The sequence below is a fragment of the Pseudomonadota bacterium genome, from assembly GCA_039815145.1.
Classification (GTDB): Bacteria; Pseudomonadota; Gammaproteobacteria; order Steroidobacterales; family JBCBZW01; genus JBCBZW01.
On sequence record JBCBZW010000003.1, the window covers coordinates 57,514 to 109,823 of the forward strand.

General features: G+C 66.7%; 44 protein-coding genes and 2 pseudogenes (1 of these 46 running past the window's edge). 18 read left to right on the plus strand and 28 right to left on the minus strand.

The window, feature by feature from the left end:
• Positions 1–126 carry the end of a tRNA 2-thiocytidine(32) synthetase TtcA gene (ttcA, locus tag AAF184_02065; GenBank protein ID MEO0421091.1) on the plus strand. 858 nt of this gene lie to the left of the window's left edge, so 126 of the gene's 984 nt are visible here — the last part of the coding sequence; its start codon lies off the left edge, out of view; the stop codon is at positions 124–126.
• Here ttcA and glk read toward each other — a convergent pair.
• Positions 18–1,034 (minus strand): glucokinase, encoded by a 1,017-nt coding sequence (glk, locus tag AAF184_02070; protein MEO0421092.1) that lies wholly within the window; start codon positions 1,032–1,034, stop codon positions 18–20. The two genes, ttcA and glk, sit on opposite strands and share 109 nt — an antisense overlap.
• Before the next feature lie 109 nt (positions 1,035–1,143).
• Between glk and plsB the strand changes: the two genes are divergently transcribed.
• Entirely contained in the window at positions 1,144–3,603 is a 2,460-nt protein-coding gene (plsB, locus tag AAF184_02075) for a glycerol-3-phosphate 1-O-acyltransferase PlsB (protein ID MEO0421093.1), read from the plus strand.
• An 11-nt stretch (positions 3,604–3,614) separates the two neighbouring features.
• Here the strand turns inward: plsB and AAF184_02080 are convergent, their stop codons facing one another.
• Entirely contained in the window at positions 3,615–3,830 is a 216-nt protein-coding gene (locus AAF184_02080; protein ID MEO0421094.1) for a YdcH family protein, read from the minus strand.
• A gap of 53 nt (positions 3,831–3,883) precedes the next feature.
• Positions 3,884–4,699: a 3'(2'),5'-bisphosphate nucleotidase CysQ gene (gene cysQ, locus AAF184_02085; GenBank protein MEO0421095.1), complete on the minus strand. Its 816-nt coding sequence runs from the start codon at positions 4,697–4,699 to the stop codon at positions 3,884–3,886.
• Between the two features lie 138 nt (positions 4,700–4,837).
• On the opposite strand from cysQ, the gene yrfG reads away from it, so the two are divergent.
• Entirely contained in the window at positions 4,838–5,533 is a 696-nt protein-coding gene (yrfG, locus tag AAF184_02090) for a GMP/IMP nucleotidase (GenBank protein ID MEO0421096.1), read from the plus strand.
• On the opposite strand, the gene AAF184_02095 is transcribed toward yrfG, so the two are convergent.
• Positions 5,530–7,056 carry a DEAD/DEAH box helicase gene (locus AAF184_02095; protein MEO0421097.1) on the minus strand — a complete coding sequence of 509 codons (1,527 nt, stop codon included), beginning with the start codon at positions 7,054–7,056 and terminating at the stop codon, positions 5,530–5,532. The genes yrfG and AAF184_02095 overlap by 4 nt on opposite strands.
• A gap of 571 nt (positions 7,057–7,627) precedes the next feature.
• Here AAF184_02095 and rho point away from each other — a divergent pair.
• Complete coding sequence (gene rho / locus AAF184_02100; GenBank protein MEO0421098.1) at positions 7,628–8,884, plus strand: transcription termination factor Rho; 1,257 nt, start codon at positions 7,628–7,630, stop codon at positions 8,882–8,884.
• A gap of 45 nt (positions 8,885–8,929) precedes the next feature.
• Here rho and purD read toward each other — a convergent pair whose 3' ends face one another.
• The 11 genes and pseudogenes from purD to cutA all read right to left on the minus strand — a co-directional run bounded on the left by purD (position 8,930) and on the right by cutA (position 20,359).
• Complete coding sequence (gene purD, locus AAF184_02105; protein ID MEO0421099.1) at positions 8,930–10,213, minus strand: phosphoribosylamine--glycine ligase; 1,284 nt, start codon at positions 10,211–10,213, stop codon at positions 8,930–8,932.
• Positions 10,214–10,229: 16 nt separating this feature from the next.
• Positions 10,230–11,804, minus strand: coding sequence for a bifunctional phosphoribosylaminoimidazolecarboxamide formyltransferase/IMP cyclohydrolase (gene purH, locus AAF184_02110; protein ID MEO0421100.1), 1,575 nt, complete (start codon positions 11,802–11,804; stop codon positions 10,230–10,232).
• Positions 11,801–11,986, minus strand: a pseudogene (locus tag AAF184_02115) (helix-turn-helix domain-containing protein). The gene purH and the pseudogene AAF184_02115 overlap by 4 nt, the downstream one beginning before the upstream one ends.
• A 457-nt stretch (positions 11,987–12,443) precedes the next feature.
• Entirely contained in the window at positions 12,444–13,496 is a 1,053-nt protein-coding gene (locus tag AAF184_02120; GenBank protein ID MEO0421101.1) for a DUF3426 domain-containing protein, read from the minus strand.
• A gap of 92 nt (positions 13,497–13,588) precedes the next feature.
• A complete protein-coding gene (prmA, locus tag AAF184_02125) occupies positions 13,589–14,509 on the minus strand; it encodes a 50S ribosomal protein L11 methyltransferase (GenBank protein MEO0421102.1) in 921 nt (306 codons plus the stop codon).
• 12 nt (positions 14,510–14,521) lie between these two features.
• Complete coding sequence (accC, locus tag AAF184_02130; protein ID MEO0421103.1) at positions 14,522–15,862, minus strand: acetyl-CoA carboxylase biotin carboxylase subunit; 1,341 nt, start codon at positions 15,860–15,862, stop codon at positions 14,522–14,524.
• Between the two features lie 19 nt (positions 15,863–15,881).
• Positions 15,882–16,364, minus strand: coding sequence for an acetyl-CoA carboxylase biotin carboxyl carrier protein (gene accB / locus AAF184_02135; GenBank protein MEO0421104.1), 483 nt, complete (start codon positions 16,362–16,364; stop codon positions 15,882–15,884).
• Between the two features lie 30 nt (positions 16,365–16,394).
• On the minus strand, positions 16,395–16,832 hold the full coding sequence (gene aroQ, locus AAF184_02140; GenBank protein ID MEO0421105.1) for a type II 3-dehydroquinate dehydratase: 438 nt from the start codon (positions 16,830–16,832) through the stop codon (positions 16,395–16,397).
• Positions 16,833–16,955: 123 nt separating this feature from the next.
• Complete coding sequence (locus AAF184_02145; protein MEO0421106.1) at positions 16,956–17,522, minus strand: TlpA disulfide reductase family protein; 567 nt, start codon at positions 17,520–17,522, stop codon at positions 16,956–16,958.
• Between the two features lie 21 nt (positions 17,523–17,543).
• Positions 17,544–19,976 (minus strand): protein-disulfide reductase DsbD, encoded by a 2,433-nt coding sequence (gene dsbD / locus AAF184_02150; GenBank protein ID MEO0421107.1) that lies wholly within the window; start codon positions 19,974–19,976, stop codon positions 17,544–17,546.
• A 44-nt stretch (positions 19,977–20,020) separates the two neighbouring features.
• Positions 20,021–20,359, minus strand: coding sequence for a divalent-cation tolerance protein CutA (gene cutA, locus AAF184_02155; GenBank protein ID MEO0421108.1), 339 nt, complete (start codon positions 20,357–20,359; stop codon positions 20,021–20,023).
• Between the two features lie 141 nt (positions 20,360–20,500).
• Between cutA and glnE the strand changes: the two genes are divergently transcribed.
• The 3 genes from glnE to AAF184_02170 all read left to right on the plus strand — a co-directional run bounded on the left by glnE (position 20,501) and on the right by AAF184_02170 (position 24,853).
• Entirely contained in the window at positions 20,501–23,401 is a 2,901-nt protein-coding gene (gene glnE / locus AAF184_02160) for a bifunctional [glutamate--ammonia ligase]-adenylyl-L-tyrosine phosphorylase/[glutamate--ammonia-ligase] adenylyltransferase (protein ID MEO0421109.1), read from the plus strand.
• A 69-nt stretch (positions 23,402–23,470) separates the two neighbouring features.
• Entirely contained in the window at positions 23,471–23,689 is a 219-nt protein-coding gene (locus tag AAF184_02165; protein MEO0421110.1) for a zinc-finger domain-containing protein, read from the plus strand.
• A 99-nt stretch (positions 23,690–23,788) separates the two neighbouring features.
• Positions 23,789–24,853, plus strand: coding sequence for a glycosyltransferase family 4 protein (locus tag AAF184_02170; protein ID MEO0421111.1), 1,065 nt, complete (start codon positions 23,789–23,791; stop codon positions 24,851–24,853).
• Here the strand turns inward: AAF184_02170 and lpxL are convergent.
• Positions 24,850–25,788: an LpxL/LpxP family Kdo(2)-lipid IV(A) lauroyl/palmitoleoyl acyltransferase gene (gene lpxL, locus AAF184_02175; GenBank protein MEO0421112.1), complete on the minus strand. Its 939-nt coding sequence runs from the start codon at positions 25,786–25,788 to the stop codon at positions 24,850–24,852. The genes AAF184_02170 and lpxL overlap by 4 nt on opposite strands.
• Before the next feature lie 121 nt (positions 25,789–25,909).
• Here lpxL and waaA point away from each other — a divergent pair, with 121 nt between their 5' ends.
• Positions 25,910–27,232 carry a lipid IV(A) 3-deoxy-D-manno-octulosonic acid transferase gene (gene waaA / locus AAF184_02180; GenBank protein MEO0421113.1) on the plus strand — a complete coding sequence of 441 codons (1,323 nt, stop codon included), beginning with the start codon at positions 25,910–25,912 and terminating at the stop codon, positions 27,230–27,232.
• On the opposite strand, the gene AAF184_02185 is transcribed toward waaA, so the two are convergent.
• The 3 genes from AAF184_02185 to AAF184_02195 all read right to left on the minus strand — a co-directional run bounded on the left by AAF184_02185 (position 27,216) and on the right by AAF184_02195 (position 29,726).
• The gene (locus tag AAF184_02185; protein MEO0421114.1) at positions 27,216–28,628 is read right to left on the minus strand and encodes a TolC family outer membrane protein; all 1,413 of its coding nucleotides are present in this window, start codon (positions 28,626–28,628) and stop codon (positions 27,216–27,218) included. The genes waaA and AAF184_02185 overlap by 17 nt on opposite strands.
• Before the next feature lie 95 nt (positions 28,629–28,723).
• Complete coding sequence (locus AAF184_02190; GenBank protein ID MEO0421115.1) at positions 28,724–29,044, minus strand: rhodanese-like domain-containing protein; 321 nt, start codon at positions 29,042–29,044, stop codon at positions 28,724–28,726.
• A 25-nt stretch (positions 29,045–29,069) separates the two neighbouring features.
• Positions 29,070–29,726 (minus strand): protein-L-isoaspartate O-methyltransferase, encoded by a 657-nt coding sequence (locus tag AAF184_02195; GenBank protein MEO0421116.1) that lies wholly within the window; start codon positions 29,724–29,726, stop codon positions 29,070–29,072.
• A 161-nt stretch (positions 29,727–29,887) separates the two neighbouring features.
• On the opposite strand from AAF184_02195, the gene thiC reads away from it, so the two are divergent.
• The 3 genes and pseudogenes from thiC to AAF184_02210 all read left to right on the plus strand — a co-directional run bounded on the left by thiC (position 29,888) and on the right by AAF184_02210 (position 34,838).
• Positions 29,888–31,762: a phosphomethylpyrimidine synthase ThiC gene (thiC, locus tag AAF184_02200; protein ID MEO0421117.1), complete on the plus strand. Its 1,875-nt coding sequence runs from the start codon at positions 29,888–29,890 to the stop codon at positions 31,760–31,762.
• Positions 31,763–31,935: 173 nt separating this feature from the next.
• The gene (locus AAF184_02205) at positions 31,936–33,942 is read left to right on the plus strand and encodes a sodium-translocating pyrophosphatase (GenBank protein ID MEO0421118.1); all 2,007 of its coding nucleotides are present in this window, start codon (positions 31,936–31,938) and stop codon (positions 33,940–33,942) included.
• Positions 33,943–34,199: 257 nt separating this feature from the next.
• Positions 34,200–34,838 (plus strand): annotated as a pseudogene (locus AAF184_02210) (adenylate kinase).
• A gap of 1,026 nt (positions 34,839–35,864) precedes the next feature.
• Here the strand turns inward: AAF184_02210 and rnd are convergent.
• The gene (gene rnd, locus AAF184_02215; protein ID MEO0421119.1) at positions 35,865–36,986 is read right to left on the minus strand and encodes a ribonuclease D; all 1,122 of its coding nucleotides are present in this window, start codon (positions 36,984–36,986) and stop codon (positions 35,865–35,867) included.
• A 72-nt stretch (positions 36,987–37,058) separates the two neighbouring features.
• Between rnd and mpl the strand changes: the two genes are divergently transcribed.
• Together mpl and AAF184_02225 are read left to right on the plus strand one after the other, a co-directional pair.
• The gene (gene mpl / locus AAF184_02220; GenBank protein MEO0421120.1) at positions 37,059–38,504 is read left to right on the plus strand and encodes a UDP-N-acetylmuramate:L-alanyl-gamma-D-glutamyl-meso-diaminopimelate ligase; all 1,446 of its coding nucleotides are present in this window, start codon (positions 37,059–37,061) and stop codon (positions 38,502–38,504) included.
• Positions 38,501–39,151: a flavin prenyltransferase UbiX gene (locus tag AAF184_02225; protein ID MEO0421121.1), complete on the plus strand. Its 651-nt coding sequence runs from the start codon at positions 38,501–38,503 to the stop codon at positions 39,149–39,151. The genes mpl and AAF184_02225 overlap by 4 nt, the downstream gene beginning before the upstream one ends.
• 23 nt (positions 39,152–39,174) lie before the next feature.
• Here AAF184_02225 and hemL read toward each other — a convergent pair whose 3' ends face one another.
• The 3 genes from hemL to AAF184_02240 form a co-directional block, all read right to left on the minus strand.
• The gene (gene hemL / locus AAF184_02230) at positions 39,175–40,452 is read right to left on the minus strand and encodes a glutamate-1-semialdehyde 2,1-aminomutase (GenBank protein MEO0421122.1); all 1,278 of its coding nucleotides are present in this window, start codon (positions 40,450–40,452) and stop codon (positions 39,175–39,177) included.
• 66 nt (positions 40,453–40,518) lie between these two features.
• Complete coding sequence (gene thiE / locus AAF184_02235) at positions 40,519–41,142, minus strand: thiamine phosphate synthase (protein ID MEO0421123.1); 624 nt, start codon at positions 41,140–41,142, stop codon at positions 40,519–40,521.
• 4 nt (positions 41,143–41,146) lie between these two features.
• Positions 41,147–41,962, minus strand: a complete 816-nt coding sequence (locus AAF184_02240) for a hydroxymethylpyrimidine/phosphomethylpyrimidine kinase (protein ID MEO0421124.1) — start codon at positions 41,960–41,962, stop codon at positions 41,147–41,149.
• 96 nt (positions 41,963–42,058) lie between these two features.
• Here AAF184_02240 and AAF184_02245 point away from each other — a divergent pair, with 96 nt between their 5' ends.
• Positions 42,059–42,223: a rubredoxin gene (locus AAF184_02245; GenBank protein MEO0421125.1), complete on the plus strand. Its 165-nt coding sequence runs from the start codon at positions 42,059–42,061 to the stop codon at positions 42,221–42,223.
• A 1-nt stretch (position 42,224) separates the two neighbouring features.
• Here AAF184_02245 and AAF184_02250 read toward each other — a convergent pair whose 3' ends face one another.
• The 5 genes from AAF184_02250 to metK form a co-directional block, all read right to left on the minus strand.
• A complete protein-coding gene (locus tag AAF184_02250) occupies positions 42,225–43,139 on the minus strand; it encodes a TraB/GumN family protein (GenBank protein ID MEO0421126.1) in 915 nt (304 codons plus the stop codon).
• Entirely contained in the window at positions 43,136–43,954 is an 819-nt protein-coding gene (locus AAF184_02255; GenBank protein ID MEO0421127.1) for a phosphodiesterase, read from the minus strand. The genes AAF184_02250 and AAF184_02255 overlap by 4 nt, the downstream gene beginning before the upstream one ends.
• 33 nt (positions 43,955–43,987) lie before the next feature.
• Positions 43,988–44,776 (minus strand): YdcF family protein, encoded by a 789-nt coding sequence (locus tag AAF184_02260; protein MEO0421128.1) that lies wholly within the window; start codon positions 44,774–44,776, stop codon positions 43,988–43,990.
• A gap of 109 nt (positions 44,777–44,885) precedes the next feature.
• The gene (gene ahcY / locus AAF184_02265) at positions 44,886–46,301 is read right to left on the minus strand and encodes an adenosylhomocysteinase (protein MEO0421129.1); all 1,416 of its coding nucleotides are present in this window, start codon (positions 46,299–46,301) and stop codon (positions 44,886–44,888) included.
• A 90-nt stretch (positions 46,302–46,391) separates the two neighbouring features.
• Positions 46,392–47,555 (minus strand): methionine adenosyltransferase, encoded by a 1,164-nt coding sequence (metK, locus tag AAF184_02270; protein ID MEO0421130.1) that lies wholly within the window; start codon positions 47,553–47,555, stop codon positions 46,392–46,394.
• 273 nt (positions 47,556–47,828) lie between these two features.
• Between metK and AAF184_02275 the strand changes: the two genes are divergently transcribed.
• The 4 genes from AAF184_02275 to pgk form a co-directional block, all read left to right on the plus strand.
• Positions 47,829–48,386 (plus strand): thioredoxin family protein, encoded by a 558-nt coding sequence (locus tag AAF184_02275; GenBank protein ID MEO0421131.1) that lies wholly within the window; start codon positions 47,829–47,831, stop codon positions 48,384–48,386.
• A 130-nt stretch (positions 48,387–48,516) separates the two neighbouring features.
• Positions 48,517–50,523 carry a transketolase gene (tkt, locus tag AAF184_02280; protein MEO0421132.1) on the plus strand — a complete coding sequence of 669 codons (2,007 nt, stop codon included), beginning with the start codon at positions 48,517–48,519 and terminating at the stop codon, positions 50,521–50,523.
• A gap of 15 nt (positions 50,524–50,538) precedes the next feature.
• Positions 50,539–51,549 carry a type I glyceraldehyde-3-phosphate dehydrogenase gene (gene gap, locus AAF184_02285; GenBank protein MEO0421133.1) on the plus strand — a complete coding sequence of 337 codons (1,011 nt, stop codon included), beginning with the start codon at positions 50,539–50,541 and terminating at the stop codon, positions 51,547–51,549.
• A 22-nt stretch (positions 51,550–51,571) separates the two neighbouring features.
• Positions 51,572–52,310 (plus strand): phosphoglycerate kinase (gene pgk, locus AAF184_02290; GenBank protein MEO0421134.1); only part of this gene is annotated, 739 nt, incomplete at its 3' end.

Below are 52,310 nucleotides of genomic sequence, written 5' to 3' on the forward strand. Positions count from 1 at the left end.
ATGCCCTCGCCGAGCGCTCAGCAGGCGCCGGCCACCTGCGAGGGGGAGAAGGCAGCCAAGCCGAGCAAGGCCGGCTCCGGCGCGGTGATCAGCGCGGTGGGGATGGGCGCCAGCAGCTGCGAGTAGTGGCCCTTGCTCTCGAAGCGCTTGCGGAAGTCCGAGGCGATGAGGCGCGGCCGTAGGCGGGGCAGGATGCCGCCCGCCAGGTACACCCCCGAGTAGGCGCCGAAGCTCAGGGCCAGGTCGCCGGCGAAGCCGCCCAGCATCGCGAAGAAGATCTGCAGGGTGCGCTCCGCCACGCGATCGCCCGCATCTGCTCTGGCCACCACCTCCGCCGCGTCCTCCGCGTTGGCCTCGCTGCCGTGTCCGCCGAGGGTGGCCACGGCGCGGTGCAGGCGCACCAGGCCGGCGCCGCACAGGAGCGTCTCCCAGCTCACGTGCCCCTCGCGCTCGCGCACCCAGGCGATGAGTTCCGCCTCCTGCTCGGTGAAGGCGGCGGCGGTGGCGTGGCCGCCTTCGCCCTCGATGGCCACGTAGCCCGCGCCGTGGGGGATCAGGGCCGAGACGCCGAGCCCGGTGCCGGGGCCGAGCACCACCGTGGGCGTGGCGGGCGAACTGCCGCGGTCTGCTCGGCGGGCCACGCCACCCAGGGGCTGCAGTTCGTCCTCACCCAGCCAGGGCAGGCACAGGGCCACGGCCGTGAAGTCGTTGATCAGGTGCACCCGCTCGATGCGCAACTCCCGGGCGAGCGATTCGCTGCTGAAGACCCAATCGCGGCGGTTGGTGAGGCGTACCTCCGTGCCGGTGATCGGCGCCGCCACGGCGATCGCCGCATCCACCGGGGGATGGTCCAGTGCCTCGCCGAGGGCGGCCAGGTAGGCCTTCAGCGCTGCGGCCAGCCCGGAATGCTCGTCGTTGCGCAGGCGGGCGAGATGGGCCACGGTGCCGTCGCTGGCGACGATGCCGGCGCGGGTGTTGGTGCCGCCGACATCGGCGACCAGGCGGTGGGTGACGGGTTGTACGCGAGCGGTCATGGACACTGGCTTCGACTGGGTGGACGACTGCCGCATAATACCGCCCCTTGCGGGGAGAGCACGGAGTAGCGCGATTGGTTGAGCAACGGGCTCACGAGGGAACGCTTCGATGAGGTGGCTGGGGCTGGATCGCCTGCTGTTCGCCCTGGCGCGGCGCGTGCTGGGGCTGTTGGTCAAGCCCTCGGTGCTGCCCTCGCCGCTGCAGTTCGAGGCCGGCGGCTCGGAGCCGATCTGCTACGTGCTGGAGAATAATTCCCTTAGCGACCTGCTCACGCTCGACCTCGTGTGTCTGCGCCACGGCTTGCCACGCCCGGGCCATCCCCTCCTGTCCCTGCACGAGCGCCGCTCGGTCATCATGTTGCGCACCAAGCGTCACTGGTATTCGCGACGCCTGACCCGCTCGGCGCGCCTCGAGCGCATGACGGAGATGGTCGCCACGGACTCTGAGCGCGACGCGCGACTGATCCCCGTCTCGATTTTCTGGGGGCGAACGCCGGAGCGCGAGAATCCGCGTTCCGTGTTCAAACTCCTCTTCGAAGAGGCCTGGGGCGTGGGGGGACGCCTGCATCGCCTGTTCGTGATCGCGGCCAATGGGCGCAACGCGCTGGTCCAGTTCTCCCCCGCCATGTCCCTGCGCAAGCCCGTCGACGAGGGCCTGGACGCGGGGCGCGCCGTACGCCGCACCCATCGCCGCCTGCGGGTGCACTTCCGCCAGCTGCGGGTGGCCGTGATCGGGCCGGATCTCTCTCATCGACGCACGCTGACTAGCAGAATCGTTCGCTCCCTGGCCGTGCGACAAGCGGTGGCCCGTGAGGCTCGAGCACAGGATCAACCGCGGCGCAAGGTGCTGAAGAAGGCGGTGGCCTACACCGCCGAGATCGCCGCGGACTACTCCTACCCGACCGTCCGTGTGCTCGATCGCATCCTCGAGTGGTGGTGGAACCAACGCTACGAGGGCATCGATATCCACCACCTGGACAAGCTGAAGGCCGTGGTGGAAGGCAACGAGGTGATCTACGTTCCCTGTCACCGTAGCCACATCGACTACCTGCTGCTCTCCTACGTCTTGCACCGTGCGGGCTTGGTGATCCCTCACATCGCCGCCGGCATCAACCTCAACCTCCCGGTCATCGGCACCTTGCTGCGCCGGGGTGGGGCGTTCTTCATGCGCCGTAGCTTCCGCGGCAACCGCCTCTACGCGGCGGTGTTCAACGAGTACCTGAGCCAGAACATGGATCGCGGCGTCTCCCTCGAGTACTTCATCGAGGGCACGCGAAGCCGCACCGGGCGCCTGCTGGAGCCGAAGCTGGGCATGTTGTCGATGACCCTGCGCGGCTTCCTGCGCCATCGCAGCCGGCCGGTGGTGTTCGTGCCGATCTATATCGGCTACGAGCACCTGTTCGAGGGGCGTGCTTACGTCGGTGAGCTCAGCGGGCAGGCCAAGAAGAAGGAATCGGTCATCGACCTGGTGCGTGTGCTGGCCACCTTGCGTGGCAAGTACGGTCGCGTCTCGGTCTCCATCGGCGAGCCGCTCTTCCTCGATGGCTTGCTGGACGAGCGCGCCCCTGGCTGGCGCGAGCGCGATGCGCTGGTGCTGGAGAAGGGAAACCCTGCCGCGGGCGGCGGCGGTGTGGTGGCGCGATTGGCGGAGGAGATCCACCGCCGCATCAACACCACGGCAGCGGTGAACCCCATCAATCTCCTGGCCTTGGCCCTGCTGGCCACGCCGAAGAACGCCATGCTGGAGCGCGACCTGGCGGCGATGCTCGACCTCTACACGGAGCTGCTTCGCCGTGCGCCTTACTCACCGCTGGTGAGCGTGGCGGACATGAGCGGTGAGCAGATCATCCGCTACGCCGACGGTATGGGCCTGCTGCGACGCCAGTCCCACAAGCTCGGTGACGTGCTCTCCCTGTCCGAGGAGAACGCGATTCTCCTCACCTACCTTCGCAACAACGTGCTGCACGTGGTGGCGATGCCGTCCCTGATCGCCTGTTGCTTTCTCAACAACCGGCGCCTCTCCGTGCGCAAGGTGGTGCGCCTAGTGCGCCTGGTGTATCCCTTCATTCGCTCAGAGCTCTACCTGCAGTGGGAGGATGGGCAGATCGGGGAGGTGGTGCGAAGTACGATCCGCGAACTCGTGCAGCTCGGTTTGTTGAGCTACGAGCACGGCGACAACGCCGTTCGTCGCCCGGTAGCGGGATCCGTCGAGGCGGTGCGTCTGTCGGTGCTGGCCCAGGGCACGCTGCAGACCATCGAGCGCTACTACATGACCTTCGCGCTACTGTTCAAGCACGGCTCCGGGGCGCTCACGGCGCCGGAGCTGGAGAGTCTCTGTCAGCTGATGGCTCAGCGGATGGCGATGCTCCACGGGCTGAATGCGCCGGAGTTCTTCGCCAAGCAGCTCTTTCGCAACTTCATCCGCGTGCTACAGCAGCGTGGCGTGGTGCGCGAGGAGGAGGACGGGGGCCTGGCCTTCGACGACAGCCTCAAGGTGATCGAGGCGGACGCCAAGCTGGTGCTCAACGAGCAGATTCGCCACAGCGTCCTGCAGGTGACGCACGTCTAGAAAGGTCGCGCTCAGGCGTTGAGGTCGGGGATCAGCTCGCTCTCGAGGTGCGCGATCATGTCCTTAAGCTGCAACTTGCGCTTTTTCATTCGGCGCAGTTCCAGCTGGTCCGTGGCCGGACTTACAGCGGCCACCTCGATTTCCTCGTCGAGCCGTCGGTGCGCCAGGCGCAGCTCCTTCAGCTTGGCGAAGCCCTCGAAGACCTCGGTGTCTATCTTGTCAGCCATGGCACGATCTCGCGACGGCGCAGGTGAGCAGGAGCACGGCAGGCCGTGTTCGCCTAGTCCGGTAGATAACTCGTCCAGTCCCGGTCCCCATCCCCATAGACCAGGAAATGGGGGTTGAGAATCTCATCTCGGGCATTGTAAGTCAGCGGCTCTCCGGACGTGTTCACCACGCGCCCGCCGGCGGCTTCCACCACGGCTTGGGCAGCCGCCGTGTCCCACTCGGAGGTGGGGCCCAGGCGCGGATAAATGTCGGCGCCGCCTTCTGCCACGATGCAGAACTTCAGGGAACTGCCCATCGCGATGATCTCGTGTTCTCCGAGCGCTTCGAGATAGCCGTCCAGCAGGGCGCCGCGGTGGGAGCGGCTGCCGACCACGCGCACAGGCTGCTGGCTGGGCTTGGTGACCTGGATCGAGCGGTGCTCGTCGCCTTCGCTCTTGAAGGCCCCGAGGCCGTCGGCCCCGAAGTAGTCGATGCCAGCCCCGAGCGCGGGCACGTGAACGACGCCGAGCACCGGGCGGTTGCCGTGGACCAGGGCGATGTTCACGGTAAACTCATCGTTGCGCTTGATGAACTCCTTGGTGCCATCGAGGGGATCGACCACCCAGAGGGTCTCCCAGGTGCGGCGCGCCTCGACGTCCTCCTTTTTGCTCTCCTCGGAGAGCACGGGGAACTGCGGCGTCAGCTCGGCCAGTCCCTCCATGATCGCCCGGTGGGAGGCGAGATCGGCGGCCGTAAGGGGCGAGTCGTCGTCCTTCTTCTCAACGTCGAAGTCGGCGGAATTGTAGATCTCGAGGATTCGACGGCCGGCGCGACGGGCGATGGCCACGACCTCTGGCAGCAGTGACTTGAGCGGCAGTTGAGCGTCCATCCGATCCCCGATCTCAGTTGACGTGAGGCGCCCACGAGCGCGCGAGGGCCGTATCATATCCGACCACGGCCGACTCGCGGGTGGCCCTGGCGCACGTTGTGCGGACCTGGTTCACGAACGGCGCTCTTGGGGGAACAGATGACCGCTGCCATCGACTGGGATCGGGCGCAGACCGTGCTGCTGGACATGGATGGCACCCTCCTCGACCTGGCCTTCGACAATTTCTTCTGGCGCGAGCTGATCCCTGAGGAGTATGGGCGCCGCGAGGGTCTGTCTCCCGATGCGGCGCGCGACCACGTCTACGCCTCCTACGAAGCGCGCTCCGGTACCCTCGATTGGTACTGCCTGGATCATTGGGAGGAGGCGTTCGGTCTTGATCTGGTTGCGCTCAAGCGCCAGCACCTCGCCGGAGTGTGCTTCTTGCCGGGGGTGGAGGCGTTTCTCGCGGCCCTGGGAGGCGCCGGTCTGCGCCGGGTCATCGCGACCAATGCCCATGGCACCACCCTGACCCTGAAGCTGCAGCAGACTGGGCTTGCCTCGTTGGTCGATGAGGTGCATTCGTCCCACCATCTGGGCGCGGCGAAGGAGGAGCAGGCCTTCTGGCAGGCCTTTCGGCGCAAGCTCGGGTTCGAGCCTGCCAGCACCGTGCTGATCGACGACAACGTAGCGGTGCTGGATGCAGCACACGCCTTCGGTATTGGTCAGTGTCTGGCGATCAGCCAGCCGGATTCCACCCAGCCGCCGCAGGACGCGACGAGCCTTGAGTATCCGTGGGTGGTGGGTGTCGCCGCGTTGACGCCCGCGCTCACGCGGGCGCAGGGAAGCGGTGCTTAGGTCTCGCTAGCCTCGGGGGCGGGCGCGTCGGAGGCCGGGCTGCTACTGCTGGCGTCCTTACTGGCGTTGGTACCCTCATCCTGGCGCGGGCCTGACCGACGCCGCCGGCGCCGACGCTTCTTCTTCGCGCCGTCGCCTGTAGCAGCAGCCTCGGCGGGCGCCGAATCACTCGCTGCGCCGTTCTCGGGGGCGCCGGTCGAGGCGTCTTGCGGTTCCTTGTCCGCGTTGTCGCGGGCGTCGGAGCGTGAACGGCTGCCGCGGCGCGAGCGTCCGCCGCCATCGCCGCGGCCCCCGCGGCGACCCTCCCGCTCTTCGCGGTTGCGCGGTGGGCGACGTGGTGCGCGCTTGACCTCGGCGAGGTCTTCCTGGGGCACCGCATCGACCGGGATGCGGCGGCCGATATAGGCCTCGATGTCCGGCAGGTTCACCGCGTAGTCTTCGCAGCCAAAACTGATGGCATCGCCGAACTCGCCGGCGCGGGCCGTACGCCCGATGCGATGCACGTAGTCCTCCGCGTCCTGCGGAAGATCGTAGTTGATGACGTGCGTGACGCCCGGGATGTGCAGGCCGCGTGAGGCGACATCCGTACCTACTAGAACGCGTAGCTCTCCGCTCTGGAAGGCCTTCAGCATGCTGAGGCGCTTGCGCTGGGGTACATCGCCGGAAATCGCCTGGGCGCTGACACCGTTCACCTCTAGCGTGCGCTGGACCAGATCTGCTGAACGCTTGGTATTGACGAACACCATGGTGCGTGGGGGATCCATACGGCGCAGCATGCCTACCAGTAGCGGAAGCTTCTCCTGGTTGGCAGGGAAGTAGACCACCTGGCGTACGCGATCGGCCGTGATCTTGTCTGGCTCCACGCGCACCAGCTGCGGATCGTTCATGTGCTCGTAGGCCAGCTCCAGGACGCGATGGCCGAGCGTGGCGCTGAACAGCAGATTCAAGCGTTCATCGTGAGGGGGTAGCTTACGCAGCAGGTAGCGAATGTCCTTGATGAAGCCGATGTCGAACATGCGATCGGCCTCGTCCAGCACCAGCACTTGGGCGTGGGTGAGATCGAAGACGCGCTGCTTGAAGTAGTCGATGATCCGTCCGGGCGTGCCGATCAGAATGTCCACGCCCTCTTCGAGCCGCCGGCGCTGCTTCTCGTAGTCCGTGCCGCCAAAGGCGAGGCCGAGCGTGAGGCCCGTGTGGGCGCCGAGTACCTCCGCGTCCGCGTGAATCTGCACGGCGAGCTCGCGGGTGGGGGCCAGCACCATCGCCCGCACCTGCTGGGGCTTGCGGGTCTCGGCAGGGGCGTTCAATAAAAGGTGGTTGAATAGGGCGACGAGGAAGGCGGCCGTCTTGCCGGTGCCGGTCTGCGCCTGACCCGCCACGTCCGTGCCGCCGAGGGCAATCGGGAGTGTATTCGCCTGGATGGGGGTGCAGTTTTCGAAGCCGGCGTCGCGTAGACCCTCGAGAACAGGGGGTGTCAGTTCGAGCTGGTCGAAGCGTAGGTCGCTGAGGTGCTTGTCCGGCATATGGTTGGCGATTGCCTCCAAAAAAAGGGATTTAGTACTTGAAAATCGTCGCAGACACTGGCAAAAATAGGATATCACCGTCGAGCACGGTATGTCCCGCTGCAGCATTTCGTTGCCGCACCGCCATACCCGCTCTCGCTCCGCGGCCCCACTGAGATCATCCAGGCCGAACCCCCTCCCCAGGTCCGAAATCCCGTGTGGGATAGTCGCGTTTTCAAGCGCAATGGCGTGCGGAGCACAACGGAGCAACAAACATCCATTCGCGTCGCTCGGATCCCGTGCCGTCGCGACCAAAAGTCTTACTCCTCGCCGACGCACCGCTCGGAATGCGCGGCACCCATCCTCCTATGCACAACATGAGAACGGACTGTCATCAGTGAGAGGTTATCTCGGATCAGCGGCCCGCAGCGGTCGCGGCAAGTCATCGGGCAACAAGCCCAAGCGTGGCGGCAACCAGGCCGACGGCAACCGGCAGAAGCGGCGCAAGCGCGAGCCGGTTGAGGACGAGCCGAATTTCGACGAGGACATCGACGACACCGAAATTGCGGATCCCGCAGATACGGAAAACGCGATGAATCTCACCGAGCTGAAGCGGATGCCGCCGAACAAGCTCGTGGAGCTTGCCACTTCCCTCGGCCTCGAAGGTATGGCGCGCCTGCGCAAGCAGGACATCATCTTTGCCACCCTCAAGGCGCACGCGAAGAACGGCAAGAATATCCACGGCGACGGCGTGTTGGAGATTCTGCAGGACGGCTTCGGCTTCCTGCGCTCGGCGGACAGCTCCTACCTGGCAGGCCCGGACGATATCTACGTCTCGCCCAGCCAGATCCGGCGCTTCAACCTGCGCACGGGTGACACGATCTCCGGCCTGATCCGCCCGCCGAAGGACGGTGAGCGCTACTTCGCCCTGCTCAAGGTCAGCCAGATCAATCTGGACAAGCCTGAGAACGCGAAGAACAAGGTCCTCTTCGAGAACTTGACGCCCCTGTTCCCGCGCGAGCGCCTGAAGCTCGAAGCGGGCAACGGCAGCACGGAAGACCTCACGGCGCGCATCATCGATATGGTGGCGCCGATCGGTAAGGGCCAGCGCGGCCTGATCGTCTCCCCGCCGAAGGCTGGTAAGACGATGCTGCTGCAGAACATCGCGCACTCGATCGTCAACAACCACCCCGAGTGCTACATCATCGTGCTGCTCATCGACGAGCGACCGGAAGAGGTCACGGAGATGGCTCGCTCCGTGCGCGGCGAGGTGGTCTCCAGTACCTTCGATGAGCCGGCCAGTCGCCACGTGCAGGTGGCGGAGATGGTGATCGAGAAGGCCAAGCGCCTGGTAGAGCACCGTCGCGACGTGGTGATCCTGCTCGACTCCATCACCCGCCTGGCTCGCGCCTACAACACCGTGGTGCCCTCCTCGGGCAAGGTGCTCACCGGTGGTGTGGATGCCAACGCCCTGCATCGCCCGAAGCGGTTCTTCGGCGCTGCGCGCAACATCGAAGAAGGCGGCAGTCTCACGATCATCGCCACGGCGCTGGTCGACACGGGCTCGCGCATGGACGATGTGATCTACGAGGAGTTCAAGGGCACCGGCAACATGGAGATCCACCTGGATCGCCGTATCGCCGAGAAGCGCACCTTCCCGGCGATGAACATCAACCGTTCCGGCACCCGTAAGGAAGAGCTGCTGACCGATCCTGCGGAGCTGCAAAAGCTCTGGGTGCTGCGCAAGCTCCTGCACCCGATGGACGAAATTGCGGCGATCGAGTTCCTGCTCTCGAAGCTGAAGGACACGAAGCTCAACAGCGAGTTCTTCGACGCGATGAAGCGCTGACCGCGCCGGTCAGCCTTCAATGCGCTGAGTAGGCGGTCCGCCTGCTCAGCGCTGCATGGCGCGATGGCCGATATCGCGCCGGTAGTACTTATCCACCCAACTGATCTGTTCGGTCAACGCGTAGGCCCGCTTAGCTGCTTGCGCAACGTCTTCGCCGAGGCCCACGGCGCACAGCACGCGCCCACCGCTCGAGACCACCTGGTCGTCCTGCAGCTTTGTGCCCGCATGGAAGACCTTGCCATCCGCGTCCTCGGTCTCGCTCGCTGGCGGTAGGTCGGTGATGGGCGATCCCTTGGGGTAGTCGCCTGGGTAGCCCTTGCTGGCGAGGACGACGCCGAGGGCCGTGCGCGGGTCCCAGCTCACCGCGTCAGCGAGCTCCCCAAGCCGACCTTGGGCGGCCGCCAGGCAAAGGGCGGCGAGGTCGCTGCGCAGGCGCATCAAGATGGGCTGGGTCTCGGGGTCCCCGAGGCGGCAGTTGAACTCTAGGACCTTCGCCTCGCCCTTGGGGTCGATCATGAGGCCCGCGTAGAGAAACCCGCGGAAGACGACACCGTCCTTCGCGAGACCTTCGATCGCCGGGCGGATGACGTTGCGCATGACACGCTCGTTCACCTCGTCGGTCACCACCGGTGCCGGCGAGTAGGCGCCCATGCCGCCCGTGTTCGGGCCTTGGTCGCCCTCGTCCCGAGCCTTGTGATCCTGGCTCGAGGCGAGGGGCACGATGGTCTCGCCGTCGGTGAGGACGATGAAGCTCGCTTCCTCTCCCTCGAGGAAGGACTCGATCACCACCCGGTGACCCGCATCACCGAAGCAGCCGCCCAGCATGCTCTCCACCGCCTCGCGCGCTTCGTCGAGCGTGCCGGCCACCACCACGCCCTTGCCCGCGGCGAGGCCGTCCGCCTTCACCACCACCGGCGCGCCCACCTCCTCGAGGTAGGCCATGGCGTCGTTGCGGGAGGTGAACACGCGGTGCGCCGCGGTCGGGATGCCGTGGCGGTTCATGAAGGCCTTGGCGTGTTCCTTGGAGGCCTCCAGCTGGGCACCGGCGGCGCCTGGCCCGAGGCAAGGGACGCCCGCGTCGTTGAAGCGGTCGGCGAGGCCTGCCGCGAGGGGGGCTTCGGGACCGATCACCACCAGGCCGATGCCCTCGCGCTTGGCGAAGGCGAGCAGGGCATCGTCCTCCGTTAGCGCCAAGTTGCGGATGCGCGGTTCCAGCGCCGTCCCCGCATTTCCCGGGGCGCAGTAAACCTCGGTAACGCTGGCGCCGCGGGCGAGGCGCCAGGCGAGCGCGTGTTCGCGGCCACCGCTGCCGATCACGAGCACCTTCATGGCAATACCTGTTCGATCAGTGGCGGAAGTGACGATGGCCGGTGAACACCATGGCCATGTCGTGTTCGTTGGCGGCGGCGATCACTTCCTCATCGCGGCGTGATCCGCCCGGTTGGATGACCAGGCGAATACCGTGTTCGGCGGCCGCATCGATGGAGTCGCGGAAGGGGAAGAAGGCGTCCGAGGCCATCACCGCGCCCTGCAGCGATAGGGAGAAGGTGTCCGCCTTGTGTGCGCCGAAGCGTGCGGAGTCGATGCGGCTCGTCTGGCCTGCGCCGATGCCGACGGTCTGGCCGTCGCGCGTGTAGACGATAGCGTTGGACTTGACCCATTTGACCAGCGTCCAGGCGAACAGGAGCTCCTCGAACTCCTCCGCTGCCGGGGCACGCTTGGTGACCACATCGAGTTGGTCAGCGCTCACGCGCAGCAGGTCGCGCGCCTGCACCAGGAGGCCACCGGCGATCGAGCGAATGTCCAGGGCGTCGTGAGCGCTCGCCTGCTGATCGCCAGCGGGCGTGAGCAAGCGCACGTTGGGCTTGCTGGCGAGGGCAGGCAGGGCATCGCTGGCCACGGCGGGGGCGATGATCACTTCCACGAACTGCTTCGCGAGCACCGCCCCGAGCACCTGGGCGTCGATCGGTCGGTTGAAGGCGACGATGCCGCCGAAGTCCGAGGTGGGGTCTGCGGCGAAGGCCCGTTCGTACGCTGCGATGGGCGAGTCGGCGATGGCGGCGCCGCAGGGGTTGGCGTGCTTGACGATGACGCACGCGCAGCCCTCGATCTCCCGGGCACAGCCATCGGCGGTTTGCGTATCGACGATGTTGTTGTAGGAGAGTGGCTTACCCGCGTGCTGCAAAAAACCGGCGATCCCGGGAGCGCCGTCCGCCTGGTAGATGGCGGCAGCTTGATGGGGGTTCTCGCCGTAGCGCAGTTGCGAAGCGCGGGAGAACTGCAGGGAGAGTTCGGCGGGAAGCGTGACTTGCTCGACTTCCGGCGAGTCCTCGGCGCATGCTGCTTCGAGGTAACTTGCGATGGTGCGGTCGTAGGCTGCCGTGTGGGCGAAGGCGCGGGCGCTGAGGCGTCGTCGGGTTTTTGCGCTGACGGTGCCCGTTTGCTCCAGCTCGTCCAGGACCGGTGAGTAGTCAACGGGGTCTACCAGCACGATTACGTGCTCGTGGTTCTTCGCCGCCGCGCGCAGCATGGCCGGGCCGCCGATATCGATCTGCTCCACCGCTTCTTCGAAGGTGCAGCCCGGTCGCGCGATGGTCTTGGCGAAGGGGTAGAGGTTAACTACTACGATAGCCAAAGGGTCGATCGCATGGGCGGCGAGCGTGTCCGCGTCCTGCGCCCCGCGGGCGAGAATGCCGCCGTGGATCTTCGGGTGCAGAGTTTTCACCCGGCCGCCGAGAATTTCGGGGAAGCCCGTGTGTTCGCTGACGCCGGTGACGGTGACCCCGGCTTCTCGCAAGGTCTTGGCGGTGCCGCCCGTCGAGAGAATCTCAAAGCCAAGGCGCGCGATGCGCTCAGCGAGGGGGGCAACGCCTTCCTTGTCGCTGACGCTGATCAGCGCCTTTGCCGTGGAGTCGCTCAACGGATGTCGCAGAGACGGAGCTTCTTGCGCAAGGTGCCGCGGTTGATCCCGAGGATCTCCGCTGCTCGGGTCTGATTGCCTCGGGTGTGTTCGAGCACCACGCGCAGGAGTCCGCGTTCAACCTGGTTGATGAACAGGTCGTAGACGCCTGATGTGTCGTGCCCCTCGAGTTGGTGGAAGAAGCGCTCGCTGATCTGTCGCGTCAGCTCCTCCAACGATTCCCCTCTCTCCGCGTTCGTGACCGAGCCGATCAGTGCTTGCTCGTGATGCGAAGACGCAATTTCTCCGGGTGTGGCAATCGACACCAGCATCTACCCCCTATTGGTACCTAGTCCGTTTTTCTCGTTGTCGCAGCGCTACCGCAGGTGAGGCCACCCACTCCCCTAGGGGACCCCTGGCAGCGCAGCGTCGGGCGATGTTAGCACGATTGATCCGCGCTACTTCAAGGCCGCGAGAGGGCGTTGACGGCGCTGTGGATCACCTGTGCACAAGCTTGTGAATAGCTTGTGCTGGCGTGTGGAAAGGCATGGGAAAACACGGGGATTCACGCGCGCCTGGCGATATCGTGCGGGCCCGTGGCAGCCCCGTGCGCAACTGCTCGACCTGTCGGTCGGCAATCATCGCGTTGGGAAGCTAGCATTATCGTTTAGTGGGGGATTCGCCACAGTCCAGCTGGCCGTCGACGGCCGGCAGACAGATATCCAGGGTGTAGGCCTCGGGTGCCGCGTTCTGCGCGGTGACGCGGGCGCTGGCATCGATGCGCTCGTCCGGGCCCAGGTAGCGCTCCGGGGCGCGTCCCGGGGCGAGGTAGTCGCTCGGCGCGAGCGTGCGGCTGGCGACGGGGCGTCCCCAGCGGTCCTCTAAGATCAGGCGTAGGTGAGGCAGGGGCTGGGGCACGCTGGCGTCGTTGGTGACTTCCGCTTTCACCTCGAGCACCTGCGGGGTCGTTGCATCGCCAAGGGTATCCACCAGCAAGCGCGGTCGATCCACGAAGCGGTAGCGGGTGACGTCGTAGGTGATGTCGACGGGGCTGCCGAGTCGCTCGTTGAGGGCGAGCAACGGGCCGTTCAGCCAAGCGACCTGTACCCACTGGTCGCGCCAGTACAGGGCGACCTGGCCCACCGCCACCACCAGCATCATCGCCCCGAGCATGCCCCAGAGCACGGTCGACACCAGGCCCGGTCCGCCCTTCGACTCGCCGAGCAGGCCGTCCAGTTCCCCGGTCTCCTCGTCGTATCTCGGGGCGGGCGCGGAGGGGGCGTCGATATCGATCGTGATCTCATCCCCTTGGCTCAAGGACTCATCCAGGAGGTCCAGGGCGACCAGCTTGCCCCCGGTGTCCAGGGCCTCGGTGGTTACCGGCTCGTCGTAGCGGGCGACCAACGGCTCGTCCTCGTCGAGGGCAGAGGACTCGCTGCTGATGGAGGGGGCGTGGTCGTCGTCGTAGGGGAGGTCTGCCGCGAGCGATGGGTGGTCTGCATCGCTCGGCATGGGCTCATCGGGGTGCTGCTGGTCGGGTGCGGGGGGCGCGTCGGTATCGTCGATGCCCTCGCGAAGGCTTTCCCGCGCGTTGAAGGTCTCGCCGCACACGCCGCAGCGCACGGCACCGTTGGCCAGGCCGAGCTGCTCGAGGGTGATCTCGAAGACCGCGCCGCACGCGGTGCAGGTGGTATAGAGTTCGTGCGCCGCCACTAGAGTCCTGTCCGAGGTGTGCTCGGGGGAGCGCGATCGCGCCGCCCACCAGGGTCTATCATGCCAGCTCTCGTGACGCGTTGCGTGGGCCGTCAAGCGCCCTTGCGCACGCCTGCCACGCGTGCCCATTGCTCGTCGATCGCCTCCGTCCCGACCTCGAACCAAGGCGCGTACGCGTTCGCCACCGCGTCGGCTTGCTCGCGCAGGATGCCGGCGAGCTTCAACTGACCGGCTGGCCGGGTCAGGGTGGCGAGGCGCGAGGCCAGGGAGATGAGGGGGCCGGCGAGGATATTGGCCACCACGATGTCGTAAGCGCCGGCGCTCAGCGGCGCGGGCGCCATGACCGCCAAGCGCTCGCGCACGCCGTTGTTGCGAGCGTTCTCCTCGGTGGCGAGCAGCGCTTGGGGATCGAGATCCACCGCACAGACGCGAGTCGCGCCCAGCTTTGCAGCGGCCACGCTCAGGATGCCCGAGCCGCACCCGTAATCGAGCATGCGCGTGCCCGGCGCGCGCAACGCCGCGGCGTGGGCGTCGAGCCAGCGCAGGCAGCTCGCGGTGCTGGGATGTGTGCCGGTGCCGAAGGCGAGGCCCGGGTCGAGGCGCACGATGACGGGCGACTCTCCTTCCGAGCCAGTGCCCGTCGCCGCTTCGGCGTCTGCGTGCTGGGGCAGTACCCACAGGCGCTCGCCGAAGCGCATGGGCTTGAAGTGCACCATCCATTCGCGAACCCAGTCCCGATCGGCGAGGCTCTCGTCGATCTGAAACTCCCGATGAGGGAAGCGGCGGGCGAGTTCGGGACGCAGGGCGTCGAGACCTGCCCCGCGCTCGAAGAGCGCCCGGAGGCGCGTGCGTTGCCAGCGCGGGGTGGTGCCGGGTGCGGGCTCCAGGATGGGTTCGTCACCCGCATCCTCAGCGGTGACGGAGAGGGCCCCGAGTTCGAACAGGGCCTCCTCCAGGGCGTCCAACTCCTCGCGCGCGGCGACGACGACGATCTGTGGCCAGCGCTCGCTCAACTCGGGCGCGCCTTACAGCCCCAGTCGCTTCTCGAGGTAGTGGATATCCGTGCCGCCGGCGTTGAAGGCCGCGTGGGTGAGGATCTCTTCCTGCAGCGGGATGTTGGTCTTGATGCCCTCGATCACCATTTCGCTCAGGGCGTTGCGCATCCGCGCAAGCGCCTCCTCGCGGCTGGAGCCGTGGGTCAAGAGCTTGCCGATCATCGAGTCGTAGAACGGAGGCACCGTGTACCCGCTGTACACGTGCGAGTCCACGCGCACGCCCGGACCGCCCGGCGGGTGCCACTGGTTGATGCGACCTGGCGAGGGCGTGAAGTTCTCCGGGTCTTCCGCGTTGATACGGCACTCGATCGCGTGCCCGCGCAAGACCACGTCTTCCTGCTTGTACTGCAGCTCCTCGCCCGCGGCCATGCGCAGCTGCTCCTTCACGATGTCGATGCCCGTGACCAACTCCGTGACCGGATGCTCCACCTGCACGCGGGTGTTCATCTCGATGAAGAAGAACTCGCCGTCCTCGTAGAGGAACTCGAAGGTGCCGGCGCTGCGATAGCCGATGCGGCGGCAGGCTTCCACGCACACCTCACCCATCTCGTTGCGCAGCTTCTCGGAGATGCCGGGCGCCGGTGCCTCCTCGATCACCTTCTGGTGTCGACGCTGCATGGAGCAATCGCGCTCGCCGAGGTGGATCACGTTGCCGTGGTTGTCCGCCAGCACCTGGAACTCCACGTGGCGCGGGTGCTCGAGGAAGCGTTCCGCGTACACCATGTCGTTGCCGAAGGCAGCGCCCGCCTCGCTGCGGGTCATCTGGATGGCGCCGAGCAGGGCAGCTTCGCTGTGCACGACGCGCATGCCGCGGCCGCCGCCGCCGCCGGCCGCCTTCACGATCAGCGGGAAGCCGATGTCGCGGCAGATGCGCAGGTTTTCGTCCGGGTCGTCGCCAAGGGGGCCGTCCGAACCGGGCACGCAGGGCACGCCAGCCGCTTTCATCGCATCCTTCGCTGAGACCTTATCGCCCATCAGGCGAATCGTGTCCGCCTTCGGTCCGATGAACACGAAGCCGCTGCGCTCCACCCGCTCGGCGAAGTCGGCGTTCTCCGAGAGAAAGCCGTAGCCCGGGTGAATGCCGACGGCGTCGGTCACCTCGGCAGCGGCGATCAGCGCCGGCATGTTGAGGTAGCTGTCCGTCGAGCGGGCAGGGCCTATGCAGACCGACTCGTCCGCCAACAGCACGTGGGTGAGATTGCGGTCGGCCGTGGAGTGCACGGCCACGGTCTTGATGCCGAGTTCGCGACAGGCGCGCAGCACGCGCAGGGCGATTTCGCCACGGTTGGCGATGACCACCTTATCCAGCATGAGAGCTTCTCCGGTGGGGTCAGTCGCGAATGACGAAAAGGGGCTGGTCGAACTCCACCGGCTCGCCGTTGGTGGCGAGGACGGCGGCGATCGTACCGGCCTTGTCGGCCTCGATCTGGTTCATCATCTTCATCGCTTCGATGATGCAGAGCGTGTCGCCCACGTTGACCTTCTTGCCCACCTCGGCGAAGGCCGGGCTGCCCGGCGAGGGGGACGCGTAGAAGGTACCCACCATTGGCGCGTTCACCGAGTGGCCCGCGGGGATGTCCGAGTCATCGCTGGCAGCGGCGGCCTCGGGCGCGGCGGCGGGGGCAGGCGCGGGTGCGGCGGCGGGCATCGGCATGCCCGGCGCCGTAGCGTAATACTGAGGCGGCGGTGCAACGGCGGGCGACTGGGCGTAACGGCTGATGCGCACCGCTTCCTCGCCCTCGGTGATCTCGATTTCCGCGATGCCGGACTCTTCTAGCAGTTCAATGAGTTTTTTTACTTTTCGAATATCCATTGGGTGCTTTCCTGTGCGTGCGCGCCTCGGTCAAGGAAGCCGCTTCGCCGCCGCCTGGAGGGCCAGCTCGTAGCCAACCGGTCCAAGGCCGATCACCGTGCCCACCGCGATGTCGCAGAGGTAGGAGTGATGGCGGAACGACTCTCGCGCGAAGATGTTGCTCAGATGAATCTCGATGAACGGCACGCTGACGCTCAAAAAGGCGTCGCGCAATGCGATGCTCGTGTGGGTGAAGGCCCCCGGATTGATGAGCACGAAGTCGGTCGCCGTGGCGCCCGCTTGGTGAACCGCATCGATCAGGGCACCTTCGTGGTTGCTCTGTACACAATCGAGGGTGATGCCCAATGCGTCCGCCTGCGCGCGGAGCCGGCTTTCGATATCCCCCAGGGTGTCCGTTCCGTAGACCTCTGGTTCGCGACTGCCGAGTAGGTTCAGGTTGGGACCGTTGATCAGCAGGATGCGAGCCATATAGCCGCCGTTAAGTTTTTTTCGTGAACGTTCGCAGCCAGTTTAACCGCGTTCTGCCGAGCGGTGAAAGTGTTGCAAGGAATTTGCGACGCCGGCCACGATCGGGGCGGCGTAAGGGGCGGATCAGAGCACTTCGGCGAGCAGCCGCTGGGCGTCTTCTTCCGTGAGTTCGCCTACGTGGCCGGCCACGATCTGGCCGGCACGATTCACCGCGGCGGTGAAGGGCAGCGCGGTAGTCGGTGCGCCGAAGGCGACCATGGCGTCGATACCCTCCTGCTCGCCGACCATGATCGGATAGTCGATGCCGAAGGCCTGCGCCATCTCCCGGGTCGGTACCAGCTCGTCGATGGCGATACCGACGATCTCGAGGTCGTCTTGCGCATGGACTTCACGTAGCTCGATCAGCAACGGGATTTCCTTGCGGCAGGGCCGACACCAGGTAGCCCAGAAGTTGACCAGCAGGGGCTGGCCCTTGAAGTCGGCCAGATTCACCGTGGCCTCATCGAGGCCCGTGAGGGCGATGGCCGGCATCGGCTGCCCTTCATCCGCACCAGCACTCGCATCGGCCGGCGCAGCGTCCGCCTGCCCGGCATCTGCGGGCGCCTCCGAGAGGGTACGGTCGGCGAGGAACGCCCCGGCGCCGAGGGCGACCAGGGCGAGGGCGAATCCGGCGGTCTTCACGCGGTCCATGCGGTGGGCGGTTCCTGCTGGTTAGCGGTCGAGGTCAGCAGAGGATAGGCGGGTGGCGCCGTCCTTGCTATCGCCCGAGCCCGCAGCCACCACGGCGCTCACATGGGCCTGGAAGCGCTCGGCGGGCATGAACCCGACCACGCGAGCGTTGCGCAGCTCCTGACCGTCCAGGGCGAAGAAGGCGATCGTGGGCGGGCCGTAGATGCCGAAGTACTTCAGCAGCGCTTTGTCGTCTGCGTTGTTCGCCGTCACGTCTGCTTGCAGGAGCACGGCCCCGTTGAGGGCGGCCTGCACGCTGGCATCGGTGAAGGTGTGCTTTTCCATCTCCTTACAGGAGGTGCACCAGTCGGCGTAGAAGTCGAGCATCACGAGCTGGCCCGCAGCGCCGGCGCGGGCGACTTCCGATTCCAGCTCCGTCACCGATGCGATACGCGTGAAGTCCAGGTGGTCGGCGTCGTGTCGGCGCAGGGGGTCGAGGGGATCGGTGCTGCCGACCAGCAGGAGACCACCCAGGAGCACGGCCCCGTAGGCGGCCAGGGCACCGCCTGCGATGCGTACGCCGGCGGGGGTGGTGGTGCCGGCGTGCCCGAAGGGCGGGAAGCTGCCGAAGGCCAGGCCGCCGCCGATACCGAGCGCCGCCCATAGCCCCATCGTGACGCCGGCCGGGAGAACGCGGCTCAGCATCAACACGGATACGGCCAGCATGCCGATGCCGAAGAAGATCTTCACCCGCTCCATCCAGGCGCCGGCGCGGGGCAGCAGCTTGCCGGCAGATGTACCGTAGGCGACCAGAGGAGCGCCCATGCCGAGGCCCAGAGCGAACAAGGCGATGCCGCCACGCACTGGGTCACCGCCCTGGCCGATCACGATCAGCGCGCTGGCGAGCGGTGCGGCCATGCACGGCCCGACGATCAAGGCCGAGAGGGCGCCCATGGCGGCGACGCCGACCAGCGACCCGCCTTCCTGGCGATTGCTCAGCGCCATCAAACGGCTTTGGATGCCTGTCGGCATCTGCAGCTCGTAGACGCCGAACATGCTGAGCGACAGCACGGCGAACAGGCCGGCGAAGGAGATCAGTACCACAGGGTGCTGGAAGGCTGCTTGCAGGTTGGCGCCGAGCATCGCCGTGACCACGCCGGCCACCGTGTAGGTGGACGCCATCGCCAGCACGTAGGCCATGGAGAGCGTGAACGCCCTCTGGGTGCTGGTGGTTCCGCCGTTGTCACTGCCCTGCTGGCCGATGATGATGCCCGACAGGATCGGGAACATCGGGAAGACGCACGGCGTGAAGGCGAGCAGAAGGCCGAAGCCGAAGAAGATACCGATCATGTAGAGCAGATTGCCCTCAGTGATCGTCTGTACGAGGAGGTTCTGCTCAGAGGCGGGCAAGCCCCCATCACCGCCGCCGAGGCTGGCATCGACGCGGTAGGTGCCACCGGGCGTGCCGCCGTCGCCGATGGCGGGCAGCAGCACGAGCGACTCGGTCTGCGAGGGCGGATAGCAGATGCCCTGTTCGGCGCAGCCTTGGTAGTCGGCGCGCAGGGTGAACTCCACCGCGCCGCGATCCTCACGGCTAACGGGAACGATTGCTTCGGCTCGGTCGTGGAACACGGCAACGAGGCCGAAGTGTTCATCGTGCTTGGCCTCGCCGTTCGCCAGCTGGGCCGGTTGCAGCTCTATGCCGGGCGCATCGGTCTCGAAGGCGAACTTGTCGCGGTAGAGGTAATAGCCGTCGGCGATGGTCCACACGGCGCGTACGGTGAAAGCGTCGACGATCTCCGTATGGAAGGCGAAGGCCTGCTCGGGCGGAAGGTACTCGTCGCCGGTGATGTTGATGCCGCCGCTCGCCGACGAGCCGGTGAGGCCGGCGCCGAGGGCGTCAGCGAGGGGGTCGGCCAGGGGGGTAGCGATACCGTCCGCGGCCGGGGCTACGCCGCCGAGGCTGCCAGGATCCAAGAGGTTGGCGCCCTGAGCGGCGCTTGCGGCGGGCAGGGCGACGTCAGCGGTCCAGGTCTCCGGGGGGTAGCACAAGCCGATGTCAGCGCAGCCTTGGGAGCGGATCTCCAGACTCAGGGCATCGGTGCCCGCCGTCGCCTCGTAGGGAATGGTGACCTGCGCTTGCTTGCGGTAGATCTCCACCTCGCCGAAGAACTCATCGTCCTTCACTTTGCCCTTGGAGAAGGCCACTTCGCCGAGCGCCACGCCGGTGGTGGCCGTCGAATAGCGCATGCGACCGCGGTACATGTAGTACCCAGGCTCGATGTCCCAGCGCACGGTGATCTGCTCGGCGTCGGCGCTCACCTCGTAGCGGAACGCCTCTTGGGGAGACAGAATGTCTTCCTCCGCCTGCACGGGGAGGCTGGCGCCGAGGCCCAGGGCCAGGCTCCCTCCGAGGAGGGGGAGCAGACCGCGAGCGAGGCGGAGCGAAGCGGCAAAATTGGCGAATTTGCTCATAGTGTTCCTCTATCGCTGCCCGAGGTCGTCGCGCGCTGGTGCGCTCACTCGGACGGCGGCTGGCTTTCGGCGACCACCCAGTCAATATAAGCCGTCAGCCCCTCCAAGACAGGGACTGCAATCACTTCCGGAAGTTCGTAAGGGTGCAACTCCCGGATTCTGTCGGCTAACGCGCTGACGCGCGTGGCTGCGGTCTTAATCAGCAGTAATACTTCACGATCTCGCGCGATCTTCCCCTGCCATCGGTAGGTGGAGACCCCCGCCGGCATGACGTTCACGCAGGCGGCGAGCTGCTCCTCGACCAGGGCGTCGGCGATGGCCTGCGCGTGGTCGGGTGGGCAGGTGCTCAAGACCAACCGAATCGGCGGCGACGGCGATGTCACGGACCGGACCTCTCGTGAGTGGCCTCGAAGGGTGCGCGAGACTACAAGATAGTCCCAACGCGGTGCCACTGGCGTAGGCTAGCGGCACCTCGAGCACTCGCCCTGTGGGTGGTTGCTTCCTGGAAAAGGGTTACGCCGCCAGTGACGTCGATTCTGCAAACACTGCCCCCGGCCTGGCGCCAAGCTGGCGAGGTGCCGCCACTTCTGCAGGCGGAGGGTCACCGCGCGCTGGAGGCGTTGCGTACGGCGGCGGGCAGTGGGGAGTCGAGCGCGATCTTCGCCGCGAAGGGCGAGCCCGCGGCTGCCCCGCAGGCCGTGCTCGCGCGCCTCCTCGCCTGCAGCCCCTTCGTCGCCAGCACGCTGACTCGATCGCCCGCCCTGCTGATCGACCTTCCCCTGGGTCTGGGTACGTCCGATCCCTCTCCCCTCGTGCCGGAGCCTCCGGCCTTCGATCCGGGCTTGAGTGAGGCCGCGTTCATGGCGGCCCTGCGGGCATACCGGCAACGGGTCATGGTGCAGATCGTGTTCGCCGCGCTCGGCGGCGAGGACTCCCTGGCGGATGTCCTGAGCGCGACCTCACGCCTGGCGGACATCTGTCTCCGAATCGCGGTACAGCGAGCGCAAGCCCAGTTGAGCGCCCGCCACGGCCAACCCCGCGACGGCGATGGCCGGGTCCAGCATCTGATCACCCTCGCCATGGGCAAGCTCGGCGGTGAAGAGCTGAACTTCTCCTCCGACATCGACCTCATCTTCCTCTTCCGCGAGCGCGGCAGCACCGACGGTGCGCGTTCGATCTCCAACGAGGAGTACTTCGCGCGGGTGACGCAGCGGGTGGTGCGCTACCTCGATCAACGCACGGCGGACGGCTTCGTCTTTCGTGTCGACACCCGCCTGCGTCCCTTCGGCGCCAGCGGCGCGCCGGTGCACTCCCTGGCCGCCCTCGAGGACTACCTGCACCAACACGCGCGGGCCTGGGAGCGTTACGCCTACGTCCGCGCGCGGCCGGTGACGGGCGGTGCGCAGGACCGGGTGGCGGTGCTGGAGCTGCTACGCCCCTTCGTGTTTCGCCGCTACCTCGACTACAGCGTGTTGGCGTCCGTGCGCGATATTCGCGAGCGCATCGCCGCCCAGTCGCATCGTCAAGATCGCACGGAAGACCTGAAGCTCGGGCCGGGCGGTATCCGCGAGATCGAGTTCATCGTGCAGACCTTCCAGGTGCTCTACGGAGGGCGTGACCGCGCCCTGCGCCGTCCCGGGGTGTTGGCCGCGCTGGTGCTACTCGAGGAGCGCGAACTCTTGAGCGAGGCCTCGACGCGCAAGCTGCGCGAGGCCTACGTGCTGCTGCGTCGCGTGGAGAACGCCGTGCAGATGACCCGCGACGAACAGCGCCACGTGCTCCCCGATCGAGATGAGGAGCGCGCTCGCCTGGCGTATCACCTGGCCTTCGACGATTGGCCCGCGCTCTCAGGCGCGCTGAACGCGGCGCGGTCCTGCGTGGTGCTCGAGTTCGCCGCGGCGGTGGTCGGCGGGGGCTCCGGGCCGGAGGCGGCCGGGGACCTGTCGGCGGTGGCCAGCGGTCGGGTGGAAGGCGACGAGGCGGCTGCGCGCCTTGCCGACGCTGGGTTGGCCGGCGCCGATGAAGTGGCTGGCCTGGTGGCGAGCCTGCGCGAGGCCACCTGGTACCGCCGTCTCACCCAGGCCGCCCGCGAGCGCCTCGATGCGCTGATGCCCCGCTTGCTGGCTGAGGCGGCGCGGGCGCGCGCCGACGTGGCCACCGTGCAGCAGCTGCTCACGGTGCTGGAGGCCATCGGCGGTCGCAGCGTCTACTTCGTGCTGTTGATCGAGAACCCTCACGCCCTCACGCAGCTGGTGAAGGTGTGCCAGCTTGGCCCGGTCGTGGCCACCCACCTCGTGCACACGCCGGCGCTGATCGATGAGCTGCTCGACCCCGCGCTCTTGCTCGCGGAACCGACGGAAGCCGACCTCGCCGAGGAGCTGGCGCGGCGTCTTGACGGGCTCGACATGAGCGACGAGGAGTCCTGGTTGGATGCCCTGCGTGCGTTCCAGCGCGGGGCGGTGTTCCAGATTGCGGTGAGCGACCTGTCGGGTGTGCTCAGCGTGTCGCGGGTGAGCGATCTACTCAGCGCCGTGGCGGAGCTTCTGCTGGAGCGTGCCTTGAGCACCGCGCGCCAGCAGCTGGCGCGGCGCTACGGGGTGGTCCGCAACGCCGAGGGGCGGGAAATGCGCTTCTGCGTGCTGGGCTACGGCAAGCTCGGGGGGCGGGAGCTGGGGTACAGCTCCGACCTCGATCTCGTTTTCCTGCACGAGGACGGGACCGGGCAGAGCGATGGTGAGCACCCCCTCGAAGCGCAGGTCTACTTCATCCGCCTGGCCCAACGGATCATCCATGTGCTGTCGACGCAGACCGGGGCTGGCGTGCTGTATCAAGTGGACACCCGTCTGCGCCCAAGTGGCAACTCCGGCCTGCTCGTGACCTCCTTCGGCGCCTTCGCAACCTATCAGAAGAATGAGGCGTGGACCTGGGAGCATCAGGCCCTGCTGCGGGCGCGCACGGTGGCCGGCGACGCGCCCCTGCGCGAGCGCGCGGAAACCTTGCGCAGCGAATTGCTCTGTCGGACCCGGGACGTGTCCGCCCTGCGGAGCGATGTGGCGAGCATGCGCGAGCGCATGCGCAGCGCGCGACCGGCGAGTGAGGCCTTCGATGTGAAAGGTGATCCCGGTGGGCTCGTGGATCTGGAGTTCCTGGTGCAGTTCCTGGTCTTGGCCCACGGCCACGAACATCCTGGGTTGGTGGCCGTGCGGGAGAACGTGTCGCAGCTGCGCGCCCTGGCCGCCGCGGGGATTCTTGCGAGTGCCCGGGCCGAGGCCTTGGCCGATGCCTACTACGCGCTGCGCGCCCTGGCGCACCGAGCCAGCCTGCGAGGAGATGAGCGCGCCCTGGTGCCAGTCCAGGAGGCGGAGCCGGCACGCACGGTGATCCAGGCGGCTTTCAGTGATTGGATCGGCAGTGCTTTCGCCTGATCGGTGGGTAGCATGATCGCGCTATACTGCCGCCCTCGAATCCCGCCCTGCTAAGAGGCCAGATGTCCGGTGAGTTCATCCGCCCCCCGTACACCCAACGACCGCAACTTTTACGAAATCACGGCTGAGGACCTGCCCCTGCACTGCCCCTTGCCCGGCAGTTCCCTGTGGAATTCTCATCCGCGTGTGTTCCTGCCGATCGAAGAGACCGGTGAGGCGCAGTGTCACTACTGTGGCGCCCGCTTTACGCTCGTCGACGGCGCGAGCAGCGACTCCGCGCAAGACTGATCTCCGCGCGGGCTTCGGCCCGTCGTTGTCGTGCGCGGCGCCCGCGTTGGGCGACGGCGCAATCCCCTTCCTCCCCTAGGCCAGCAACGTCGAGCGTCCATGTCCGCCGTTCACGTGACCCATGTCAGCTTAGCGCGCGACTACCGCGGTGCTCAGCGCCAGCTCGAGCTACTCGTGCGCGGCCTCGCTCGCCATGGGATCCCCCAGCGCGTGGTCGTGGGGAGTCGGCGCCTGGCGGAGTCCCTCGGCGACGTGCCGGGCCTCGAGGTGCGCCGCGCCGAGGGCACGCCCTTCGCCGCGATGGCGATCCCGGGGGGCTGTCGGGTGGTTCATGCCCACGAGGTGGCGGCGTCGCCCGCGGCGCTGTTCCGCCAGCAGACGGGCGGCCCTGCCTACGTGGTCACCCAACGCCTGGCACCGTCGACGCGCGCACCACGTCTCGTGCGTCGGGCGTGTCGCCGGGCGGCGCGCCTGGTGGCCGTATCGCAGTACGTGGTCGAGGCGATTCGTGCGGAGGATCCGTCCCTCACTCCGGTGCTGATCCCGAGTGGGGTGGCGCCGATGCCCAGCGATCCCTTCAAGATCGAACGTCTGCGCCGACGCTACGACGGTAAGTTCCTGGTGGGCAACGTGGCGCCGCTCGACGATCGTCTGCGCGGCCAGCGAGTGCTGATCGAGGTGGCGCGCCAGATACAGACCACTCACCCCCACGTGCACTTCCTGCTGCTCGGCGATGGGCCTGACGCGCAGGCACTGCGCGAGGCGGCGGCGGGGCTCACCAACCTCGAGTTCGCCGGCTGGGTCGACGATGTCGGCAACTACCTCGGGGCCTTCGACCTGTTCGCCTATCCCTCGCGTGAGGAGGCGCTCGGCTCGGCCTTGCTCGAAGCCATGGCAAGTGGGGTTCCCGTGCTGGCCAGCGAGGTGGGGGGCGTGGCGGAGCTCGTGTCCCCGCAGGCAGGTCGCCTCGTCGCAGCGGGGGATGTAGGCGCGTTCGCGTCGGCCATCGTCGCCTTGGCTGAGGACTCAGCCCTGCGCGAGGGGATGGGCGAAGCGGCGCGCAAGCAAGCCGATCGCTTCACCGCCGAGCGCATGGTCAACGCCTATCTGCGCTTGTACGGCGCCTTGGGCTACGCCGCGACGAAGGCGGGCGCAGTCTTCTAGCCCAGGTCCGCGTATAGGTCTGGCAGGGACTCGGGGCGGTTCTTGAAGCGCCGATGAATCCACAGGTAGCTCGAGGGCACTCGCCGCGCATGAGCCTCGATGAGGGCGTTCATGCGGGTGGCCCCCTGCACGTCGTCGTCGGTGGCGAAGTCGTCTATCGGTGGGCCGATGATCAGGCGGTAGCGCCCATCGGCCGTGCGTTGCGGGAAGTAGGGCACCACCGTGGCGCCCGTCAGCTTGGCCAGGCGAGCGGTGGCGGTGTTGGTGACGGCGGGCACGTCGAAGAAGGGGGCCAGCACGTCGTCGTGACCCCCGTGGGGCGTTTGGTCTGGAGCGAACCAAACCGCTTTGTTAGCTCGAAGGCTGCGCACCAGGGAGCGCACGTCCGTGCGTTCGATGATCTTCTCCGCGTGGGCGCCGCGGGTGCGGCGGATCATCTCCTGCAGCAGTGGGTTATCGTGGCGACGGTACATCACGTGCAGGGGAGTGTAGAGGCACATCAGTCGTGCGCCCATCTCCAGGCAGGTAAAGTGCGCCGTCAGGAGGATCACGCCGCGGCCCTGGGCCAGGCCCGCTTCCAGATGCTCCAAGCCGACGGGTTGCGCCATGCGCGCGAGGCGTGAATCGCGTGCCCACCAACAGGTGGGGATTTCGAACAGGGCGATGCCGAGGTGTTGGAAGTGTTCACGCAGCAACTGATCGATGCGGGCCGGCTCGGCGCTCGGAAAGCACGCTTGCAGGTTGCGTTTGGCGATGGTGCGGCGGAAGGGAAAGACGTAGTAGCCGATGCGCCCGATCAGGCTGCCGAGTGCGCGCTGCAGGCCCATCGGCAGCAGCGAGAGCAGCCGCGCGCCGCCGATCACCAACCACAGGCCCCAGTAGCGCGGGCCGAGGAAGCGGGTGAGTGGTTGGGCCGAGGTATCGCGTGCGGGCATGGCAGAGCTTGGGGCAACACGGTTGGCGGCGCGAGCCGCACCGAGGGGACCGCGAATTGTACTCAACCCCTCGCGAGCGGCGGTAGCGCCGCGGCCGCGATCGGCCAAGGGAGGGGGCGGGATGGCCGGTCGTGATCCCGCCGACGCAGACAGGCGCCTCGCTGGCGGCCTTGCCCGAGCGGTCTACCTCGTCCTCTCCTACGCCCTGGCGCCCTTGTTGCTGGCCGTCGTTGGCTGGCGTGCCCTGACCCGCCCGCCTTACCGCGAGCGCGTGGCGGAGCGCTTCGGTTGGGGGCCGCGGCCCGCAGGCGGCCCGGTGATCTGGGTCCATGCGGTGTCCGTGGGTGAGGCACAAGCAGCACTGCCCCTGGTACGCGCCCTGCGCGAGGGCGCGCCAGACGCGTCCTTCCTGATCACCACCACGACGCCGACGGGCGCCGCCCACGTCGCACGCGTGTACGGCGATACGGTGACCCATCGCTACGTGCCCTACGATCTACGCGATGCGGTTGCGCGCTTTCTGGACCGGGTGCAGCCCAGCGTGCTGCTGGTGATCGAGACGGAGCTCTGGCCCCACCTGCTGCAGGGGTGTCGTCGGCGAAGCGTCCCGGTGCTCTTCGCTAATGCGCGCCTCACCGATCGCTCCCTTCGACGGTACCTGCGGTTTCGCTCGCTGTTCGGCGACGCCCTGCGTGGGGTGACGGTGGCGGCCCAGAGCGAGGCGGACGCGCAGCGATTTCGTCGCCTGGCTCCGGCCAGTGCTCGGGTAGAGGCCGTCGGCAACCTCAAATTCGATATCGCCCTCGAGGCGGACACGGTGGACGCGGGTCGTCGGTGGCGCGGGCGCTTGGGGTCGCGAGATCTGGTGCTGGTGGCGGGCAGCACACACGAGGGCGAGGAGCAGGCGGTGTTGGACGGGCTGCGCCAGCTGCGCGAGGCGAGCATCGACTGTCTGGCGGTGCTCGTGCCGCGCCATCCGGAACGCTTCGAGTCGGTGGCGCAAGCCGTAGCGGCTCAGGGTTACCGATGGCATCGCCGTTCCGAACTCGGCCCCGAGGACACCGTCGACGGCGCGCAGGTGTTGCTGGTGGACGCGATGGGGGAGCTGCTGAGCTTCTACGCCGCTGCCGATGTGGCCTTCGTCGGCGGCAGCCTGGTGCCGATCGGTGGCCACAACCTCCTGGAGCCCGCGGCGCTCGGCGTGCCGACCCTGACCGGACCGCACCACCACAACGCGCCGGACGTGGCGCAGGTCTTGGAAGCTGCGGGCGCGGTGCGGCGCGTCGACGGTGGCGAGCAGATCGCCCAGTCGGTGCGCCAGTTGCTGGCGGACCCGTCGCTCGCCGCGCGGATGGGGGAAGCGGGGCGGCGAACGGTCGCCGCCAACCGCGGCGCGGTGGCGGCGACGGTCACCCGGGTCGAGGCCCTTAGGGCAGCTCGGTGACGGGCTCAGTCAGCGACTGGTTGATGCCCGCCAGGTCGTCACCGGTCAGCTGACCGGACGCCAGCTTCAGGGTGATCAGATTGGTGATGTACACGTAGCGGCTGCGCTCGTAGTTGGTGCGCGCCTGGGCCAGGTCCTGGCGGGCGTTGAGCACGTCCACCGTCGTACGCGTACCGACCTCGAAGCCCGCTTCGGTGGCTTGCAGGGCCGTGCGCGAGGACTCGAGGGCTTTCTCCAGGGCACCCACGCGAGCGATCTCCGACAGCACGCCGGCGTAGGAATCGCGGGTCAGACGCTCCGTCTCGCGGACGGCGCGCTCGAGGCGTTCCTTGGCGGCGCGCTCGAGATACACCGCTTCCTTCGCCCGTGAGCCGCGGAACCCGCCGGAGTAGATGGGCACGTTCAGCTGCAGGCCGATGGAGGTGTTGCGGTTGTCGCTGTCGGAGGGCTGGAACCCTGGCTCCGGCGCGCCGAGCTGAAAGGAGTTGGTGCGCTGGTTGGTGTTGTTGTCCGCGCCCTGAACGACGAGGTCCAGGGTGGGGTAGTGCTGGGCGCGGCGGCTGCGCAGCTCGTTGTGGGCCACGTCGACGCCGTACTCGGCGGACACCACGTTGGCGTTCTCCGCTTTGGCGCGAACCACCCAGTCCTCGGCGCTCGCCGGTGAGGGCGGCACGAGGGGCAGATCGCCCGGGGCGAGCAATTCCTCGTAGTACTCGCCGGTGATCTCACGCAGGAGTTCCTTGGAGGTGCCCAGGGCGCGCTTGGATTGAATTTCATCCGCGACGGCCTGGTCGTAGGCCGCCTGGGCTTCGCGCACGTCCGTCACCGCGATCAGGCCGACGTCGAAGCGCGTTTCCGCTTGTTCCAACTGCCTGGCGACCGCTTCCTTGGTGGTGCGCACGGCGTCGAGGTCGGACTGGGCGCCGAGCACATCGAAGTAGCGCTGGGACACGCGCTGCAGGAGGTCTAACTCAGCCGCGCGGTAGTCGGCTTCTGCCTGCAGGATGCGGGCTTGAGCAGAATCCAGGGCGATGAACTGATCCTTGCGGAAGACCGTCTGGGTGATGTTCAGGGAGAACCGCCGGTCCTCCAGCGTGCGGGATTCGAAGATCGTGATCAGCGGCACACCACCGACGGCGGTGAAGGCGCTCTGACCGGCCGCCTCGGAGCGAGTGGAGCTCGCCTGGCCGTTGATCTGCGGCTTCAGGGCCGACCAGGCCTGCGGCTTGGCCTCTCGGGCAGCCAACAGGTTGGCCTCCGCCTCTCGCAGCTGGGGGTCGCTGCGCATGGCAGCTTCCAGGGCCGTGAGCAGGTCAGCACCAAAGGCGCTGGGGGCGAACGCCACCAGGGCCAAGCAAAGGGGCGCCAGGGCGCGGAATGTGAGTTTCAGGGGCATGGGGGTCCTGATTATTCTAAGAGTGTTGGTGTTGTATACTAGTATAACACCGGACTGAGGTCTAACCTGTCGTCACGGCATCCCGTCGGACGTGCTCAGTAGCGGGGGACCGAGGGGTCGATCAACCGCGACCAGGCGTCGATTCCACCGTCGAAGTTCGCGACGTCGCTAAACCCCTGACCGGCCAGCCACTGAGCCACCTGCCGACTGCGCACGCCATGGTGGCACATAACAATAAGGGGCTTACCAGGATCTAGTTCTCGAACGCGGCCGGGGATGCTGTTCATCGGGATATGCACCGCCCCCGTGACGCTGGAAATATCCAGCTCCCAGGGTTCGCGCACATCGAGCAGCACGGCGGCCTCGTCGCCAGCCGCCAACTGGGCGGCTACTTCGGTGGCGTCGAGTTCCTTCATTCAGCAGTTCCGAATGCCTTAGACGTCAGAACTCGAAAGGAGGTCGCGCCGCTGCATCGATCAGTGCGGGAACGGCGGTCTCGAAGATCGCCGTTCGGGTCCACTCGAGGGCACTCACGCGGCGAATCAGGCAGGCCTCCATCACCGGTTCACGACCGCTGATCAGGACCAGGCGGCCGCCTACCTTGAGCGCTTCGCGGAAGCGCTGTTCGCCGGCAGCCTCCGCCACGGCGGCGCTCACGAGCACCGCGTCGTACTGACCCGGCGTGGCGAGCTGGGTGGCGTCCTCCTGGCGGACCTCGGCGTTGGTCACGCCGGCTTCGCACAGGTTGTGGACGGCCATCTCGGCCAGGGGCTCGTAGTACTCGAGGCTGTGCACCTTGCCGGCGAGGCGGGCCAGGCAGGCGGTGACGAAGCCCGAGCCGGCGCCGATCTCCAGCACCTCGTCGTCTGCGCGCAGATCGAGTGTCTGCACCAGACGGCCCTCGACGGACGGTCGCAGCATCACCTGGCCATGGCCGAGGGGTATCTCGGCGTCAGCGAAGGCGAGGCGGGCGTAGGCGGGCGGAGCGAAATGCTCTCGGGGGACACTCTCGAAGGTCGTAAGCACGTCTGGATCAAGGACTTCCCAGGTGCGCAGCTGCTGCATCAGCATCTGGCGACGAGCGTGTTCGGTATTCATCCTCAAGCCTTGGCGGGAGGCCGCCCAGCGACCCATTGGCGACGTTCGAAATGTGTATGGCGCCGGAAGGTTACGGCCTTTGCAGCGCAGTGACAAGCGCAGGTCCGCGATGCATGATGCGGGCACGGTTTCGAACATGGAAAGAGGAGGCACTCGACCCTATGAGTGCAAACGCAAAGGACTTCGAAACGCGGGTGGGCGAGCTGTCACGCAGCGTCACCGGGCCCCTTCCGGGCTCGAGCAAGCTGTACGTGACGGGCAGTCGTCCAGACCTGCGTGTGCCTATGCGACGCGTTGCCCAGGCGCCCCAGGCGCCAGGCCCGTCCGGCGCCCGGCCGGACATCGTGTTGTACGACACCTCCGGCCCTTACAGTGATCCTGAGCAGCAGATCGATTTGACTGCCGGTTTGCCTGCGCTGCGGGCGGACTGGATCGAGGAGCGTGGCGACACGGCGGCCTTGAGCGGCTCCGCCTCGAGCTACCGACGGGAGCGGCTGGCCAGCAGCGCCTACTTCCCGCGCCATGATCATGGTCGGCGAGCCCAGGACGGCGCTTGCGTGACCCAGATGCACTACGCCCGGCGGGGGATCGTCACGCCGGAGATGGAGTACATCGCGATCCGTGAAAACCTCCAGCGCGAGGAGATGCGCGAGGCCTACGAGTCAGAAGGCTTGTGGCGCCGTTCGCCGGGTCAAGGCTTCGGCGCTAACCTGCCGGAGCAGGTGACCCCGGAGTTCGTGCGCGACGAGGTGGCGGCGGGCCGGGCCGTGATTCCCGCCAGCATCAACCATCCGGAACTCGAGCCGATGATCATCGGCCGCAACTTCCTGGTGAAGATCAACGCCAACATCGGCAACTCGGCCGTCACCTCCTCGGTGGCGGAAGAGGTGGAGAAGATGGTGTGGGCAACTCGCTGGGGTGCTGACACGGTGATGGATCTCTCCACCGGTAAGGAGATCCACGAAACCCGCGAGTGGATCCTGCGCAACAGCTGCGTGCCGATCGGCACGGTGCCGATCTACCAGGCCCTAGAGAAGACCGGCGGCATCGCCGAGGACCTCACCTGGGAGCTTTACCGAGACACCTTGATCGAGCAAGCCGAGCAGGGCGTGGACTACTTCACGATCCACGCCGGCGTGCGCCTGCCGTTCATCCCGATGACGGCCAAGCGGCTCACGGGCATCGTCTCGCGCGGTGGGTCGATCATGGCCAAGTGGTGCCTGGCCCATCACGAGGAAAACTTCCTCTACACGCGCTTCCCCGAGATCTGCGAGATCATGGCGGCCTACGATGTGACCTTCTCCCTCGGCGATGGCCTGCGGCCGGGATGCCTCGCGGACGCCAACGACGAGGCCCAGTTCTCCGAACTACGCACCTTGGGTGAGCTCACCAAGATCGCCTGGCAGCACGACGTGCAGGTGATGATCGAAGGGCCGGGGCATGTGCCCATGCACATGATCGAAGAGAACATGAAGGAGGAACTCGAACACTGCAGCGAGGCCCCCTTCTACACGCTCGGCCCCTTAACCACGGACGTGGCGCCCGCCTACGATCACATCACCTCGGCGATCGGTGCCGCCCAGATCGGTTGGTACGGCACGGCGATGCTGTGCTACGTCACGCCGAAGGAGCACCTCGGCTTGCCGGATCGCGAGGATGTGCGCGAGGGCATCGTGTCGTACCGCATTGCGGCGCACGCGGCGGACCTGGCCAAGGGCCACCCCGTGGCCCAGGTGCGGGACAACGCCCTATCGAAGGCGCGCTTCGAGTTCCGCTGGGAAGATCAGTTCAACTTGAGCCTCGACCCCGAGCGAGCGCGTGAGTACCACGACGCCACCATGCCCAAGGAGGCGCACAAGACCGCCCACTTCTGCTCCATGTGCGGGCCGAAGTTCTGCTCCATGCAGATCACCCAGGAGATCCGCGATCTCGCCGCCGGCGAGGGCGAGGATGCCGCCACCCTGCGCGAACAGGGCATGCGCGAGAAGGCGCAGGAGTTCCGCGAGGGTGGGGCTGAGTTGTATCGAGAGGGGTAGGGGCAAGGCGAAACAGGCAGGGGGCGGGCGCGTGCGCTAGAATCGCCGCGCCGGCCCCAAGCCCGACTTCACCAAAGACGTTAGCTTTTGACCGCGTCATGCGCCGGCGGATCCGATGAGGATCTCGCCGGCGTTTTAGTTTCCGAAGAACGAAAACCAACCAGAGGGGAGACATGGAGACAGGTTATTTTCCCGTAATCGCGGGTGCCATCGGCATCGTCGCCGCGATCGTGCTCTACGCCACGGTGAACCGCTATCCCGCGGGCGAGGGCAAGGTGGCGTCGATCGCTGAGGCGATCCACCAGGGGGCGATGGCGTTCATCCGTCGCGAATACACGATCCTGTGGGCCTTCGCCATCGGCGTCGCGGTGCTCATCGCGGTCTCCGGGTTGGGGCTGGAGACGATGATCGCGTTCCTCGCCGGTGCGGCCACCTCGTCGATCGCCGGTTGGGTCGGCATGTACACGGCCACGCGCGCCAACGTGCGCACCACCGTGGCGGCTAACCAGCACGGTGCGGGTACGGCGCTGACCATCGCGTTCTTCGGCGGCTCGATCATGGGCGTCACCGTGGCCTCCATGGGCTTGCTCGGCCTTGGCACCTTGTACCTGGTCTTCGGCGGTGATCCCGAGACCGCGCACAATCTGCACGGCTTCGGCATGGGCGCCTCCGTGGTGGCCCTGTTCTCGCGCGTCGGTGGCGGTATCTTCACCAAGAGTGCTGATGTGGGTGCGGACCTCGTGGGTAAGATCGAAGCCGGTATTCCCGAAGACGATCCCCGCAACCCTGGCGTGATCGCCGACAACGTGGGCGACAACGTGGGTGACGTCGCGGGCATGGGCTCGGACATCTTCGAGTCCTACTGCGGCTCGATGATCGCCACCATCGCCATCGCCTCGACCCTGCCGATCGCGGCCTTCGAGCGCTTCGGTCCTCAGGAGTCTCTGATGGGCTTGCCGTTGCTGCTGGCCGCCGTCGGTTTGATCTGCTCCCTGATGGGCATCGTGATCGTGCGTATGTCCTCGGGCCGCTCGCCGGAAGTCGCTCTGCGCACCGGCACGCTCGGCGCCGCCATCATCTTCATCATTGCCGCCTACTTCGTGGTGAGCGCGACGGACCTCTCCGTGGGTGTGTGGCAGGCGGTGCTATCGGGCGCGATCGGCGGGATCATCATCGGCCTGGTCACCGAGTACTACACGGGCGGTCCTCCTGTGCGCAAGATCGCCGAGTCCGGCCAGACAGGCCCTGCGACCGTGATGATTTCCGGGCTCGCCGTGGGCATGCAGTCGGTCACCGTGCCGCTGCTGACCATCAGCGCCATCATCTACGTGAGCAACGTGACCGCCGGTCTCTACGGTGTGGGCATCGCCGCTGTCGGCATGCTGGCCACGGTCGGCATCACCATGGCGATCGACGCCTACGGTCCCGTCGCCGACAACGCCGGCGGCATCGCCGAGATGGCTGCCATGGGTGAGGAGACGCGCGAGATCACCGACTCCCTGGACGAGGTGGGCAACACCACCGCGGCCATCGGTAAGGGCTTCGCCATCGGTGCTGCTGCCCTGGCTGCGCTCGCCATCATTACCGCGTACATCGAGACCGTCGCCCACAACAAGGCGGACTTCGTGTTGCTGCTGAACGATCCCGAGGTGCTCATCGGCATCTTCATTGGCGGCATCTTCCCGTTCCTCGTGGGGTCCATCACGATGACCGCCGTGGGTGATGCAGCGTTCCAGATGATCGAAGAGATTCGTCGTCAGTTCCGCGAGATTCCTGGCCTACTCGAAGGCAAGGCGGAGCCGGACAACGTGCGTTGCGTCGAGATCGCGACCACCGCAGCCCTGCAGCGTATGGCCTTGCCCGGCGTGTTGGCGGTGGGTGCACCGGTGGTGGTCGGTTTCGCCATCGGCCCCGAAGCCCTCGGCGGCATGCTCGGCGGTGCGTTGATCACCTGCGTGCTGTTGGCGCTGTTCATGGCCAACGCCGGCGGCGCTTGGGACAACGCCAAGAAGTACGTCGAAAAGGGCAACCTTGGTGGCAAGGGGTCGGACGTGCACAAGGCGGCTGTGGTCGGTGACACTGTGGGCGATCCGTTCAAGGACACCAGCGGTCCTGCCATGAACATCCTCATCAACGTGATGGCCATCGTGTCGCTGGTGATTGCACCTCTGTTGACGTAGCCGATAGCGCTGAAGTGATCGGCATCTGGGCGACCAGGTGCCGATCACACCCTCCGTCGATCGCGGCACTCACCGCAGGCACCAGGTGCCAACGTTTCCTCCACCGACAACGCCACCTCGCTGGTTGATCAAACGACGATCCTGCAGTGTCGCGTAGTGCCTCGATGAGCACGCGTTCACACCGTGCGCGCTTGCGTTTGACGCGCGCGAAAGCAATCGGTACGTTAGCCGCGATCGTTCATTATCGAGTCTCCTCAATGAGAATCGTGCTCCTGGGGCCGCCTGGTTCAGGCAAGGGCACTCAAGCCAAGAAGCTCGTCGAGCACTTGGGCATCCCTCAGGTCTCCACTGGCGACCTCCTGCGTAGCGCAGTCGAGGCGGGCACTTCCTTCGGACTCAGAGCCAAGGCCGCGATGGACGCGGGGCAGTTGGTGTCCGACAGCATCGTGCTCGGCATCATTGGCGAGCGTCTCGCCCAGGACGACGCGCAGCACGGTTTCATTCTCGACGGCTTTCCCCGCAACGTCGCTCAGGCACGCGCTTTGGACGAGATGCTGACGTCGATGTCGCTCGAACTCGACGCTGCCGTCCTGTTCGAAGTGGACTTCGACCTCCTCATGCAACGCCTCACCGGTCGCCTCACCTGTGCGAACTGCGGTGCGGTGTTCAACATCTATTCTTCACCGCCGACGCTCGAAGGCATCTGCGACAAGTGCGGCAGTACGCGCTTGTCCCGCCGCGGCGACGATACGGAAGAGACGGTCAGCAACCGATTGCGCGTCTACGAGTCACACACCAAGCCGCTGGTGGTGCACTACGAGCGCGTGGGCAAGCTGAGTCGCCTCGATGCCGTGGGCGAGGTGGATTCCATCTTCGACGACCTCACCGATCTGCTCGACGCGCTGCGCGAGCGCACGGGCGCCTTGTCCGTCGAGCAGTCGCCACCCTCAGCCCCCCGCGACAGCGACGGCTTGCCGCAAGGCCCCGCCGTGGAGGCGCTGGCGGAGGCGACGACCATCACACCAGCACCTCGGCCGCCGGCTGAGGTCACCCCTATCGACGTGGCCGGACGTCGCGCCACCGCGAGCAAGAAGAAGGCTCGCGCGAAGCGAAGGGGATCGAGTTCCGCGACACGCAAGCGTGCCGCGAAGCAAGCGACCGGGACTGGCACCAACACCACCCGGAGTAAGACCACCACAGCGTCGAGTGGCAGCGAGAAGAGCAGCGGGAAATCCCGCGCTGCCGGCGCGAAGGGGGCGGTCAAGAAGGTAGCGAAAAAGGTGAAGGGAAAGACTATGGCGGCAGAAAACTCAGGCGACGAAGTGGAGACGGCCAAGGCGGTTGCATCCGCGGCTGGTAAGAAGAAGGCGAAGAAGAAGGCAGCAGCGAAGAAGAAGCCCGCGGCGAAGAAGACCGCGACGAAGAAGAAGACTGCGAGCAAGAAGAAGACGGCCGCGAAGAAGAAGGCTGTCGGTAAGAAGAAGGCGGCGTCTAAGAAGAAGGCGGCGTCTAAGAAGAAGACGGCGTCTAAGAAGAAGACGGCGTCTAAGAAGAAGACGGCCTCCAAGAAGAAGGCGGCTTCCAAGAAGAAGACGGCTTCGAAGAAGAAGGCGGCTTCGAAGAAGAAGGCGGCTTCCAAGAAGAAGGCGGCTTCCAAGAAGAAGGCGGCTTCCAAGAAGAAGGCGGCGTCTAAGAAGAAGGCGGCGTCTAAGAAGAAGGCGGCTTCTAAGAAGAAAACGGCCTCCAAGAAGAAGGCAGCTAGCAAGAAGAAAGCAGCTTCCAAAAAGAAGCCCGCGGCCAAGAAGAAGACGGCCGCACGTAAGAAGGTCAGCCGTCGTAAGAAGCGCTAGCTAGCGCGCTGATCGGAAGGTCGGCGGCCGGCGTTGCAGCCTGCCGCCGCTGTGGACAGGGCTGGCGATCCGCTAGGTAGTCGCGAACTCAGCGCGCACCGCGCGCAAGCTCTCCCCCACGAACTCAGATCGCCACCCGCGCTCCAGGCGCGAACTCGAATGGCCGCGCGAGAACTGCTCGATGTCCCGACGCGACGCGATCGCCGTGGCGCACACGTTTTCGCGCTCTGCCAGGGCGCGCAATTGCGCCATGAGCTTGCGCACCAGGGGCTCGTCCACAGGCGTGTAGGTGCGCGGGGGCTCCACCTCCTCGTCGGCGAAGGGGGTGCAGAGCAGCTCATACAGTTCATCGCCATGGCGTCGCACCACGGCTGCCGGCAAGTCGCGGTGTCGCTGTAGCGAGCGCAAGCTATCCGGGCGACGTTGAGCGAGGCCCAACAACACATCGTCCTTCAGCACCCACTGCCGGGGCTTATCGCGCTCGAGGGCACGGCTCTCGCGCCAGTCGGCGAGGCGCTTGAGCAAGGCGAGAGGTTCGGGGCGTAAGCGCCGTGCCCCTTTCACTCGGCGCCACGCCTCAGAGGTATCTACCTCGTAGAGCTCGGGGTCGATCAGTGCCGCGCTGTCCTCCACCACCCAGTGCTCACGGTCTCGCTCGCGCAGTTCGTCCCGCAGCTGCGCCCAGACGGGCAGCAGGTAGCGCACATCGTCAGCGGCGTAGTCGAGTTGAGCGGGATCGAGGGGGCGTTGCGTCCAGTCGGTTCGCGTGTGGGCCTTGGGCAGGGTGATCTCTTGCCGTTCCTGCACGAGGTGGGCGTAGCTCACCTGCTCGCCGATCCCGAGGAGGCCTGCAGCGATCTGCGTGTCGATGTAAGGAGAGGGCATCAGAGGTTGCCCCAACGCGCGTCGACTCTCCGTGTAGGCGAGTTCGAGGTCCTGCCGCCCTGCGTGCATCACCTTGATGGCGGGTGAGTCAGCGAGGAAGCGCCAGAACGGCCCCAGATCGAGCTCGGCCAACGCATCGATACACGCGACGCGAGTATCGAAGGCAAGTTGGATCAGGCAAAGTCGCGGGTGGTAGGTGCGAACGCGCTCGAACTCGGTGTCTAAGGCAATCTCCTTAGCCACTGCTGCTTCTTTGAGCAGTTCGTCGAGGTCTGGCTGCGTTGTAATGAAGTCGAAGTTCACAGGCACCTGCGCGTGCCCCTTAGGCGTGGGTCGGCCATGCGCCAACCTCAAGAATTGTCATCATGCAGTGAGATTACCATGACCACCGCTGGCGTCGACCGACTCCATTTTCTGGGCATCTGTGGCACGTTCATGGGCGGGCTCGCGCTCCTAGCACGGCAGCTTGGTTATCGCGTAAGTGGCTGCGATCAAAACGTTTATCCGCCTATGAGCACGTTGCTGGCGTCACAGGGAATTGACATCCAGGAAGGCTACGCCGCAGCTCACCTGAAACCGGCGCCCGATCTCGTGGTGGTCGGCAACGCCATGGTGCGCGGGATGGACGCCATCGAGTACATGCTCGATGAGCGTCTGCCGTACGTCTCCGGGCCCCAATGGCTGGGCGAGCACGTGCTTCGCCACCGCCACGTGCTGGCGGTGGCCGGTACCCATGGCAAGACGACCACCACCAGTATGTTGGCGTGGATCCTCGAGCAGGCCGGCCTCGCCCCAGGCTTTCTGGTGGGGGGCGTTCCCGCCAACTTCGGTGTGTCCGCCCGCTTGGGCGGCAATGGAGATCATCCGTCGCCCTACTTCGTGATCGAGGCGGACGAGTACGACACGGCGTTCTTTGATAAGCGCTCGAAGTTCGTGCACTACCACCCGTGCACACTCATCCTGAACAACCTCGAGTATGACCACGCCGATATCTTCCCCGACCTCGGCGCGATCGAAACGCAGTTTCACCACGTCGTGCGCATCGTGCCTCGCGAGGGGCAGGTGATCGCCAATGCGGGCAGTGCCGCCCTCGGACGGGTACTCGAGCGCGGTTGCTGGTCATCGCAAGCCAGCACCGGGTGGTCGGGCGATGGCGCATCCCCCGCATCGCTGGCGAGCGCTGGCACCGATTGGAGACTCGACGTGGGCGAGGCCGAAGTGGGGCACACGCAAGTGCTACGCGATGGTGAGGCACTCGGCACCTTGCCGCCTAACGTCAAGGGTAGGCACAACGCGGAGAATGCCTTGGCGGCGATCGCCGCGGCCGTTCACGTGGGCGTCGAGGCGAGCCAAGCGTTGGAGGCGCTGGCGAGTTTCAAGGGCGTTGCGCGTCGCTTGGAGCGAGTGGACGTGCCCGGCGAGTTCACCGTCTACGACGACTTTGCCCACCACCCCACCGCGGTGGAGCGCACCCTCGACGCCTTGCGCCAGGAGGTGGCCGGGCGAGGCGGGCGATTGATCGCGGTACTCGAGCCGCGTTCGAACACCATGCGCATGGGCGCCCACGGAGCGCACCTGGCAGCCGCGCTGGCACAGGCAGATCAGGCCTGGCTCTACGCGCCCGCCAGCCTGGGTTGGGACGCGAACGCCATCCTGGGCCCGACGCTACCGCAGTTGCGCGTGCATACTGACGTACAGGGTCTCGCTCAGGCCCTGGCCCAGGAGCTGAATGAAGGAGACACGGTGGTCTTGATGAGTAACGGCGCCTTCGGTGGCCTTCGCGAGCGGTTACGGGGTGCGCTGGCACAGCGCTTCGAACGCCAATGAGCGCCGTGGACGATCAGCGCACGATCACCCTGGCCTTCACCGGCGCCTCCGGTGCCCAGTACGGTTTGCGCCTGCTGCAGGTCCTGCTGGCCCGAGAGATCCGCGTGTTCCTGCTCCTGTCCAAGCCGGCGCAAGTGGTGATCGGTATGGAAACGTCGTTGAAGTTGCCCGGACGCTCAGGGGAGATCGAGCGCTACTTCACCGAGCGTTTCGAGGCCGCGCCCGAGCAGTTACGCGTGTTCGGGCGCGAGGAGTGGACCTCACCGGTGGCCAGCGGCTCCGGCGCTCCGCGCGACATGGTCATCTGTCCTTGCAGCATGGCCACGGTCGGCGCGATCGCCGCGGGGGCCGGACGCGAGCTGATCGAGCGTGCGGCCGATGTGGTGATCAAGGAGCGCGGGCACCTGATCGTGGTGCCGCGCGAAACCCCCTTCTCGGTGATCCACCTGGAGAACCTACTGCGCCTCGCACAGTTGGGGGTGACGATCCTGCCCCCGAGCCCTGGCTTCTATCACGAGCCGACCACGATGGACGACCTCATCGACTTCGTCGTCGCCCGCATCCTCGATCAACTCGATGTGCCCCAGGGGCTCATGCCACGCTGGGGCTGGTCATCGCCAGCCAACGGCGGCGACGCTAACCCCTAGGAAGCGTCGCCGCGTGCGAGGCCTCAGGCGGCGATGCGCTCCAGCACGCGATCGGCAGCGGCGATCGTCTGGTCGATGATCTCGTCCGTGTGTGCGATGGAGATGAAGCCCGCCTCGTAGGCTGACGGGGCAAGGTAGATCCCCTCTTCGAGCATCCCACCGAAGAACTGGTTGAAGCGCTCCAGGTTACAGCCCTGTACGTGCTCGAAGCTGGTGACGGGATCTTGTTCGGTGAAGAAGAAGCCGAACATTCCACCCACCACGTGCCGACTCATGGGAATGCCGTGGCGCTTCGCCGCGTCGACCATCCCGGCCGTGAGCCGATCTGCACGCTGCCCCAGGGTGTCGTGGAAACCGGGTGCCTGGAGGTGGCGCAGGGTGACGATGCCCGCGGCCATCGCCAGGGGGCAGCCGGACAACGTGCCAGCCTGGTAGACCGGGCCGGTGGGCGAGACGTGGAGCATCACGTCGCGACGGCCACCGAAGGCCCCGACCGGGGTGCCGCCGCCGATGATCTTACCGAGGGTGGTGAGGTCCGGGGTGACCCCGTACACCGCCTGGGCGCCGCCGAGGGCCACACGGAAGCCCGTCATCACCTCGTCGAAGATCAGCAGGGCGCCGGAGGCGTCACAGACCTCACGGCAGGCTTCCAGGAAGCCGGGCACCGGCGGGATGCAGTTCATGTTGCCCGCGATCGGTTCGATGATGATGCAAGCGATACGGTCGCCCATGTCGGCGAAGGTCTGGCGCACCTGATCGGCGTCATTGTAGCGCAGGGTCACCGTGTGCTCGGCGAGGGCCGCCGGCACGCCCGGCGAGGACGGCACGCCAAAGGTCAGCGCGCCGGAGCCCGCCTTCACCAGCAGGGAATCGCTGTGGCCGTGGTAGCAGCCCTCGAACTTGACGATGGTGTCGCGCCCGGTAAACCCGCGCGCCAGGCGAATGGCGCTCATGGTCGCCTCTGTGCCCGAGCTGTTCATGCGTACCAGCTCGATCGACGGCACAATCTCGCACACGAGCTTGGCGAGGTCGGTCTCACGCGTGGTTGGGGTGCCGAAATGCAGGCCGCTGGCCGCCGCCTCCTGCACCGCGCTGACCACCTCCGGGTGCGCATGGCCGAGGATCATCGGGCCCCAGGAGCCGATGTAGTCGATCAGCTGGCGACCGCTCTCCGTGTGCAGGTACGGGCCCTCGGCGCGGCGCACGAACTCGGGCGTGCCACCCACGGCGCCGAAGGCACGGACGGGCGAGTTCACGCCGCCGGCGATGTAGTGTTTGGCTTCCTCGAAGTGCTGTTCCATCGGTTCGAATCTCTATCTGCGGAGTCAGGGGGAGGGGTGCCTCGCGCGCCGCGCGCGGTGTCACCCTCAGTCGAATAAGGCCCGGTAGTCGCCGGCCGCCGCCTTCACGTCCGGGCTCGAGAACAAGCCGCTGATGGCGGCGATGGCGTGCGCACCCGCCTCGACCAGGGGGGCGCCGTTCTCTGGCGTGATACCGCCGATGGTCACCACGGGCAGGGAGCTACGGGCCACCGCCTCGCCGAGCAAGGCGAGGTCGGCGCGAACCGCGTCGGGCTTGGTGCGTGAGTGGAAGAACGAGCCGAGGGCCACGTAGGACGCATCGGCGCGCTCCGCGCGCAGTACGCGGTCCAGCTCGTCGTAGCAACTCACGCCGATGATCGAGTGGTTCCCGAGGAGCTGGCGGGCATGGGAGACGCTCATGTCGCGCCGACCGAGGTGTACGCCATCGGCGCCGCAGTCGAGGGCGAGCATCGGATCGTCGTTGATGATGAAGCAGGCGCTGAGTTCGGTGCACAGGCCGCGCAATTGCACTGCGACATCGCGCTCGAGGGCGTCGACGCTGCTGGCCCGGTACTGCAGGGTGCGCGCGCCGCCTTCCAGGGCCTCGCGTGCGAGGTCGATCAGCGTGTCCGAATCGGCGACGTCGTTCGGCGTGATGGCGTAGAGGCCACGGGGCAGGGACTGGTACATAGCGTCATTTTATCATCCGCCCGGGGATGAATTGGCCTCGACCTGGTGCGATCGCCTGGGAGAGGGCCGTCGCCGTGTAGCGCTGCGCTGCGTCCATCGCTGTCCCAACCGCGGCGCCGCCAGCGAGTTCGCACGCCAGTGCCGCGGCCAGGGTGCAGCCGGAGCCGTGGAAGCGGCCGGGTAGGCGCGGCCAGGTCCACTGCAGGCGCTCCCCATCGGCCAGGGCGGCGTAGTTGACGACCTGGGGTTGGCCTAGGTCGGCCGCCACGTCGGCCCCCGTGACGAGCACCGCGCAGGCGCACTCCTGTGCCAACGCGCCCGCCAGGGTCTGCGGGTCCGCGTCGTCGTCCGCGTCCATCAGGCGCGCCAGTTCGAAGCGATTGGGGGTGGTGGCGGTCGCCACGGGCAGCAGCGCCTCGCGCAGCACGCGCGCCAGAGGGTCATCCGCCAGACGGCCGCCACCGCCCGCCTTGAGCACCGGATCGAGGACGATGGGCACGCTGGCCAGCTGCTCGCGCAGGCATCGCCCGACGGCCTGCGCCACCTCCACGGTGGGCAGCAGACCGATCTTCACCGCAGCCGGGCGGATGTCATTCAGCAGCACATCCAACTGCTCGGTGACCTGCGACGCCGGCAGGGGGTGCACGCTCACCACGTCGCGCGTGTCCTGGGCCGTGATCGAGGTGATCACCGGCATCGGGTGCAAGCCCAGGGCCGAGGCGGTCTGCAGATCGGCGGCGATGCCGGCGCCCCCGCTGGGGTCGTTGCCGGCGATGATCACCAAGGGCGGCCGCGCGATCGCTGGTGGCGCTTCGTTCATCCGTGTGACAATGCGCGCCCTCGACGCTGCCCCGGGGTGGGCTGCGCGCGGCTGGCATCTTTCCGACGACTTTCAACAGGACTGGTAGCGCGATTCATGAAGGCATATATGTGTGTGATCTGCGGTTTTGTCTACAAGGACGCCGAGGGACATCCCGAGACGGGGATCGCTCCGGGGACGAGCTGGGACGACGTCCCGCTGACCTGGCAGTGTCCTGATTGTGGCGCTACCAAGGAAGACTTCGAGATGATCGAGGTCTGAGCTACCAGAGCGGCTCCAAGGTCAAGCCGCCCTTCCGGCGCAGCAGCTGCACCACGCTGTCTTCCCCCAGCAGGTGCAGTGACCCCACCACCACCAGCTCCACCTCAGGCGACTCCAGCATCGCCATGAGCGACGGTATCCAGCGTGCGTTGCGGTCCGCGACCAGCGAGCGATAGAGGTCTGGCTGGTCACCGAGCGAATCCAGTAGTTCTTCGCGCAAGACTTGCGTGTCCGCCCGCCGCCACGCGCTGATCGTGCGTTCGGTGATGTCGCGCAACTGTCCGAGCTCCTCGAGCGCTTCGCTCAGCATGGCGCGCTGGGTGGGCGTGGCCAGCCCCTCGAAGATCGATAGCTGCTCACTGATGGTCTCCAGGCCGGCGGTCTCGCGACCGTCCTTCGTGGCTCGTGCGCTGAGTTGCGCCTCCACGCCGAGATTGCCGCGAAACCCTAGCTGGGTGAGGTTGATGTTGATCAATACCGTGGCCAGGAACCAGGGGTCGAAACCGTTCACGGCCTGCGGGTCGATGCCCGCCTCGAGCAGCTGCTCGCGCAGCTGTGGGTAGCCGTCGGCGAACACCACATCCAGCGTCCGCAGGGGCGCGGCCGCGCCGAACTCCTGTAGCTTGCGCTCCAACGCGCCTGCTGGCGCGGAGGCGACATCCATCTCCATGACCAGCGTGTCGCTGTTGGCGTAGGCATCGAGGACTGGCGGCGGCAGTGGCATGTCCTTTTCGCGCAGCACGTGTATCGAACCTAACAAGAGTAAATGGTGCTCGCCGTCGCTGACGCGCCACAGGAGGGCCTCGCGTGCGGGGTTCGTCTCAGGCTCGGCGAGGGCCGTGGCGCCGAGCATGTGCGTCAGGCAGAGGCCGGCTACGCTGAGCCAGGTGATCGATGCGCTTTGGCGTTGGTTCACGCGGAGAGGGCCCGGGCGCCCGTGTTGAAGGGCAGCCACACGACCTGCGTGTCGATATCACCGTTGTCGTGCAAGCGCAGATGGCGGTAGCCCGGTCCTCGCGTGCTGTCCGTGCCGAACTCTGCCTGTCGCGGCGCGAACTGTACGCAGGTGGAAGGTGTGCAGAGCAAATGGGCGCCGTCGCGCCGATCGTCGTAGCGCTGGTGGGCATGGCCCCACACGACCGCCCGGACCGACGCGGTGCTGGCCACCACATCCAGCAGGCGTTGGGGCTCCTCCAAGCCTATTGAGTCCATCCAGGTGCTGCCGAGGGCCACCGGTGGATGGTGCAGGGCCAGGAGCTGGTGGCGTCCGCTATCGTCGGTCTTGGCCTCGTCCAGCTGTGCGAGCGAGGCCGCCGTGAGGCGACCACCCACGGCGCCGGGCAGGTGGCTGTCCAGGAGTCGCGCGCACCAGTGCTCACCGAGCAGGTGCATGCCCTCGGTTACGAAGGGGGCGCCGGAGAGAACCTTGCGAAGGGCAGCCGGATCGTCATGGTTGCCAGGGATCGCCAGCACCGGGCAGGGGGCGTCGGCGAATACCTGACGAATATGTTCGTAGGCCTCGTGACTGCCATCGTCGGCGATGTCGCCGGTGAGCAACAGGGCGCCCGGCGCGGGATGACACAACAGGGCGCGGGCGTAGACGGCGTCCAGGCTGTCGCGTGTATCGATGCCGCGCAAGCACTCGCCGGCCGAACGGGTGATGTGCAGATCGGTGAACTGAAGCAGCTCAAACATGGCCGAAAGCATGGGTGCGGCGAGCGGGGCGGTCAAGCCATCTCCGTCTCACTGTTCGACACCGCTCGTCTAGTGCTGAGCGGGCTTGGGAAACAGCTCACGTGTGTCGCCGCGCAAGCGGTACCAGAGCAGGCCCACCCACTCGTGGGCTGCCCAGTCCAGCTGGGCGAGTGCACGGACCCCTTGTGGCAGGGAGAAGCCGTCGCTGCCCGTTCGAAAATCCGTGGGGAAGGCGGTCACGGGCACGCCTGCAGCACGAAACACGCCCATCGAGCGGGGCATATGGAAAGCGGACGTCACCAGCCACCATTCACAGCTTTCCGCCGGCGCCGTTGCTTCGATCAGTCGAGCGACCTCGAGAGCTGCGCCCTTCGTGTCGGTCGAGAGGTTCTCGAAGGTGATCTCGCGGTTGGGGAGGGCCGCTCGCAGGATCGATCGTGCCACAGTGCTCTGGGATGTCCCCTGGTGCAGGCGCCCCCGCCCGCTGTGGATCAACGCCGCTTCGGGGAAGCGGCGAGCCAGCACTATGAAAGTCATCAGTCGATCAGCGGAATCGTTGACGTGGGGGATGCCGTAGGTCTGACTCAGAACCACTTGCTCAGCGCCCGCGAGTACCACCAGGCCGCAGGGGGGAGGGGTATCTGCGGGGGGCGGTGAGAATCGCCTCTCGAGGGGCGCGATCAGCCAGTCGCTGGCAGGGGTCAGGGCGCCGATCAGCAGGGTGATCAGGGCGGTCCCTGCCAGCCGGGCACCGAGCCGCCGCCAGCGCGGGCGCAGGCAGAGCAGCGCCCCGATGGAAAGGCCCCAGAGCATCAGATGGCTGGGTTGAATCAACCACCACAGGTCGTAGCGCGTCATGGTCTTCCGAGGCAGGGGGGTAGGTCTGAAACGGCGAGGGCCGGAATGCGCTGCGCACCCCGGCCCTCGTCCGTTCGAGCGATGGCCGCGCGGGGCGGCCGACGGTCGATCAGTAGCGGTAGTGGTCGGGCTTGTAGGGGCCTTCCACCTTCACGCCGATGTAGTCGGCCTGCTCCGGCGTGAGCTCCGTGAGCTTGGCGCCGATGCGGTCGAGGTGCAGGCGTGCCACCTTCTCGTCCAGGTGCTTCGGCAGCACGTAGACGTCCTTCTTGTAGTTGTCACCGTTCTGCCACAGCTCCATCTGCGCCAGCACCTGGTTGGTGAAGGAGTTGGACATGACGAAGCTCGGGTGGCCCGTGGCGCAGCCGAGGTTCACCAGGCGACCCTGGGCCAGCAGCGTGATGCGGTTGCCGTTGGGGAAGATGATGTGGTCGACACCATCCTTGATGTTGTCCCACTCGAACTGCTTCAGACCTGCGACGTCGATCTCGTTGTCGAAGTGGCCGATGTTGCAGACGATGGCCTCGTTGCGCATCTGCGTCATGAGGTCGGTGGTGATGATGTTGAAGTTGCCGGTGGCGGTGACGAAGATGTCCACGTCGCCGATCACATCGTTGATGTCGACAACCTTGTAGCCTTCCATCGCCGCCTGCAGGGCGCAGATCGGGTCGACTTCCGTGACCATGGTGATGGCGCCGAGGGCGCGCAGGGACTGGGCTGAGCCCTTGCCCACGTCGCCGAAGCCGCAGACCAGCGCGGTCTTACCAGCCACCATCACGTCCGTGGCGCGCTTGATGGCGTCGACCAGGGACTCACGACAACCGTAGAGGTTGTCGAACTTGGACTTCGTGACCGAGTCGTTCACGTTGATGGCGGGGAAGGGCAGCTTGCCCTCCTTGGCCAGGCGGTAGAGACGGTTCACGCCGGTGGTGGTCTCTTCCGTCACGCCCTGGATGTTGGCGAGGGTGCGCGAGTAGAAGGTGGGGTCCTTCTGCAGGCGAGCTTTGATGGACTTGAAGAGGGCGATCTCTTCCTCGCTGCCGGGGTTGTCGAGGACGCTGATGTCCTTCTCGGCGCGGGTGCCGAGGGTCAGCAGCCCCGTGGCGTCGCCGCCGTCATCCAGGATCATGTTCGGGGTGCCACCGTCATGCCATTCCATGATGCGGTGGGTGTAGTCCCAGTACTCGTCCAGGGTCTCGCCCTTCACGGCGAAGACGGGCACGCCGGTCTTCACGATGGCGGAGGCCGCATGGTCCTGGGTGGAGAAGATGTTGCAGGACGCCCAGCGCACTTCGGCGCCGAGGGCGGTGAGGGTCTCGATCAGCACGGCGGTCTGCACGGTCATGTGCAGGGAGCCGGCGATGCGGGCGCCCTTCAGGGGCTTGGACTCACCGAACTCCTCACGCAGCGCCATCAGGCCCGGCATTTCGGTTTCAGCGATGTTCAGTTCCTTGCGGCCCCAATCGGCGAGTGCGAGATCGCGGACGACGTAGTCAGCGTCCACTTTTTCCAAAGGAGTGCTCATGTTGGTCTCCGTTTTCGTGTCGTGGTGGTGGCAGCCAGCAAAGGGGCCTGCGCTGCCCGTTGTTCGTTACCTAGTGCAGGATCGATTCGCTTAGCCGATGGCGGCGCGCAGGGCATCGGCCTTATCGGTTTGCTCCCAGCTGAACTGGGGCTCTTCGCGGCCGAAGTGGCCGTAGCTCGCCGTCGCCTGGTAGATCGGGCGCACCAGATCGAGGGACGTTCGGATGCCGTAGGGCGTGAGGTCGAAGTGTTCGCGAATCAGCTGCGTGAGCTGCTCGTCCGCCACCTTGCCGGTGCCGAAGGTATCGACGGTGATCGAGGTGGGCTCGGCCACGCCGATGGCGTAGGACACCTGGATCTCGCAGCGATCGGCGAGGCCCGCGGCGACCACGTTCTTGGCCACGTAGCGGCAGGCGTAGGCCGCGGAGCGGTCCACCTTCGAGGGGTCCTTGCCGGAGAAGGCACCGCCGCCGTGGCGCGCCATGCCGCCGTAGGTATCGACGATGATCTTGCGCCCGGTGAGGCCGCAGTCGCCCACGGGACCGCCGATCACGAAGCGGCCGGTCGGGTTGATGTGGATATGCTCCGCCGGGCACCCGGCCAGCCACTCGGCGGGCAGCACGGGCTTCAAGATCTCCTCCATCACCGCCTCGCGCAGATGCTCAGTGCTGATCTCTTCGGCGTGCTGGGTGGAGAGCACCACGGCGTCGAGGCCGACGGGCTTGTGGTCTTCGTAGCGCAGGGTAACCTGGCTCTTCGCGTCCGGGCGCAACCAGGGCAGGGTGCCGTTCTTGCGCACTTCGGCCTGACGCTTGACCAGGCGGTGCGAGTAGGTGATCGGGGCCGGCATGAGCACGTCGGTCTCGTTGGTGGCGTAGCCGAACATGAGGCCTTGGTCGCCTGCACCCTGGGCCTTGTCTTCCTCGCGGTCGACGCCCTGAGCGATGTCCACGGACTGCTTGCCGATGGCGTTGATCACGGCGCAGGTAGCGCCGTCGAAGCCCATGTCCGAGTGGGAGTAGCCGATCTCCAGGATGGTCTTGCGAACGAGGTCTTCGAGGTCGATCCAGGCGTTGGTGGTGACCTCGCCGGCCACGATGGCCATACCGGTCTTCACCATGGTCTCGCACGCCACGCGGGCCCGAGAGTCCTCCGCCAGGATGGCGTCGAGCACGGCATCGGAGATTTGGTCCGCAATCTTATCCGGATGACCTTCCGACACCGACTCGGAAGTGAAAAGGTACGATTTGCTCATATTTCTTCTGTCCCCGTGGGTAAACGAGACGCTCGGGCACCCTCTGGGGGATGCTTCCTCAGGTTGTGGACCGGACTGGACTGGCCCGTAAAACTGCTTCTGGAATCAGCTAGATAGGCGGCTTCGCGGCTGCGCAGCGAGCGCGGATTATACAGCAACTCCGCCGCAGTGCCGAAAAGCCGTCACGCTTTGAAGCATTCTTCGCCGCGCTCACGCGTAGGGCGATGCTAGAATTCGTCGTCGCCAACATCGCCGTATCGCTCGAGGGGTAGCATGCCCGCCTTGGAATCGCCCGTCTGCGATTTCGGTTCACCTATTCCAGATTTCTGCCTGCCAGACCCAGCCGGCGCGCTTTTCCGACGCGACGACTGCACCGGTACGCGCGGATTGTTGGTTATGTTCCTCTGCAACCACTGCCCGTTCGTTCAGGCCGTGCTCCCGCGGCTGGTGGAGCAGGCCCGCGCCCTCGCCGCCGAGGGCGTCGGCTCGGTCGCCCTCATGCCCAACGACTATCGGGCCTACCCGGCGGACGCACCTCCCGAGATGCAGGGCCTGAGCGAGCGGATGGATTTCCCCTTCCCCTACCTGGTGGATGAGGGCGGTGAGGTGGCGCGCCACTTCGGCGCGGTCTGCACGCCTGATTTCTTCGGCTACAACGCCGCCGGGCTGCTGCAATATCGCGGTCGGCTGGACGACGCCCGCCTGCAGCCGGCGACTGAAGACACTCGCCAGGAGCTGCTCGACGCCATGCGCGCCGTGGCCCGCACCGGCCAAGGGCCCGCGGAGCAGTTTCCGAGCATGGGCTGCTCCATCAAGTGGGCTGACGCCTAGGTGCGCGCCCGGCCGCTCAAGGACGAGGCGTCACTTTGGTTGATGGCGCTCCGGGCGCGCGAGACAATGCGCGCCCATTTGATTCACAACGCCGGTCATCCGACGACTAGATCCCGCTAGAGGTTCATGCATGCCCACCCGTAGAGATTTAGCCAACGCGCTACGCGCCCTCGCCATGGATGCCGTAGAGCAGGCACGTTCGGGGCATCCGGGCATGCCCATGGGCATGGCGGACATGGCCGAGGTGTTGTGGAACGACTGGTTGGTGCACAACCCGGCTAACCCGCGGTGGGACAATCGCGACCGCTTCGTGGTCTCCAACGGCCACGGCTCCATGCTGGTGTACGCCTTGCTGCACCTGACCGGCTACGACCTGCCCCTCGAAGAGCTGCGAAACTTCCGCCAACTCGGTTCACGCACCCCGGGCCATCCTGAGTACGGCATCACCCCGGGTGTGGAGACCACCACCGGTCCCCTCGGCCAGGGCATCGCCAACGCCGTCGGCATGGCCCTCGCCGAACAGGTGCTGGCCGCCCGCTTCAATCGCCCGGGCTTTCCGATCGTCGACCACCACACCTACGTGTTCCTCGGCGACGGGTGCCTCATGGAGGGCATCTCCCACGAGGCGTGCTCCCTTGCCGGCACCTTGGGGCTCGGCAAGCTCATCGCCCTCTACGACGACAACGGCATCTCCATCGACGGCGATGTGCGCGGCTGGTTTACGGACGATACGGAGCAGCGCTTCCTGTCCTACGGCTGGCACGTGATCGACGACATCGACGGCCACGACCCCGACGCCGTGGCTCGTGCCCTCGAAGTGGCGCGCTCCATCGAAGACAAGCCCACGCTGATCATGTGTCGCACGGTGATCGGCTACGGCTCGCCGGCGAAGGAAGGCACGGGGGATTGCCACGGCGCGCCCCTCGGCGCGGAGGAAGTGCAGGCCGCGCGCCAGCGCCTCGGCTGGGAGCATGGCCCCTTCGAGATCCCCGACGACATCCGCAGCGGCTGGGACGCGCGGGCGCGCGGCGCTGAGCGCGAAGCCGCCTGGCAGCAGCTCTTCGATGAATACCGGGAGAAGTATCCGGACGAGTCGCGCGAGTACCTGCGCCGCATGGCCGGTGAGCTGCCCGCGGATTGGGAGCTGAAGGCGGCGGATGCGATCTCCGTGAGTGCCGGTCAGGCCAAGGACATGGCCTCGCGTAAGGCCTCCCAGCTCGCCTTGGAGGCCTTCGGTCCCCTGCTCCCGGAATTGCTAGGTGGCTCGGCTGACCTCGCTGGCTCGAACAACACGATCTGGTCCGGCTCGAAGGCGATCAGCGCCCGTGAGGCGGACGGCAACTACCTGCACTACGGCGTGCGCGAGTTCGCGATGACGGCGCTGGCGAGCGGCCTCGCCCTGCACGGCGGCTTCATCCCCTATTCGGCCACCTTCCTGGTCTTCTCCGACTACGCGCGTAACGCCGTGCGCATGGCCGCCCTGATGGGCCTGCGCAATATCCTCGTCTACACCCACGACAGCATCGGCGTGGGCGAGGACGGGCCCACCCACCAGCCGGTGGAGCACGCAGCGTCCCTGCGCCTCATTCCGAACCTGTCCCTGTGGCGTCCCTGCGATGCGGTGGAATCCATGGTGGCATGGGCCTGCGCGATCGAACGACGCGAGGGCCCCACGGCGTTGATCTTCACCCGCCAGGGCTTGCCTCACCAGCCGCGTACGCCCGGCCAGCTGCAGGACGTTCGTCGCGGCGGCTACACCCTGGTCGAGGCGAACGGCGCGCCGGAGGCGATTCTGATCGCCACCGGCAGCGAGGTGGGACTGGCCGTGGACGCGGCTAAGCTGCTGGCCGAGAAGGGGCGCGCCGTGCGCGTCGTGTCCATGCCGTGCACGGACCTGTTCGACGCCCAGAGCGCGGAGTATCGCCAGAGCGTGTTGCCGCCGTCGGTCACCGCGCGCGTGGCCGTGGAGGCGGGCAAGACCGATCTGTGGTGGCGCTACGTCGGCGCCCAGGGCGACGTCGTCGGCCTCGACCGCTACGGCGAGTCCGCCCCTGGCAAGGTCGTGTTCGAACACTTTGGATTTACCGCCGAGGCCGTCGCCGACCGGGTCGAGACCCTGCTCGGCGCCGTCTCGTAACTTCAGGAGGGAGTCATGGCGATCAACATCGCGATCAACGGATATGGACGTATCGGCCGCATGGTGCTGCGTGCCTGCTACGAGGCTGGACGCAACAAGGACATTCGCATCGTCGCGATAAACGACCTGGGCGACTCCGAGACCAACGCACACCTCACGCGCTTCGACACGGCCCACGGCCGCTTCAGTTCGCAGGTCGTGGTGGACGGCAACGACATGGTGGTGGACGGCGATCGCATCCGCGTACTCGCCGAGCGCGACCCGTCCAAGCTGCCCTGGGGCGAGCATGACGTCGACGTGGTGCTCGAGTGCACGGGCCTGTTCGCCTCGCGCACCAAGGCCGCGCCGCACCTGGAAGCCGGCGCCAAGAAGGTGCTGATCTCCGCCCCCGCCGGCAAGGACGTGGACGCCACCGTGGTGTACGGCGTCAACCACGACGTGCTCAAGGCGGAGCACAAGGTGGTCTCCAACGCCTCGTGCACCACCAACTGCCTGGCCCCGATGGTCAAGCCGTTGCACGAGGCGATCGGCCTCGAGGCGGGCCTCATGACCACTGTGCACGCCTACACCAACGATCAGGTGTTGACCGACGTCTTCCACAAGGACCTGCGCCGCGCCCGTTCCGCGACCCACTCGATGATCCCCACCAAGACCGGTGCCGCTGCCGCGGTGGGTCTGGTGCTGCCGGAGCTGGACGGTCGCCTGGACGGCTACGCCATCCGCGTGCCCACGATCAACGTCTCCCTCGTGGACCTCACCTTCACGGCCGCCCGCGAGACCTCCGTCGACGAGGTCAACAGCACGCTGAAGGCCGCCGCAGAAGGCCCCCTCAAGGGCATCCTGGCCTACAACGAGGCGCCGCTGGTGTCCGTGGACTTCAACCACGACGCCCACTCCTCCACCGTCGACGGCGCCCTGACCAAGGTGTCCGGTCGCCTGGTGAAGGTGAACTCCTGGTACGACAATGAGTGGGGCTTCTCCAACCGCATGCTCGACACCATGCAAGCCATGATGAGCGCCAAGTGACCCCACTGACTGACGACCGCTCATGAGCATCTTGCGGATGGCGGAGGTGGACCTCGCGGAGCAGCGCGTGCTGATCCGCGAGGACCTCAACGTGCCGGTGCGCGGGGGCGAGGTGGTGAGCGATGCGCGCATCCGCGCCGCTCTGCCCACGCTGCAGCTGGCTCTGGAGCGCAACGCCGCCGTGATCGTGGTGTCCCACCGCGGGCGCCCTGAGGCCGGGCAGCCTGACCCGGAGCTGTCGATGGAACCCGTCGCGCGGCACCTGGCAGGCCTGCTAGGCCGTGAGGTGCGCTTCGAGGCGGAGTGGATCGACGGCGTCGAGGTGGCACCGGGCGAGATCGTGCTCTGCGACAACGTGCGCTTCCTGGTCGGTGAAAAGACCAACGATCCCGCCCTTGCCAAGCGTCTCGCCGCCCTGTGCGACGTGTACGTGATGGATGCTTTCGGCACCGCCCACCGGGCCCACGCCAGCACCGCCGGCGTGGCCGAGCACGCCCCGGTGGCGTGCGCCGGGCCCCTGCTGATGGGCGAACTCGACGCCCTGGCGCGTGCCCTGGATCATCCCCTGCGTCCGATGCTGGCGATCGTCGGCGGCAGTAAGGTATCCACCAAGCTCACGCTCCTCGAGTCCCTGCTCGATCGGGTGGATCAGCTGATCGTCGGCGGCGGCATCGCCAATACTTTCATCGCCGCGGCGGGCCACAACGTCGGCAAGTCGCTCTACGAACCGGATCTCCTGGACACGGCGCGCGCGCTGGTGC

Bases quoted from the DNA above. Each gene is read 5' to 3' on its own strand.
- glk (MEO0421092.1), bottom strand. From the start codon at position 1,034: ATGACCGCTCGCGTACAACCCGTCACCCACCGCCTGGTCGCCGATGTC.
- plsB (MEO0421093.1), top strand. From the start codon at position 1,144: ATGAGGTGGCTGGGGCTGGATCGCCTGCTGTTCGCCCTGGCGCGGCGC.
- AAF184_02080 (MEO0421094.1), bottom strand. From the start codon at position 3,830: ATGGCTGACAAGATAGACACCGAGGTCTTCGAGGGCTTCGCCAAGCTG.
- cysQ (MEO0421095.1), bottom strand. From the start codon at position 4,699: ATGGACGCTCAACTGCCGCTCAAGTCACTGCTGCCAGAGGTCGTGGCC.
- yrfG (MEO0421096.1), top strand. From the start codon at position 4,838: ATGACCGCTGCCATCGACTGGGATCGGGCGCAGACCGTGCTGCTGGAC.
- AAF184_02095 (MEO0421097.1), bottom strand. From the start codon at position 7,056: ATGCCGGACAAGCACCTCAGCGACCTACGCTTCGACCAGCTCGAACTG.
- rho (MEO0421098.1), top strand. From the start codon at position 7,628: ATGAATCTCACCGAGCTGAAGCGGATGCCGCCGAACAAGCTCGTGGAG.
- purD (MEO0421099.1), bottom strand. From the start codon at position 10,213: ATGAAGGTGCTCGTGATCGGCAGCGGTGGCCGCGAACACGCGCTCGCC.
- accC (MEO0421103.1), bottom strand. From the start codon at position 15,862: ATGCTGGATAAGGTGGTCATCGCCAACCGTGGCGAAATCGCCCTGCGC.
- accB (MEO0421104.1), bottom strand. From the start codon at position 16,364: ATGGATATTCGAAAAGTAAAAAAACTCATTGAACTGCTAGAAGAGTCC.
- aroQ (MEO0421105.1), bottom strand. From the start codon at position 16,832: ATGGCTCGCATCCTGCTGATCAACGGTCCCAACCTGAACCTACTCGGC.
- AAF184_02145 (MEO0421106.1), bottom strand. From the start codon at position 17,522: ATGGACCGCGTGAAGACCGCCGGATTCGCCCTCGCCCTGGTCGCCCTC.
- dsbD (MEO0421107.1), bottom strand. From the start codon at position 19,976: ATGAGCAAATTCGCCAATTTTGCCGCTTCGCTCCGCCTCGCTCGCGGT.
- AAF184_02170 (MEO0421111.1), top strand. From the start codon at position 23,789: ATGTCCGCCGTTCACGTGACCCATGTCAGCTTAGCGCGCGACTACCGC.
- lpxL (MEO0421112.1), bottom strand. From the start codon at position 25,788: ATGCCCGCACGCGATACCTCGGCCCAACCACTCACCCGCTTCCTCGGC.
- waaA (MEO0421113.1), top strand. From the start codon at position 25,910: ATGGCCGGTCGTGATCCCGCCGACGCAGACAGGCGCCTCGCTGGCGGC.
- AAF184_02185 (MEO0421114.1), bottom strand. From the start codon at position 28,628: ATGCCCCTGAAACTCACATTCCGCGCCCTGGCGCCCCTTTGCTTGGCC.
- AAF184_02190 (MEO0421115.1), bottom strand. From the start codon at position 29,044: ATGAAGGAACTCGACGCCACCGAAGTAGCCGCCCAGTTGGCGGCTGGC.
- AAF184_02195 (MEO0421116.1), bottom strand. From the start codon at position 29,726: ATGAATACCGAACACGCTCGTCGCCAGATGCTGATGCAGCAGCTGCGC.
- thiC (MEO0421117.1), top strand. From the start codon at position 29,888: ATGAGTGCAAACGCAAAGGACTTCGAAACGCGGGTGGGCGAGCTGTCA.
- AAF184_02205 (MEO0421118.1), top strand. From the start codon at position 31,936: ATGGAGACAGGTTATTTTCCCGTAATCGCGGGTGCCATCGGCATCGTC.
- mpl (MEO0421120.1), top strand. From the start codon at position 37,059: ATGACCACCGCTGGCGTCGACCGACTCCATTTTCTGGGCATCTGTGGC.
- AAF184_02225 (MEO0421121.1), top strand. From the start codon at position 38,501: ATGAGCGCCGTGGACGATCAGCGCACGATCACCCTGGCCTTCACCGGC.
- hemL (MEO0421122.1), bottom strand. From the start codon at position 40,452: ATGGAACAGCACTTCGAGGAAGCCAAACACTACATCGCCGGCGGCGTG.
- thiE (MEO0421123.1), bottom strand. From the start codon at position 41,142: ATGTACCAGTCCCTGCCCCGTGGCCTCTACGCCATCACGCCGAACGAC.
- AAF184_02240 (MEO0421124.1), bottom strand. From the start codon at position 41,962: ATGAACGAAGCGCCACCAGCGATCGCGCGGCCGCCCTTGGTGATCATC.
- AAF184_02245 (MEO0421125.1), top strand. From the start codon at position 42,059: ATGAAGGCATATATGTGTGTGATCTGCGGTTTTGTCTACAAGGACGCC.
- AAF184_02260 (MEO0421128.1), bottom strand. From the start codon at position 44,776: ATGACGCGCTACGACCTGTGGTGGTTGATTCAACCCAGCCATCTGATG.
- ahcY (MEO0421129.1), bottom strand. From the start codon at position 46,301: ATGAGCACTCCTTTGGAAAAAGTGGACGCTGACTACGTCGTCCGCGAT.
- metK (MEO0421130.1), bottom strand. From the start codon at position 47,555: ATGAGCAAATCGTACCTTTTCACTTCCGAGTCGGTGTCGGAAGGTCAT.
- AAF184_02275 (MEO0421131.1), top strand. From the start codon at position 47,829: ATGCCCGCCTTGGAATCGCCCGTCTGCGATTTCGGTTCACCTATTCCA.
- tkt (MEO0421132.1), top strand. From the start codon at position 48,517: ATGCCCACCCGTAGAGATTTAGCCAACGCGCTACGCGCCCTCGCCATG.
- gap (MEO0421133.1), top strand. From the start codon at position 50,539: ATGGCGATCAACATCGCGATCAACGGATATGGACGTATCGGCCGCATG.